Origin of the sequence: Mesorhizobium sp. WSM2561, assembly GCF_000513915.1 — a bacterium.
Lineage (GTDB): Bacteria > Pseudomonadota > Alphaproteobacteria > Rhizobiales > Rhizobiaceae > Mesorhizobium > Mesorhizobium muleiense.
Window position 1 is genome coordinate 75677 of the sequence record NZ_KI911325.1, and the last position, 57671, is coordinate 133347.

Annotated in this window: 48 protein-coding genes (1 of these 48 cut by a window edge); 30 read left to right on the top strand and 18 right to left on the bottom strand. The window is 61.4% G+C overall.

Annotated elements, in window-relative coordinates; translation table 11 throughout:
- The first annotated feature begins 4 nt into the window (after nt 1-4).
- Entirely contained in the window at nt 5-2017 is a 2013-nt protein-coding gene (gene glgX / locus M727_RS38940) for a glycogen debranching protein GlgX (protein ID WP_036264569.1), read from the top strand.
- Complete coding sequence (locus tag M727_RS0134765) at nt 2007-3632, top strand: alpha-glucosidase family protein (RefSeq protein WP_027156351.1); 1626 nt, start codon at nt 2007-2009, stop codon at nt 3630-3632. The genes glgX and M727_RS0134765 overlap by 11 nt, the downstream gene beginning before the upstream one ends.
- Before the next feature lie 10 nt (nt 3633-3642).
- Here the strand turns inward: M727_RS0134765 and M727_RS43685 are convergent, their stop codons facing one another.
- From M727_RS43685 to M727_RS0134775, 3 genes are read right to left on the bottom strand one after another with little or no spacing between them, the layout of a single operon-like run.
- Nucleotides 3643-4173, bottom strand: coding sequence for a hypothetical protein (locus M727_RS43685; protein WP_245269195.1), 531 nt, complete (start codon nt 4171-4173; stop codon nt 3643-3645).
- Nucleotides 4170-5426 carry a pilus assembly protein TadG-related protein gene (locus M727_RS38945; RefSeq protein ID WP_245269206.1) on the bottom strand — a complete coding sequence of 419 codons (1257 nt, stop codon included), beginning with the start codon at nt 5424-5426 and terminating at the stop codon, nt 4170-4172. The genes M727_RS43685 and M727_RS38945 overlap by 4 nt, the downstream gene beginning before the upstream one ends.
- A complete protein-coding gene (locus tag M727_RS0134775; RefSeq protein ID WP_084647039.1) occupies nt 5427-5906 on the bottom strand; it encodes a TadE/TadG family type IV pilus assembly protein in 480 nt (159 codons plus the stop codon).
- A gap of 541 nt (nt 5907-6447) precedes the next feature.
- Between M727_RS0134775 and M727_RS0134780 the strand changes: the two genes are divergently transcribed.
- From M727_RS0134780 to M727_RS0134810, 7 genes are all read left to right on the top strand, one after another.
- Entirely contained in the window at nt 6448-7143 is a 696-nt protein-coding gene (locus M727_RS0134780) for a GGDEF domain-containing protein (RefSeq protein ID WP_245269213.1), read from the top strand.
- Nucleotides 7144-7329: 186 nt separating this feature from the next.
- A complete protein-coding gene (locus M727_RS0134785; protein ID WP_027156354.1) occupies nt 7330-7761 on the top strand; it encodes a DUF2384 domain-containing protein in 432 nt (143 codons plus the stop codon).
- On the top strand, nt 7758-8240 hold the full coding sequence (locus M727_RS0134790) for an RES family NAD+ phosphorylase (RefSeq protein WP_027156355.1): 483 nt from the start codon (nt 7758-7760) through the stop codon (nt 8238-8240). Before M727_RS0134785 ends, M727_RS0134790 begins: the two co-directional genes overlap by 4 nt.
- A gap of 296 nt (nt 8241-8536) precedes the next feature.
- Complete coding sequence (locus M727_RS0134795) at nt 8537-10129, top strand: peptide ABC transporter substrate-binding protein (RefSeq protein WP_023799734.1); 1593 nt, start codon at nt 8537-8539, stop codon at nt 10127-10129.
- Between the two features lie 162 nt (nt 10130-10291).
- Complete coding sequence (locus tag M727_RS0134800; protein ID WP_023799733.1) at nt 10292-11215, top strand: ABC transporter permease subunit; 924 nt, start codon at nt 10292-10294, stop codon at nt 11213-11215.
- On the top strand, nt 11208-12329 hold the full coding sequence (locus tag M727_RS0134805; RefSeq protein WP_027156356.1) for an ABC transporter permease subunit: 1122 nt from the start codon (nt 11208-11210) through the stop codon (nt 12327-12329). The genes M727_RS0134800 and M727_RS0134805 overlap by 8 nt, the downstream gene beginning before the upstream one ends.
- A 1-nt stretch (nt 12330) precedes the next feature.
- Entirely contained in the window at nt 12331-13950 is a 1620-nt protein-coding gene (locus tag M727_RS0134810) for an ABC transporter ATP-binding protein (protein ID WP_027156357.1), read from the top strand.
- Between the two features lie 142 nt (nt 13951-14092).
- On the opposite strand, the gene M727_RS0134815 is transcribed toward M727_RS0134810, so the two are convergent.
- The 4 genes from M727_RS0134815 to rnk form a co-directional block, all read right to left on the bottom strand.
- Complete coding sequence (locus tag M727_RS0134815; protein ID WP_027156358.1) at nt 14093-14539, bottom strand: SRPBCC family protein; 447 nt, start codon at nt 14537-14539, stop codon at nt 14093-14095.
- Between the two features lie 46 nt (nt 14540-14585).
- Nucleotides 14586-15029, bottom strand: a complete 444-nt coding sequence (locus M727_RS0134820) for an SRPBCC family protein (RefSeq protein WP_027156359.1) — start codon at nt 15027-15029, stop codon at nt 14586-14588.
- A 50-nt stretch (nt 15030-15079) separates the two neighbouring features.
- Nucleotides 15080-15559: a VOC family protein gene (locus M727_RS0134825; protein WP_027156360.1), complete on the bottom strand. Its 480-nt coding sequence runs from the start codon at nt 15557-15559 to the stop codon at nt 15080-15082.
- 475 nt (nt 15560-16034) lie between these two features.
- Nucleotides 16035-16496 (bottom strand): nucleoside diphosphate kinase regulator, encoded by a 462-nt coding sequence (rnk, locus tag M727_RS0134835; protein ID WP_027156361.1) that lies wholly within the window; start codon nt 16494-16496, stop codon nt 16035-16037.
- Between the two features lie 411 nt (nt 16497-16907).
- Between rnk and M727_RS0134840 the strand changes: the two genes are divergently transcribed.
- Nucleotides 16908-18383, top strand: coding sequence for a DUF6600 domain-containing protein (locus M727_RS0134840; protein WP_027156362.1), 1476 nt, complete (start codon nt 16908-16910; stop codon nt 18381-18383).
- A gap of 65 nt (nt 18384-18448) precedes the next feature.
- On the opposite strand, the gene M727_RS0134845 is transcribed toward M727_RS0134840, so the two are convergent.
- Entirely contained in the window at nt 18449-18898 is a 450-nt protein-coding gene (locus M727_RS0134845; protein WP_027156363.1) for a dihydrofolate reductase, read from the bottom strand.
- Nucleotides 18899-19214: 316 nt separating this feature from the next.
- On the opposite strand from M727_RS0134845, the gene M727_RS41260 reads away from it, so the two are divergent.
- The gene (locus tag M727_RS41260) at nt 19215-19391 is read left to right on the top strand and encodes a DUF1127 domain-containing protein (protein ID WP_084647040.1); all 177 of its coding nucleotides are present in this window, start codon (nt 19215-19217) and stop codon (nt 19389-19391) included.
- Between the two features lie 84 nt (nt 19392-19475).
- Here the strand turns inward: M727_RS41260 and M727_RS0134855 are convergent, their stop codons facing one another.
- Together M727_RS0134855 and M727_RS39480 are read right to left on the bottom strand one after the other, a co-directional pair.
- Nucleotides 19476-20186, bottom strand: a complete 711-nt coding sequence (locus tag M727_RS0134855) for a response regulator transcription factor (protein WP_036264572.1) — start codon at nt 20184-20186, stop codon at nt 19476-19478.
- Nucleotides 20187-20255: 69 nt separating this feature from the next.
- Nucleotides 20256-23945 (bottom strand): PAS-domain containing protein, encoded by a 3690-nt coding sequence (locus M727_RS39480; protein ID WP_051505879.1) that lies wholly within the window; start codon nt 23943-23945, stop codon nt 20256-20258.
- 342 nt (nt 23946-24287) lie between these two features.
- Between M727_RS39480 and M727_RS0134865 the strand changes: the two genes are divergently transcribed.
- Nucleotides 24288-25670, top strand: coding sequence for an FAD-binding oxidoreductase (locus M727_RS0134865; RefSeq protein WP_027156365.1), 1383 nt, complete (start codon nt 24288-24290; stop codon nt 25668-25670).
- Between the two features lie 713 nt (nt 25671-26383).
- Nucleotides 26384-26653, top strand: a complete 270-nt coding sequence (locus M727_RS0134875) for a hypothetical protein (RefSeq protein WP_027156366.1) — start codon at nt 26384-26386, stop codon at nt 26651-26653.
- Nucleotides 26654-26849: 196 nt separating this feature from the next.
- Here M727_RS0134875 and M727_RS0134880 read toward each other — a convergent pair whose 3' ends face one another.
- On the bottom strand, nt 26850-28559 hold the full coding sequence (locus tag M727_RS0134880) for an ABC transporter ATP-binding protein (RefSeq protein ID WP_027156367.1): 1710 nt from the start codon (nt 28557-28559) through the stop codon (nt 26850-26852).
- 159 nt (nt 28560-28718) lie between these two features.
- On the opposite strand from M727_RS0134880, the gene M727_RS0134885 reads away from it, so the two are divergent.
- The 6 genes from M727_RS0134885 to M727_RS0134910 all read left to right on the top strand — a co-directional run bounded on the left by M727_RS0134885 (nt 28719) and on the right by M727_RS0134910 (nt 34912).
- Nucleotides 28719-29003, top strand: a complete 285-nt coding sequence (locus M727_RS0134885) for a DUF2218 domain-containing protein (RefSeq protein ID WP_027156368.1) — start codon at nt 28719-28721, stop codon at nt 29001-29003.
- Nucleotides 29004-29031: 28 nt separating this feature from the next.
- Complete coding sequence (locus tag M727_RS0134890; protein WP_036264606.1) at nt 29032-29934, top strand: siderophore ABC transporter substrate-binding protein; 903 nt, start codon at nt 29032-29034, stop codon at nt 29932-29934.
- The gene (locus M727_RS0134895) at nt 29931-30911 is read left to right on the top strand and encodes an iron chelate uptake ABC transporter family permease subunit (protein WP_027156370.1); all 981 of its coding nucleotides are present in this window, start codon (nt 29931-29933) and stop codon (nt 30909-30911) included. The genes M727_RS0134890 and M727_RS0134895 overlap by 4 nt, the downstream gene beginning before the upstream one ends.
- On the top strand, nt 30904-31878 hold the full coding sequence (locus M727_RS0134900) for an iron chelate uptake ABC transporter family permease subunit (RefSeq protein ID WP_084647041.1): 975 nt from the start codon (nt 30904-30906) through the stop codon (nt 31876-31878). The genes M727_RS0134895 and M727_RS0134900 overlap by 8 nt, the downstream gene beginning before the upstream one ends.
- Entirely contained in the window at nt 31875-32633 is a 759-nt protein-coding gene (locus M727_RS0134905) for an ATP-binding cassette domain-containing protein (protein WP_027156372.1), read from the top strand. The genes M727_RS0134900 and M727_RS0134905 overlap by 4 nt, the downstream gene beginning before the upstream one ends.
- 167 nt (nt 32634-32800) lie before the next feature.
- The gene (locus M727_RS0134910) at nt 32801-34912 is read left to right on the top strand and encodes a TonB-dependent receptor (RefSeq protein ID WP_027156373.1); all 2112 of its coding nucleotides are present in this window, start codon (nt 32801-32803) and stop codon (nt 34910-34912) included.
- An 82-nt stretch (nt 34913-34994) separates the two neighbouring features.
- Here the strand turns inward: M727_RS0134910 and M727_RS0134915 are convergent, their stop codons facing one another.
- The 7 genes from M727_RS0134915 to M727_RS0134945 form a co-directional block, all read right to left on the bottom strand.
- On the bottom strand, nt 34995-35840 hold the full coding sequence (locus M727_RS0134915) for a sugar phosphate isomerase/epimerase (protein WP_027156374.1): 846 nt from the start codon (nt 35838-35840) through the stop codon (nt 34995-34997).
- Entirely contained in the window at nt 35837-37180 is a 1344-nt protein-coding gene (locus M727_RS0134920; protein WP_027156375.1) for a DUF6005 family protein, read from the bottom strand. The genes M727_RS0134915 and M727_RS0134920 overlap by 4 nt, the downstream gene beginning before the upstream one ends.
- The gene (locus tag M727_RS0134925; RefSeq protein ID WP_027156376.1) at nt 37180-38451 is read right to left on the bottom strand and encodes an AMP-binding protein; all 1272 of its coding nucleotides are present in this window, start codon (nt 38449-38451) and stop codon (nt 37180-37182) included. Before M727_RS0134925 ends, M727_RS0134920 begins: the two co-directional genes overlap by 1 nt.
- Nucleotides 38452-38464: 13 nt before the next feature.
- Nucleotides 38465-40174 carry an IucA/IucC family protein gene (locus tag M727_RS0134930; protein WP_027156377.1) on the bottom strand — a complete coding sequence of 570 codons (1710 nt, stop codon included), beginning with the start codon at nt 40172-40174 and terminating at the stop codon, nt 38465-38467.
- The gene (locus M727_RS0134935; protein WP_027156378.1) at nt 40158-41927 is read right to left on the bottom strand and encodes an IucA/IucC family protein; all 1770 of its coding nucleotides are present in this window, start codon (nt 41925-41927) and stop codon (nt 40158-40160) included. The genes M727_RS0134930 and M727_RS0134935 overlap by 17 nt, the downstream gene beginning before the upstream one ends.
- A 231-nt stretch (nt 41928-42158) precedes the next feature.
- The gene (locus tag M727_RS0134940; protein ID WP_027156379.1) at nt 42159-43286 is read right to left on the bottom strand and encodes an FAD-binding oxidoreductase; all 1128 of its coding nucleotides are present in this window, start codon (nt 43284-43286) and stop codon (nt 42159-42161) included.
- Between the two features lie 60 nt (nt 43287-43346).
- Nucleotides 43347-44348, bottom strand: coding sequence for an SIS domain-containing protein (locus M727_RS0134945; RefSeq protein ID WP_027156380.1), 1002 nt, complete (start codon nt 44346-44348; stop codon nt 43347-43349).
- Between the two features lie 101 nt (nt 44349-44449).
- Between M727_RS0134945 and M727_RS38955 the strand changes: the two genes are divergently transcribed.
- The 11 genes from M727_RS38955 to M727_RS0135000 all read left to right on the top strand — a co-directional run.
- The gene (locus M727_RS38955) at nt 44450-45316 is read left to right on the top strand and encodes a PfkB family carbohydrate kinase (protein WP_051505880.1); all 867 of its coding nucleotides are present in this window, start codon (nt 44450-44452) and stop codon (nt 45314-45316) included.
- 161 nt (nt 45317-45477) lie between these two features.
- On the top strand, nt 45478-46314 hold the full coding sequence (locus tag M727_RS0134955) for an ABC transporter substrate-binding protein (RefSeq protein WP_027156381.1): 837 nt from the start codon (nt 45478-45480) through the stop codon (nt 46312-46314).
- Between the two features lie 76 nt (nt 46315-46390).
- The gene (locus M727_RS43940; protein WP_027156382.1) at nt 46391-47908 is read left to right on the top strand and encodes an amino acid ABC transporter permease/ATP-binding protein; all 1518 of its coding nucleotides are present in this window, start codon (nt 46391-46393) and stop codon (nt 47906-47908) included.
- Between the two features lie 110 nt (nt 47909-48018).
- A complete protein-coding gene (locus M727_RS0134965; protein WP_027156383.1) occupies nt 48019-49113 on the top strand; it encodes a LacI family DNA-binding transcriptional regulator in 1095 nt (364 codons plus the stop codon).
- Between the two features lie 423 nt (nt 49114-49536).
- Nucleotides 49537-50568, top strand: a complete 1032-nt coding sequence (locus tag M727_RS0134970; RefSeq protein ID WP_027156384.1) for a substrate-binding domain-containing protein — start codon at nt 49537-49539, stop codon at nt 50566-50568.
- Between the two features lie 104 nt (nt 50569-50672).
- Nucleotides 50673-52184 carry a sugar ABC transporter ATP-binding protein gene (locus tag M727_RS0134975; protein WP_027156385.1) on the top strand — a complete coding sequence of 504 codons (1512 nt, stop codon included), beginning with the start codon at nt 50673-50675 and terminating at the stop codon, nt 52182-52184.
- A gap of 19 nt (nt 52185-52203) precedes the next feature.
- A complete protein-coding gene (locus tag M727_RS0134980) occupies nt 52204-53193 on the top strand; it encodes an ABC transporter permease (RefSeq protein WP_027156386.1) in 990 nt (329 codons plus the stop codon).
- Nucleotides 53194-53221: 28 nt separating this feature from the next.
- Nucleotides 53222-54202: a sugar-binding transcriptional regulator gene (locus M727_RS0134985; RefSeq protein ID WP_023799691.1), complete on the top strand. Its 981-nt coding sequence runs from the start codon at nt 53222-53224 to the stop codon at nt 54200-54202.
- On the top strand, nt 54199-55194 hold the full coding sequence (locus M727_RS0134990) for an aldo/keto reductase (RefSeq protein WP_027156387.1): 996 nt from the start codon (nt 54199-54201) through the stop codon (nt 55192-55194). Before M727_RS0134985 ends, M727_RS0134990 begins: the two co-directional genes overlap by 4 nt.
- An 18-nt stretch (nt 55195-55212) precedes the next feature.
- Nucleotides 55213-56949, top strand: a complete 1737-nt coding sequence (locus tag M727_RS0134995) for a glycerol-3-phosphate dehydrogenase/oxidase (RefSeq protein WP_027156388.1) — start codon at nt 55213-55215, stop codon at nt 56947-56949.
- Nucleotides 56922-57671: the 5' portion of a class I fructose-bisphosphate aldolase gene (locus M727_RS0135000; RefSeq protein WP_027156389.1), read on the top strand. 93 nt of this gene lie beyond the right edge of the window; 750 of the gene's 843 nt are visible here — the first part of the coding sequence; the start codon lies at nt 56922-56924; the stop codon falls past the right edge of the window. Before M727_RS0134995 ends, M727_RS0135000 begins: the two co-directional genes overlap by 28 nt.

Sequence of the window (57671 nt, forward strand, 5' to 3'; positions counted from 1 at the left end):
CCGTATGAACTCACTCGGTGCCACCGTCACCCGCGGCGGCATCCGCATTGCCGCATGGTCGTCCGCGGCCAGCCGGCTCTGGGTCTCGATCTTCGATGAGCAGGGAGAGAGGGAGATCGACCGGCTCGAACTCCAGCCGGAAGGCGAGGGCGTTCACGCGCTTTTCGTTGCCGGCCTCGCCGCCGGCACCCGATACGGGCTTCGCGCCGATGGCCAGTATGCGCCCGAGAATGGGCTTTGGTTCGATCCCGACAAGCTGCTGGTAGACCCCTATGCCGTCGAAATCGACAGACCCTATGTCTATGACATCAGGCTCGCCGCGCGCCGGGGCGAGGGCACGGACACTGCGCCGCTGCTGCCGAAGGCGGTTGCCGCCACCCTGCCGCAGCCGGTGCATGCCTTGCCGCCGCTGTTCCAGCCCGGTGGCCTGATCTATGAAGTGCCGGTGCGCGCCTTCACCATGCTTCATCCGGCCATCCCGAAGCACGAGCGCGGGACGATTGCAGCGCTTGCCCATCCGACCATCGTCGAGCACCTGATAAAACTCGGGGTCGGGGCGGTCGAACTGATGCCGGTGACGGCATCGATCGACGAGCGGCATTTGCCGCCGCTCGGGCTGCGCAATGCCTGGGGCTACAATCCCGTGACATTCATGGGGCTCGACCCGCGCCTCGCGCCGGGCGGTCTCGCGGAATTGCGGCAGACGGTTGCCACGCTGCGTGAGGCCGGTATCGGCGTCATCCTCGATCTTGTCTTCAACCACACCGGCGAAAGCGACAGGCTTGGGCCGACGCTGTCGCTGCGCGGTCTCGACAGCCGCGCCTACTACCGGCATCGGCCGGACGGCAGCTTGACCAACGACACCGGCACCGGCAACACCGTCGCTTGTGATCATCCGGTCGTCAGGGAAATGGTCCTCGACACGCTTCGCCACTTTGTCCGCCATGCCGGCGTCGATGGTTTCCGCTTCGATCTGGCGCCCATTCTGGGGCGGGTCGATGGCGCGTTTGACGCCGCTGCGCCACTGCTCATGGCTATTCGGGATGATCCGCTCCTTGGCGACCGGGTGCTCATCGCCGAGCCATGGGATATCGGCCCGGACGGCTATCAGCTTGGCAATTTTCCGCCGCCCTTCCTCGAATGGAACGACAGATATCGCGACGACATCCGCCGGTTCTGGCGCGGCCATAGCGGCATGGTCGGCGCGCTGGCGACCCGGGTTGCCGGCTCATCCGACGTGTTTGCCAAGCCAGGCCAGCAGACGAGCCGCAGCGTCAATTTCATTGCCGCGCATGACGGCATGACGCTGGCCAACATCGTTGCCTACGAGCACAAGCACAATGAGGCCAATGGCGAGCAGAACCGCGATGGCCACTACGACAACCTATCCTGGAACAATGGCGTCGAGGGCGAGACCGGCGACCGGGCGATCGTTACGGCCCGTTTCGATGACCGGTGTGCGCTGCTGGGCACGCTGTTTGCCTCACGCGGCACGATCATGCTGACCGCCGGCGACGAATTCGGCCGCACCCAGAAGGGCAACAACAACGCCTATGCGCAGGACAACGAGATCACCTGGCTCGACTGGGCCGGGCGCGACCAGGCGCTGGAACAATACGCCGTTTTGCTCGCCGCGATGCGTCGTTCCGTGCCGGCGCTTTCCGACACGCGCTTCCTGACCGGAGAGCCGCCGCCCGGATCAGAAAACCCGGACGCGGTCTGGCTCACTGAAACCGGCACGCCGCTCGACGAGGCAGGCTGGCGGGATCCGGGGCGGTACCGCCTGGTCATGATGCTCGGCAGCGATGATTGCCGATTTGCCGTTGTCATCAATGGCGATCGCCGGGCGTGTATGTTCACGCTGCCGGAGCGCGTTGGATTTCGCTGGCAGCCAGCCATCGAAACACCCGACGGCGCAGCCGGCATTTCACGGCCGGTGCCGGGGCGAACGGTGATCTTCATGATCGAACACGAAGCCGCGCAGGCTCAGATAAAGGAGAACCCGAGTGGCAAGTGACCACGCCGAGTGGTGGCGCGGCTGCGTCATCTACCAGATCTACCCGCGCTCCTTCCAGGACACGAGGGGGGACGGCGGTGGCGATCTGCGTGGTATCACATCGAGGCTGGCGCATGTCGCATCGCTTGGCGCCGACGCCGTCTGGCTGTCGCCCTTCTTCAAGTCGCCGATGGCCGATATGGGCTATGACGTCTCCGACTATACAGCCGTCGATCCTATGTTCGGCACATCAGAGGATTTCGACGCGGTGGTCGCCGAGGCCCACCGTCTCGGCCTGAAAGTCATTATTGACCAGGTCCTGTCGCATTCGTCCGACCGGCACGAATGGTTCATCGAAAGCCGTACGAGCCGCGATAACCCCAGGGCGGATTGGTATGTCTGGGCCGATCCGAGGCCCGACGGCACCGCGCCCAACAATTGGCTGTCGGTCTTCGGCGGCCCAGCCTGGGAGTGGGTCGCGACCCGCAGGCAATATTACATGCACAATTTCCTCGCCTCGCAGCCGGACCTCAATTTCCACAATCCGGAGGTTCAGGACGCCCTGCTGGAAACGGTGCGGTTTTGGCTGGAGCGCGGCGTCGACGGGTTTCGCCTCGATACGGTCAACTACTATGTCCATGACCGCTGGCTGCGCAGCAACCCGCCCCTGGCGTCAAGCGTCGCAGGCACCAACACCGAAACCAATACCTACCTCTATCAGGAGCATTTGTTTGACAAGACGCAGCCCGAAAACCTGGCTTTCCTCAAGCGGTTTCGGGCGCTGCTCGACGAATATGAGGGCCGCGCCGCTGTCGGCGAGGTCGGCGACGAAGCCCGTTCGTTGCAGACGCTCGCCGCCTACACCGGCGGCGGCGACAAGCTCGACATGTGCTACACTTTCGACCTGCTCGGTCCGCAATTCTCGGCAGCACACGTGCGTGGATGCGTCGAAGCGTTCGAGAGTGCTGTCTCCGACGGCTGGGTCTGCTGGGCCCTTTCCAACCATGATGTCGTTCGCCATGTGACACGATGGACAAGGCCCGGCGGCGATCCGGAAAGGACGGCGAAGTTCTCCATCGCGCTGCTGTCATGCCTGCGTGGATCGATCTGCCTTTATCAGGGTGAGGAACTCGGGCTGGAGGAGGCGGAATTGGCGTTCGAGGATCTGCGCGATCCTTATGGCATCCGCTTCTGGCCGGGGTTCAAGGGCAGGGATGGCTGCCGCACGCCGATGGTGTGGGAGAAAGGCGCAGACAATGCCGGTTTTTCAATCGGCAGGCCGTGGCTTCCAATCCCGGAAAGCCATCGCGCCCGCGCGGTCGATATCCAGAACGGCGAGGAAAAGTCAGTTCTGGCCAGCTATCGGGCGATGCTGGCGTTGCGCAAGCGGCATGCGGCGCTGGTACAAGGTTCGATCCGTTTTCTCGATGCCGAGGACGAAGTGCTTGCCTTCATTCGCGAAGGCGGCGGCGAGAAGCTGCTGTGCGTTTTCAACTTCGCCGAGGAGCCGGCCAACTGGCCGTTGCCGCAGGGTATCGATGTCGCAGAGACGATCGACCTTGGCGCTGGTGCCGCCTTGCAGGAAAAGATTCTGTCGCTGCCGCCGTTGGGCTGCTTTCTCGGACGAGCCGGCTGATCTCTCCAGCTCACTGAACAAGCACAGAGCGCCCGCAAGTCGCGCCCATGACCCGGACATCGGCCTCGCCGACGCGCACGCCCAGCGCCCCAAGCACGTTGTAAACCAATTCGTCGACCGGCGCCGTCACGCCGTTCAGCAACGCCACCACTGCCGGCTTCACGGTTCCGAGCAAGGCGGTTACATCAAGCCCGAGGCCCAGCGCACTGACCGAAAGCGACAAATTGTTGACCAGCGACGTGGTGAGAGATTGCGTCAGGTTCTTCGTCGAGGCGTTCTTTATCGTCTTGCTTGCGATGTCGGTGCTGTTGAAGGTCAAGATCGTCGGATCGTTGTTGGCGATCTCAACGGCTGCAGAACCATTCACGCCGATCAGATTGAGGGTGAGAAACAGAAGCTTCACGCTGACCTGCGCGATTTCGGCATTTTGAAACGACTGTGGGTTGCTGAAATCGGCGAAGGCGGAGGGGCTGTTATCGGCATCGCTGGCGCCAAGGTGCAGCGAGGCAAGGCCCGGACGTGCGGCAATGGTAACTTTCAAACTGTCGGGGTGCCCCGTCGGCAGCTGATGTCGGTCAGCTTGGCTTCGGCAGAGGCCACCTCGACATGCAGCGGCAGTTTGACGGCCAGCAGGCTGATGCCGCCACCGAGAGTCGCATTGCTGCCGCCGACGGACGCCACCAGCTTGATCCGCGTCTGCGCCGTACGCACCACAGCACCCTTCTCGCCGATTGTCAGCCATGGCGAGAATTGTGCAGGTTCGCCGATTGCAATCGCAAGCGTGGTGGAGGCAAGCCCCGGAATGGCGGCTCCGAGATTGAGCTCGACCTGCTTCGAGCCGTTGGCCAGTGCAGCAGCGGTGGTCAGCATGCCCATGGCGCTGGCGTCGACCGAAAAACCGGGCGACTTTTGCCCGAGGCCCAACTGGCCCATTGATCCAAGATCGACAAGATGATTGAGCGGTATCTTGACCGTGTTGGTGGTCCTTGACGCGATTGTCTGCAAAGCCAGCTTGCTGGTGCTGCCAACGGGTGAAACATTAGCCATGGCGGTCGCTATCTCGCCCACCGTCGCTTTGGAAGCCAGCACCTCCGAATAGCTGACACCCGTCAGCTGCATCTCAACGGCAAGGGCATCGATGAACGAAAGCAGGTTCACGTCGGCAGCGATCAGAGCGTTGTAGTCCATGACGCTGAGCGCGATGCTGCCGCCCAGGAACTTGCTGAGAAGAGCGTTGAGGATGCCGCCATTGACGCTGAGAAGCCTGGACCCGACCGAGAACATCGCCTGCGGCGCTATGCTGGCCACGGCTTGGGTGCCGATCACCGGCGTAGGGATAAGCGAACTCGCGAAATAGCGCGCAGGAACCTTTTTCAGCGTGACATGGACGGCGTTGTAGGGCGTTTTGCCGCCCTCGAAGCGCTTGTCGACGCCGAGCGACGACTCTGCTGAATATCGGCCGCGGGTGACCGACACGACAGTCTTTCCGAGGGCAGGGGTGATCGTCTGCCCTGCCTTCTGAACAACGATGCCCGGCATTCCGTTGTCGCCGAGCGTCGTCACCACCGCGGCGTCAATGTTGTTGATGTTGGAGGCGGCGGTGATTGCCGCCAGATCGACCAGCGACTGAGCCTCCCGGCGCTCCACATAGATCGAGCCTTCATCGATGGCGAAGGCGGCCAGCGCCAGCGCGAACGGTGCGCACAGCGCCGTCATGACGGCGAAGTTCGCCGTCAGGTCGCCAAGCATCGAGCGGGCGACCCGGCCGATCCTGCCCGCCAAAGTTTGCGACATTCAGATGCCTCCAACCCGGATTGTCGACTGGCGTGAGATCGTGGTGCCAGGCATTGGCAGTGCCGGGAACAGATTCCAGACCGGCAGGTTGCGGGCATCATATTGGATGGACACGACGAACTGGTTTCCGTCGGCCGTGCTGTCCTTGGCCTGGTAAGTCAGCTTGTCGGAATCGACGAATGGATATCCCGCGGCATTGGTGGTGACGAAACTGGTCACCAGCGCCTGGCGCTCAACTTCGTTCAGCCCGGCAATCGCCGTGCGTGCGGCGTCCGCTGCGATCTGCTGCACGGAGTGACTGGCGCCAAAATAGATGCCATATGCAACCATGCCGAGCAGGAGCAAGATGAAAAAGGGCGCAAGCAGTGCGAATTCGATCGCGGACGTTCCGGACGGTTCTCGAAACTGGTGTAATTTGCGTTTTAGCTGACGCGTATTGCGCCGCTTTTTAGCTATTGTCCCAGTTTCCGCGCTGTTCATGTCCGTCGCCCATCAAGACATACCGAAGTCCGCAAAAGAAGTAACCCGTGGTTGCTTAAAGGCGGCTTAAGACATTGTGGCAAAGTGGAATCGACGACAGATTTCCTGCCGGAGGCGAAAGCTTGAAGCGGTTCTTCCGCCAAGTCGTGGAATTCATCAGCCGACGCAGCGCCCCGCTTCGACGCCCGACTTCTTCAACAAAAGCGGCGCAACCTGCTCGTTGCAGAGAAAGCGCCGTCGATCCCATCGACCACAACCTAGGATTTAGTTAGTAAGGGACCCCATTGACTTGCATAAATATCATGCGAACCGCTGAAGGCCATTGCCCAGTCCCCAGTCCAAACTTCCCACGAGGTGCAAGGGTTTTCGCGCAATGTGTAGGATCTGACGTGCGGGTTGTGTCAAAATTGCTGCCGCTAGTTGTAACTTGTGTTTACCACTCACGGGTTAGGGTTACCCAAAGGCAGTTGGCGGAATGACGGCATCAGATTATCTCCTGACACGCTTCGGGAAGCTCTCGCTTTTCAGGCAGACCTGCGTCGTGGTTCTGGCAGCCATCATCGGTGCGGATACACTCACGCTCGTTTTCTATGGTATCTTCTTTGCCGACCGCCTCCTCTTGGACTTGTTCTTGACAACGGTCATCACCGTCGCGGTTGGATTTCCGCTCGGCTATTTCTTCCTGAGACAACAGTTGAAGCTCGCCTTGATGGCCGCCAAGCTCGACCGGGCAGCACGAATTGACCACCTCACAAGCCTCGCCAACAGGAAAACCTTCTTTGAGGAGGCCGAGGCAATCGTGGGTTCCGAGGCCTTCAAGGAAGGCGCCGTGCTGTTCATGGACGCCGACCATTTCAAATCCATCAACGACACCTTTGGTCATGCCATCGGCGATGCCGTCCTCCAGGAGATGGGCAGCGTTATTCGCAGCTCGATTCGGGAAAGCGACTTGGCGGCGCGCATCGGCGGCGAGGAGTTCGCTGTGTTCCTGGTCGAAGCTGGCCGCGACAAGACATTGGAAGTGGCCGAGCGGATCAGACAGAACATGCGCGGTGTCAGACGGGCAGTCGGCATCGAGGACCGAGAAATCACCGTCAGCATCGGGATTTGCCTGCACGGACCAGGCCAAACTTTGGATGACATCTTGCTGCGCGCTGATCAGAATCTCTATGTGGCAAAGAACAGGGGGCGCGACTGCATCGTCGCAACCACCGGGTTCGGACCGGTATTCGCATGATCGTGACTGGCACGATGGCTCTACCTATCCAAACCCGGATCGGGATTAGAGAGAGGATGAACGCATCGACGTTCTCTGCGCCTGCGGTTACGCTCTCGTTTCGCAGACAGGCCGCAGATTGAACGGGTGGCTTGCATGACGCATCATGTGAGGCTAACTATTGCCTCACATGGAGTGGAGAGTGATATGCTAGCGCTCGGAAATGTCGCCGACGTGTTGGGGCTGCCCGTTAAAGAGGTGGCGGCGCGGTCGCCTTTCGGGCTGATCTCCCGGATCGAGGATGGACTTCCCATTGGCGCACTTGAGCGCGTTGCGCATCTTCTGGCGCCTGGCGATGCTCAGTTCAAATACCGGCTGATCCCCAAGGCGACCTACGAGCGGCGCAAGGCGGTACATCGCCTCTCGTCGGACGAGGGCACGCGATTGGCCCGCGTCGCGCGCGTCTGGAGCTTTGCTGTCGATGTCTGGCAGAACGAAGAGGAAGCACGCGATTTCTTGTTTCGGCCGCACCCGATGATTGAGGACAAGCGGCCGATCGACGTCGTTATCATGAGCGAGTTCGGTGCCGAAATAGTGGTCGATATTCTCGCAGGTCTGAAGTACGGCAGTGCTGCGTGACGGCGCAGACTCTCGATCGCACTCTTTCGTCCTTTCGTATCGGCGATCCGGCCGGCACCTACCCGATCTTCGATGCGACCGGCTCGACAATCGCGCCAGGGCGGTGGAACACGCCCGGAAGTCCTATCATCTACACCAGCGAGCACTATTCGACGGCCCTGTTGGAAAAGCTGGTGCATGGCAGCGGCCGACTGCCGCCCAACCAGCACTACATCGAAATCACAATCTCGCGCGGACTGAGTTACGAGGTCTTTTCCCACCCGTCACTGCCCGGCTGGGACACAATGCCGGCGATGGTGAGCCAGGGATTCGGCGAAACCTGGTGTTTAGAACGGCGCAGCCCCATCCTGCTGGTGCCGAGTGTCGTGGCGCGTCTCGATTGCAATGTGCTAATCAATCCGGCGCATCCGGAGTTTTCAAAGATCCACACGAGCCTGCACCAGCCGGTCTACTGGGACCGGCGGCTGTTTGGCGCGTAACGGGGAGGGGCTTTCTCAAGAGGCCTTGGTGAGATTGACGCGGAACCGGTCACGTCGGCGCTGAGGCTCGGTCCACGGGCTCGACTGCTATTTTGCCGATCGCGCAGTGGCTGTCGCTGCGCCTTACTTAGGGTGACCTCACGAGTCTGTTGAAATAAAAAATCGCCACGTTACTGTTTGCCCACCAGCCGCCGGAAAGGGAACCGGCGGCGCGCTCAAAGGGGCCAGCTAATCGGCTTCGGGGCGTCAACACTCAAGAGGCGCAGCTGAACGGCCGCCTCGACAGGGAGAACTTCATGCTGAAAAACATGCTGAAGGCGACGGTGTTCGCCACAACCATGGCTTTGGCCGCCGGCACGTTCTACACGCCAGCCTTCGCCGAGGTCGTCTACAACCGCGGCACCGCCGCCGAATCGGAGTCGCTCGACCCGCACAAGACCTCGACAATATACGAAGCCGCTGTATTGCGTGACCTGTTCCAGGGGCTGGTCATGCAAGACCAGAAGGCGAACGTCATTCCGGGCGCCGCCGAAAGCTGGACTGTATCGGACGACGGCACCGTCTACACCTTCAAGCTGCGCAAGGACGGTGTCTGGTCGGATGGTAGCCCGGTCACGGCAGATGACTTCGTCTACGCGTTTCATCGGCTGGAAGATCCGGCCACCGGCGCCGAATATGCTTCGATGCTCTATCCCGTGAAGAACGCCGAGGAGGTGAACACCAAGAAGGCGAAGCCGGAGGAGATGGGCGTCAAGGCAATCGACGCAAATACTCTGGAAGTGACGCTGAAGGCGCCCACGCCCTATTTCCTTGAAATGCTGACCCACCAGGCGACTTATCCGGTCAGCAAGGCGTCCATTGACAAGCTCGGCGCCGATTGGATCAAGCCGGGCAATCTGGTCTCCAACGGCCCCTTTACCTTGGCGGAGTGGGTTCCCAACGACCACATCAAACTGGTCAAGAATCCGAAATTCTGGGATGCTGCGAGCGTCAAGCTCGACGTCGTCAACTACATCCCGACCGAAGATCGTTCGTCGGCGATAAAGCGCTTCGAGGCCGGCGAACTCGACAGCTACGACGACCTCCCGACCGAGCAGCTCGCCGATCTCAAGGCCAAGTTTGGCGATCAGATTCGCGTTGGACCTTACCTCGGCACCTACTATTTTTCGATCAAGACCGACAAGGCTCCGTGGGACAACGTCGAACTGCGCAATGCCATCTCCATGGCAGTCGACCGCGATTTCCTTGCCGAAAAGGTCTGGCAGAACTCAATGCTGCCCGGCTATTCGATGGTGCCTCCGGGCATTGAGGGCTATACGCCGGCAATGGCCAAATACGCGGACATGTCGCAGATCGACCGCGAGGATGAGGCCAAGAAGGTACTCGAGAAGCTTGGCTATACGCCCGAGAAACCGCTGAAGATGGAAATCCGCTACAACACGTCGGAAAACCACAAGAACACTGCAGTCGCCATCCAGGAGCAGTTGAAGCCGCTCGGCGTCGAAATCACGCTGCTCAACACCGACACCAAGACCCACTACTCCTTCCTCGAGCAGAAGGGCGACTACGACGTGGCGCGTGCCGGCTGGATTGCGGACTACAAGGATCCGGAAACCTTCCTCGGCATCTCCCGCAAGGCAAGCGGCAACAACTATTCGGGCTACAACAGCCCGGAATTCGAGAAGGCCATGGACGAGGCGGCCGCCGCCGGCGGCAAGCCCGAAGAGCGCATGAAAGAACTCGCCGAGGCCGAGCGCATCCTCGTCGATGACGTCGGCAACATCCCGCTTCTCTACTATAGCTACAAGGATATCGTTTCTCCGAAGCTTCATGGCTTCGAGGACAACGTCATGGATGTGCATCCGTCCCGCTTCATCTCCAAGGACTGATCTCCTTGGCCGGACTGCCGCTCCTTTACAGCGCCGCGCGTCCTTTGGGGCGCGCACAGGGCGCTGAAACGCCTTGATTTTGCACGTGATCCTCTCCGGACCTTCGGCTCGGGTCATGCGTTAGGGGCGGCGGTCCCGGTTTGCTAGCAAAGCGGGGAACCGATGCTGCGTTATGTATTCCGGCGGCTTCTGACCGCCATTCCGACGCTGTTGGTCATCGTGACCATGGCGTTCTTCCTGATACGCGTCGCGCCTGGCGGCCCGTTCAATCAGGAGCGGGGCCTGAGCCCCGAGATCAAGGCCAATCTCGAAGCGCAGTTCGGTCTCAACGACCCGCTCTGGCTGCAATATGTCCACTATCTCGGCAATCTGCTGCGCGGCAATTTCGGTCCGAGCTACAACATGCCGGATTTCACTGTCGGCGAATTGTTTGCCAGGGGCCTGCCCGTTTCGATCCAGATCGGCGCCTCGGCCCTGATTCTGGCGTTGCTGCTCGGCGGCCTCCTCGGCACCATTGCCGCGCTCAACCAGAACAAGCTTGCCGACTATTCGGTGATCGCTCTGGCGACCGCCGGCAGCACCATTCCGACCTTCGTCATCGCGCCGGTTATCCAGCTTCTGTTCGGTCTGACCTGGAAACTGCTGCCGATAGGCGGCTGGGGCGATGGCGCCTTGCTCAACAAGATCGGCCCTGTGCTGACCCTCGCCTTGCCGCAGATCGCCATCGTCGCCCGCCTGATGCGCGGCTCGATGATCGAATCGTTGCGCTCGCACCACATTCGCACCGCACGTGCGCTCGGCCTGTCGGACTGGTCGGTGGTCGTCAAGCATGCGCTGCGCGGTGCCATATTGCCGATTGTCTCCTTCACCGGCCCGGCGGCGGCGGCACTGCTCACCGGCTCGATCATCGTCGAGACGATCTTTTCCATTCCCGGCATCGGCCGCTATTTCGTCGAGGCCGCGCTCAACCGTGACTACACGCTGGTCATGGGCACCGTGGTGGTCATCGCGCTGTTCACCATCGTCTTCAACCTGATCGTCGACGTCATGTATGCCTTCGTCGATCCGAGGGTGCGCTATGACTGACATCGCAGCCACCGCTCCGGCCATCGTCGGCCGTTCCCTGTGGGGCGATGCCTGGGCGCGCCTCAAGGCCAACCGCGCCGCCATGTTCAGCCTGTATTATCTTGCCTTCATCGCGATCCTCAGCGTGTTCGGACCCTCTTTGGTGCCGCATCGATACACCACCATCTACGCCGACTATGTGCGCATGCCGCCGAGCTTGTCGGCCTATCCGAAGCCCGACAAGATAGAAACCGCGCTCAACGAGGCGATCAAGCGCATGCGTGTCGACATCAAGCAGTGGCGGCAGGAAGACAATCGCATCTTCGTCACCGTCACATCGCGCAAGCCGATCGACGACCGCAATGTCCGCTACCTCGATCGTTCCGATGCCTTCGACAACACCAAGATAGAGAGCAAATCGGCTGACGGCCTTGAAGCGGTGATGAGCGCTTCAATCAGGCAGCAGTATTTCCTGTTCGGCACCGACAATACCGGCCGCGATCTCCTGTCGCGGACGCTCATGGCCGGGCGCATCTCGCTGGCCATCGGCCTGCTCGCCGGGGTCGTTGCGGGCGTCATCGGCGTGCTCTACGGCGCTGCGGCCGGCCTTGCCGGCGGCAGGATAGACGAGGTGATGATGCGCATTGTCGATGTGCTCTATTCGCTGCCGTTCATTTTCTTCGTCATTATGCTGGTGGTGTTCTTTGGTCGGAACTTCGTGCTGATGTTCCTGGCGGTCGGCGCCGTGCTGTGGCTCGACATGGCGCGCATCGTGCGCGGCCAGGCGCTGTCGATCCGGCGGCAGGAATATGTCCAGGCGGCGGAGGCGATGGGCATAGGCCAGCGCGGCATTCTGATCCGCCACGTCATTCCCAACCTGCTTGGCCCAGTGGTCATCTATATGACGCTGCTGGTGCCGCAAGTCATCATCCTGGAGAGTTTCCTGTCGTTTCTCGGGCTCGGCGTGCAGGAACCGATGACCAGCTGGGGCGTGCTGATCTCGACCGGCGCCAAGAACATCGGCACCGCCAACTGGCTGCTTTTGTTCCCAGCATTTTTCCTTGTCTCGACGCTGTTCGCGCTGAATTTCGTCGGCGACGGCCTGCGCGACGCGCTCGACCCGAGGGATCGTTGAGATGGACACCTCCGAAACGATCCTCAGCGTCAAGGACCTTCGCGTCCGCTTCCGCACGCTTGACGGCGTGGTCGAGGCGGTCAAGGGCATCAACATCCACGTCAATGCAGGCGAAACCGTTGCCGTGGTCGGCGAATCCGGTTCCGGCAAAAGCCAGACGATGATGGCGGCGATGAGCCTGCTGGCCTCGAACGGCGAGGCGACCGGCGTCGTCGACTATCGCGGCCGCAACCTTTTGACCCTGAGCAAGTCCGAGCTCAACCAAGTCCGTGGCCGCAAGATCAGCATGATCTTCCAGGAGCCGATGACCTCGCTCGATCCGCTCTATTCGATCGGCAACCAGCTGATCGAACCGATCCGCCGGCATCGTGGCCTTGGCGCGGCGCAAGCACGCGAAGAGGCGCTCAAGCTCTTGCGGCTAGTCCATATTCCCGATCCCGAGCGGCGGATGAAATCCTATCCGCACGAATTGTCGGGTGGCCAGCGACAGCGGGTCATGATCGCCATGGCGCTGGCCAACGACCCCGACATACTGATTGCAGACGAACCGACGACCGCGCTCGACGTGACCATCCAGGCGCAGATTCTCATGCTGCTCGCCGAGCTGCAGCGCAAGCTTGGCATGGCGATCGTCTTCATCACCCACGATCTCGGCATTGTTCGGCGCTTTGCCGACCGGGTCTATGTCATGCGCTACGGCGAAGTCGTCGAGGAGGGCGAGGCGGAAGCGATCTTCGTCAATCCGCAGCATGCCTATACCAAGATGCTGTTGGCCGCCGAGCCGACCGGAACCAAGGCGCCGCCACCGCCAAATGCGCCCGTCCTGCTCGAAGGCAGGAATGTCGAAGTGACCTTCAAGATCGGCGGCGGGTTTCTCGCCGGAGAGCCGCTGATCCTGCGCGCGGTCGACCACATTTCGATCCGGCTCAAACGCAACCAGACCATCGGCATCGTCGGCGAATCCGGTTCAGGAAAATCGACGCTCGGCCGAGCCCTGCTGCGGCTCCTGCCAAGCGATGGGCTCATCCGCTTTGGCGATCGCGATATTTCTGCCGCCGACCGCCAGGCCATGCGGCCGCTGCGGCGCGAATTGCAGCTGGTCTTCCAGGATCCGTTCGGTTCACTGTCGCCGCGCATGACCGTTGGCCAGGTCATCACCGAAGGGCTTCTGGTGCATGAGCCGACCCTGTCGGGCAGGCAACGCGACCTGCGCGCCGTCGAGGCCTTGCGTGAGGTCGGGCTCGACCCGAATGCGCGCAATCGCTACCCGCACGAATTCTCCGGCGGCCAGCGCCAGCGCATCGCCATCGCGCGGGCGATGATCCTCAAGCCCAAGGTGGTCGTCCTCGACGAGCCGACGTCGGCGCTCGATCGCTCCGTCCAGAAGCAGATCGTCGAATTGCTGCGCAAGCTGCAGGCCGACCATGAACTGTCGTACCTGTTCATCAGCCACGATCTCGCCGTCGTGCGTGCCATGGCCGACTACATCATCGTCATGAAGCAGGGCAAGATCGTCGAGGAAGGGCCGACCGAGGCGATCTTCAGCAATCCGCAGGCCCCCTACACGCAGACGCTGATGGCCGCGGCCATCGACGTCACACGGTTTCGCTTGAGTGCATAGCGACCGGTCAGCAGCGGATGGTCGTTGAAAGGTCCCGAGGCGAATAGACCGTCGTCTGCAGCCACGGCTGCTATGGCTTCGATCTCGATCATCGCCTCGGGCGTTTAGCGCTTTGATCTCGACGATTGTCTTCCGGCGGAGTTCAACGACCTCGTTGAAGTTGCTCATGTCCTGCGCTGGATTCAACATAACGCCCGAAGTTGTTCAGGATCGCCTGCCAGCCGTCACGCTGCATGTCGATGGAGTTCTGCGTCTCGGCATCGAATATGGTCGTCACCTTCGTACCGTTCCCTGCGGCTTCGAAGGTCGTACGCGCCTTGCGCCCGTCGCTCATGGCGAGTGCGATCGCCTTGTACGGCTCGACCTCTTCGTACACCGCCTCGAAATCGAAGCCGAAACTGCCGTCCTTGGCTTCCATGCGCGCCTTGTAGCCGCCGCCCACCTTTAGGTCGGCTTCCGCGCTTGGGCAGCACCAGTCGTCGGAAGCGAAGTTCCACCGCGTGATATCGCCGGGCGTCGTGTAGGCCTCCCAGACGCGTTCGATCGGCGCGGCGATCGTGGTGGCAATGGTGATCTGCTGGTTGGTCATTTTTGGTTCCCTTGTCGTCGCAGTCGGATGAGATCACACGGAAGGTTTATTGCGTGATTTCGGGCTCGACGAGGTGAGCAAGCTTGCGCAGCGACTCTTGCCAACCGAGATAGCATGCCTCGACGGGGATCAGATCGGGCACGTTCTCCTGAACCACCATCATCTCCGTTCCGACTGAAACGGCCGTCAGCGTGACGGTCACTTTCATCTCGCCCGGAAGGTTCGGATCATCGAACACGTCGCTGTAGAGGAGCGTCTCGCCGGGGACGAGTTTCAGATAGGTGCCGCCGAAGGAATGGCTTTGCCCGGTCGTGAAGTTTCGAAACGACATTCTGTGCTTGCCGCCTTCCTTCGCCTCAAGCTCATGGACCGTACAGGTAAAACCGAAGGGCGGGAGCCAACTCGCGACCGCGTCAGGTTCCAGAAATGCGCGGTAGACCTTTTCGGGCTTCGTGGCGAAAACCCGGTGCAGTTTAACGGTGTTGGGCATGATCATCTCCATTCATTGAGCTCACCAAGGCGTCGTTGCCTTGGATCGAGTTAGCCTGCTGCTGCGGCTTCCAGTGCTGCGATATCGATTTTCTTCATCGTCATCATCGCCTCCATCGCGCGCTTGGCCTTGGCGCGGTCGGGACTGGTCGTCAGTTCCATCAGCCGCTTCGGCGTGATCTGCCAGGAGAAGCCCCACCGGTCCTTGCACCATCCGCAGGCGCTCTCGCTGCCGCCGTTTCCTGTGATCGCCTTCCAGTAGCGGTCGGTCTCTTCCTGATCTTCGGTCAGCACCATCAGGCTGACGGATTCGTTCGCCTTGAAATTCGGGCCGCCGTTCAGGCCTAGAAAAGACTGGCCGAGCACTGTGAACTCGACCGTCAGTTCATTGCCTTCCTTGCCGCCGGGATAGTCCGACGCGGCCGCATTCAGCCGATCCACATGGCTGTCGGGAAAGTTGGCGGCATAGAACTCTGCCGCCTTGCGCGCTTCGCCGTGGTCGAACCACAGGCAGGTCACGAGTTTCGTCATTTTTAATCTCCTCGGTTCTTGGGTGGTATTTGTTCGTGCCGCGACTGTCAGACCTCAGTCGAACCAGCCCTTGGGCGGCTCGCCGGCCTGAACGGGACCGATGAACGCCATCATAAGGTCGGCCTGGATTACATCGACCGCATATGTGTTCGATGATCTAAACTCGCTCACGGGTCTTTCACCTGGTTTCGTTGCTTCGTGTCCAAAGGACGAACAAGTGGTGCGCCTCCCGACAGCCAACCTGTTATTTTTTTGCCACGCGGCAAGGCCCACCTAACCCGAGTCGATCCATCCAACCGCCGGCTGGTAAGAGCGGGTCGGCGTAGGGGCCGGGCCGTTTGCTTCAGCACCGGTTGTCCATAAACATGAGGCGTTCGTGGAGAAGGCGCTTGAGGTCCTCGTTGATGCCCGCAGTTTTCGCGGAAACAAACAACAACCTAAAGCGCGCCGCATGAGGCCGGTCACGCGACGCGCTTTAGTCGCCCGCCGTCGTCGAAGGTGCTGGTGCACGCTGATCGGCTGCATCGCCTTCCCGAGCAGGCCGGTTCACGGCAAGCACCGACAATTCATGCCGGCGCCCATCTCGCGCAGTCCACATGATCGACTGTCCGGCCGAGAGGCCGATCAGGGCCGTGCCGATCGGCGTAAGGATTGAAACCTTGCCTTCGGAGATGTCCGCATCGCCAGGAAAAACCAGCGTCACCGTTTTCGCATCACCGGTATCGGGCTTGAACGTCACCGTCGAACCCATCTGGACGGCGCCCGCGGAGATCAAACCATCGGAAACGATGCGCGCTCGCTCGAGTTCGGCGAGCAGGTCATCGGAAGCCTGCGGATTTCGTGCGGCCACGGTGCTCGCAAGCGCCGATAAACGCGCATGGTCCGATTTCGAGATGCGGATGGTCGGCTTGCGCCGCGCCTTGATGTTATCTTGCATTTTCGAATACTCGTATTCTCAGTTGAGCGGGCTGCCTCAAGCATGGTTTAACTGGCCAATTCGAGGCAGATCTTGCTCAAAACCGATGCCCCAGAGCCGGTGCTGGCCTGCGTACGTTCGATGTCGATTTTATGTGCTTGCCCCGCGGCCCGGGGCACATGGCAGCCGAGCCGGGGGTTACGATCCCGCGATGGGGCAAACCCGGAAAAGAAAATCGCGACGGATCTTTTTTGTGGCGTTCATATAACCGTAGTTGGTGCCGAGATCGGGGAAGTCAAGACGACCCTGTAGCAAGGCGCGGTGATGCCAAGCCGGAACAATTCGACAGCCGGTGAGTTTCCACGATGAAGGGCGATCTGTTTCGGAGGAAACTGCGATGAAACGCGTCCTCCCCAAAACGTTGTACGGCTGATGCTGGGCGGCGTAACCGCCGGCTTGCTCACGGTCGTCGAGATTCCCAGCCCCGTGGCGCCATTGTCGCTTGTGTCCGAGGCGAGGGCTGCCACCGACGTTTCCGTTTCGATCAGCACATTTTACGATGAACTGTCTTCCCATGGTGATTGGGTTTCGTACCGGGGAGCGACCGTTTTCGTCCCGGTTGATGTACCTGACGATTGGCGTCCGTATACCATTGGGCATTGGGTCTATACCGAGCAGTATGGCTGGCTCTGGGTGTCCGACGAGCCGTTCGGGTGGGCGACCTACCATTACGGCCGCTGGGGCTATGCCGACGACATCGGCTGGTACTGGGTTCCCGGCACTCGTTGGGCGCCAGCATGGGTGAGTTGGCGGCGCGAAAGGGAGCACGTCATCTGGGCTCCGCTGCCGCCGCGCCGCGATCCCGATTTGATTTCGATCGAGGTGACCATCGACACCACGCCGGATTTTTACTGGGTCGTGGTCCCCACCCGCGAATTCCTTGCTGACGACATTTCTGTCGTCGTTATCCGTGATGAGCCGGAGTTTGTGCGCATTGTCGAGGCGGCCGAGCCGGCCGGCGACGTGACGATCCAGAACAACGTGGTGATCAACAAAGTCGTTGATGTTGATGTGATCGAGAAGGAGACAAACCAGCAGGTAACTGTCGTCGAGGTCAGCGAGACCGAGACGCCCGAGCAGGCCGGCAAAGTGGAAAACAATACGGTCACGGTCTTTGAAGGTGAAGTGAAAGCCGATCCCGACGCCAAACCAGCCGAGCTCAAAGACATCGAGGAGGTGAAGCAGGTTCAGGCAGGCCGGAAATCGAAGCCCACCGAAGGCGCAGCAACGACCGAACAGGCGCCGGCGACCGATGAAGAGGTCAAGCCGGAAGAGACCGCCGAGCCTGAGAAGCCGACGACCGACGAGCAACCCGCCGCCGAGCAGGAGCAGGCCGAACCCGAACAGGCGGGCAAGCCTGAGAAGCCGACGACCGAGGAGCAACCCGCCGCCGAGCAGGACCAGGCGGAGCCGGAAGAGACGGGCAAGCCTGAGAAGCAGAAGGCCGAGGAGCAACCGGCCGCCGAGCAGCAGCAGGCCGAGCCGGAAAAGGCGGCCAAGCCTGAGAAGCAAAAGGCCGAGGAGCAGCCTGCCGCCGAGCAGCAGCAGGCGGAGCCGGAAAAGGCGGCCAAGCCTGAGAAGCAAAAGGCCGAGGAGCAGCCCGCCGCCGAGCAGCAGCAGGCGGAGCCGGAAAAGACGGCCAAGCCTGAGAAGCCGAAGGCGAAGGAGCAGCCCGCCGCCGAGCAGGAGCAGGCCGAGCCCGAACAGGCGGCCAAGCCTGAGAAGCCGAAGGCGAAGGAGCAGCCCGCCGCCGAGCAGCAGCAGGCCGAGCCCGAACAGGCGGCCGAGCCCGAACCACAGAAGCAAGAAAACAAGGCGTGCGATCCGCAGACTGGGGCGAACTGCTAGGTGTGCGGGTACAGACTACGGGCACTGCGATCGTTCCACCGCGGTGCCCACTGTGAGCCGAGCCTTCATTGGTCGCGGTGACTGCTGGGGTCGCGGTGATTTTTGGCAGCCCCGCCACCCGCCGTAAGCCATCTTGCATCGAACCAGCGGTCCGCCGGTCCGTCATAGGGCAGCCGCGTGATATCCCAATGGCTGACGAAGCGCGCGTAGGCGTCCCACACTGGTGGACCCCCGCCGATGAAGACGACGCGGCCGACGAAGCGCTGGAGTGTGTCCTCGGGATCCATGCTGGAGCGAACGACGACAAGTTCCCGATCCGCGCGAGCAAAATCCGGAATGCTCGCGATCGTCTTGGGACCGGCGAGCAAGACATGTCCTCTGGTCAGGTCGAAAAATCGTGCAACGTCGGCGACGAACTCCGGCGACCGGTTGCCTTCCCAGGGAAGGCCCCCTTTGAGGCCGAGCTGCCCCGCTTGGCCGATGGCACAGACGACTCTAACGACAGTCTTTTTCATGAATACTCCACCGATAGCCGGTCTGATCGCATTCGCAACGCTTGCACGTCATGCTGCGCCACGCGCTTTTGGTATGGTGATCCAAACAGCCTCGACCTCGCTGCCTTACTCCGCTGCGGCTGGCTGGTCCACCGCCTCGTTGAGGAGGTGGTTTTGAGTGTCGTCGGCCGGACTATGGAACTCCTTCTCACAAGTCCATCCCGGCACTGAAACAAACGAAACACTTCGAGTTCGGCGCGGAAAAACCCCTGAAACAGCGATGGTTTAAATCCAATGGCATCGCTGCACCCGCGGCGCCAATCAATGGAGTGTTGCAATGTCGATAATGCGAGCAGCTTACCGCTCTTTCCGGGACTATCGGGTTCACCGCATGGCGGAACGGACTCTGGCGGCAATGGACGATGCCTTCCTGAGGGACATCGGGATCAGCCGGTCCGAGATTAGCTTGGTGGTCCGCGGCTTGCAGCGCGGCCAAGAAGACAAGGCGGGCTGAAATCATGGCCACCTTCTGGCGGCATCCGCCGCCAATGCCCATGAGACGGGCGATCCGCATTGCCAGGCCAAGGCGGCAGCGCGCTCAGGAGTAGAGGTAACCCATGCCGCGGATCGTCCTGATCACCTCGGGCTTCGAGGGATCGACCTCGATTTTCTTCCGCAGCCGCGAAACGCGAATGTCGATGCTGCGATCGAAGGGATCCCACCCGCGGTCATGGGCGAGATCGAGCAGTTGATCGCGGTTGAGTACGCGTCCGCGATGTTCGCTGAACACTTTCAGAAGCCGGAACTCCATTGGGGTGATCGCTATTTCGACCCCCTCGGCGTTGTATAATTTGTGTGCGTCCGGGTCGAAGCGGCACTTGCCGAACTGGACCTGGTGAGGGCCCGGAGTACTCGCTTTCCCCGCAGCGCGTTCGCTCGCCGATGTCCTGCGCAGCACGGCCTTGACCCGCGCCAGCAGCTCCCGCAGGTCGACGGGCTTGGAGACATAGTCGTCGGCGCCAATCTCCAATCCGACAACGCGGTCGACGATTTCCGCCGATCCGGTCAGCATGATAATGGCAACGTCTGAGTGCTCTCGTAGATATCGCGCCAGGGAGAGGCCATCCTCACCTGGCATTCGGATATCCAATATGACCACATCGACGTGCTGGCTCTCAATAAGTTCACGCAGGGCAGGCCCAGCGTTGGCGGGCGTCACGGCATAGCCATGGTGCTCCAGATATTCCGCTACCGTGTAGCGGATATCCGGTTCGTCATCGCAGACCACTACATGTGCGTGCGTCGTCAAAATCGACCACCGAGCAACCAGCCTAATGGATAAGCTGCCTCTAAAGTGACGTGCAAATCAACGGGTCTGTCAAGCATTGTTGTTGACCAGATTTGAGACAAACGAACGGAGCTCGTTCGGTTTGATCGGTTTCTCGAGGTAGGGCCGTTTCGCGGCGCGCAGGAACATCTGCGCGTCCGGACTGATCGTGTCCCCTGTCAGGAAGGCTAACCTGTCGAGTTCGGCCGGATGGAGCTTGGCAATCTGGTTGAACAATCCCCGTCCGTCCATATCAGGCATTTTCAGATCGCTCAGGATCACCGCGAAAGTGCGGTTCTTGAGGTGCAGCAGCGCTTCTTCGCCGGATTTGGCAATGGTGACGTTGAAACCATCTCGCCTGAGCACCTCAGCAACCAGCTCACCCACTTCCTCTTCGTCGTCCACCACCAGACAGGCAATGCCGGTTGAATTCGGGAGCTCGTCTTCGGCCGTTTCGGTTCCTTCGTCGAGACGCTCCGAAGCAGGCAGCGAAAGTATGAAGGTCGAGCCACCCCCCTCGGGGGATTCGACCTCGATGGTTCCTCCATGGGATTGAACGATCCGATGACAGAAGGACAGCCCGATCCCAGTCCCTGCCCCAATCTCCTTGGTCGTGAAGAACGGCTCGAAAATGCGGGGACGTATCTCTTTGGGAATTCCCGGACCCGTGTCGGCAACGCTGACGACTATGTTGCCGGTTGTGGGATGAAGCCGCGTTGAAACCGTGATTGTCCGTCGTCCTTCCCAGCCATGCAACGCCTGTTCTGCATTGACAAGCAAGTTGATCAGCACCTGGCCGAGCTGATCGGGATCCGCCCAGATCGGCGGAAGACCAGGTTCAAGATGAACTGAAAGGCCGATGTCCGACGATCGAATCGAATAGCTCGCCACTTCGACCGCTTCGGAAATGATGTCATCGATCGTAACGTTTGAGGTTCGCGTCGGCTGCTGTCTGGCCATAGCCAGGAATGTCTTGACGATCCTGGCGCAGCGTTCGGCTGCCTTGCTTATCTTGTCGGCGCGTTCCACGACCTTGGCGTCGGCAGCGGTCTCCTTCAACAGCGATGACAGGCCAAGCACCACCGAGAGCGGATTGTTGAGCTCATGCGCCACCCCGGCCAGCAATCCACCGAGCGCCGACATTTTTTCGTTCTGGTGCAGCGTCTCGCGCTGCCGCTCCAATTCCTGCTGCATGTCGATACGGTCGGTGAGATCGTAGGCGTGGGAAACGATCACCTTCTCACCGTGGTAATCGATCAGTCGAGACGAAATCGAGCACCAGCAGGTACCACCGTCCTTGCGTTTGAGCTGGGTTTCGAAATCGTCGACCAACCCCGTCGCGAGCAGCCGCTCAACGTATCGCCTCCGCTCTGAAGGGTCGACATAATAGTCGACGGCGCTGGTGACGTCGCCGAGCAGCTCAACGGTGGCGGGGCTGCGGTAAAGCAGCTTCCCGTCATGCGCGCGGGTCATCTGGATGTTGACGGGGCAGGCTTCGAGGACTTTACGGACCAGTTCGTCCGCTTCCTTGGCGGCCTCCTCGGCCCGCTTGCGCTCTGTAATGTCGACACGGGTGACCACGAACCCGCCTTCGCGGGTCGGACAGTTCGAGACGAAAAACCAACGCCCGTCCGTATGACGGAATTCCTGTTGCCGGAATTCGCGGCGGTCCCTTGCCCTCTCGGCAAGCCAGTCGTCGATCTTGTCGGGTGGAACCGGAAACTGGTTGCGCTCTGCGGTCACGCGGAGGAAATCGAACCAGTTCACCCCGGGAATGAGCACATCCGCGCTTATCGCGTGCATCTGGCGGTACCTACTGTTGGCCAGCACCAGGCAATCGTTCCTGTCGTAGAGGGCAAACCCTTCGGCCAGAGATTCGATCGCGTCGATCAGCCGCTCGTTGGCCTTGCGCGTTTCTTGCTGGGCGGTGATCATGTCGGTGATATCAGTCGTGTTCGACACTATCACCTGCCTTCCCTGGAAATCGATCAGGCGAGCGGAAATCGAAGCCCAGAAGGCCTTGTTCTCGGTGTCGTACTGCTGGACCCGAAAATCATCGATCCTGCCCTTTTCGACCAGGGTGCGCTCCAACATTGCGCTGTAGTCTGGATCGACATAATGGTCGGTTATCCGAGGACGGTCGGCGTAGAGATCTCTGGTGGCAGGATTGCGGTAGAGCGTTTCTCCCTCGAACGTGGTCATGCGTATCGGCGAAGGGCAGGCATCGAGCACCTTTTGCAGCAGTGTCGTGGCGTCGCGCTCGAATGCCTCGGCCTTCTTGCGCTCGCTGATGTCGGCGCGCGTTACGACGAAGCCGCCAAGATCGGTGGGATGTATCGATACCGAGTGCCATCTGCCGTCGGAGAGGGGCACCTCGAAATGGGAATGGAACTCGATCCGGCTTTGGATCCGCTCGTCGAGCCACTCATCCTCGCGCCCAACCGCATTGCGGAACACGCCGCGCTTGGCGGATTCGCGAAGGAGTTCGTCCCATTCCACACCCGGTTCGACGAGATCCCGAACCGGGTCTTTCAGCTCGCGGTAAAGGCTGTTGCACATGACCAGGCGGTGGTCTTCGTCGTACAGTGCGAATCCTTCGGAGAGTGATTCAACGGCGTCCGCGAGCATCTCCCGCGCCGCGGCGACTTCACCGTCACGCTTCTTCTGCTTGGTCACATCGGCGATGCCGGCGAGAACCACTCGCCGGCCCTGGAATTCGACGATCCTGAGATTGCCCGTGGCCCAGAACTCCTGGCCGTCGGGTCTTTTGAGGAGCACCTCGCAATTTTCGACGACGCCCTTTTGCATGAGCTCGCGATTGATTTCCCGGTGTTTCTCGGGGTCGACAAAGTAATCGCCGAGCCGCACCGTCTCGCGTTGCGCCTTTTTGCTCCATCCAAGCAGCCGTTCGGCAGCATTGCTCTGGTAGATGAGTTCCCCCGAACTTGCATCGTTCATCCATACCGGCAACGGGTGATGCTTGATCAGGAAACCGAACAGATCCTCGCGCTGCTTGCGTTCCGTGATGTCCAATACGCCGATGATGAGCGAGGGGCGCCCGCCATAGACGCCGCGACGGCAGTTTGTCGAACACCAGACGGCCGATCCGCTTGTGTTTCTGAGCTGGATTTCGTGATCCCGGACGATCTCGCTGTTGCTGGCGAGAGAACTGATTTCATCGAATTCGCCAGAATTCACGAAATGATCCGTCAGGAATTGCGGCTCGTTCGGCGTCCATTTTCGGCCAAGCAGGTTCGACGCATCGAGGCTTTCGTAGAGGATCTGCCCGCTTCCCGCGTCCACCACCCAAACCGGCAGCGGGTGACTGTCCGTGATGCAGCGGAATATCTCGGCGTTCTCCTGGTGCGCGATCTGCGCTCGCTTCATCTCGGTAATGTCGACGCTTACCAGGGCCATGCCGCCATCCGGCCGAGGATGTGCGGTGAGCAACTTCCATCGGCCATCCAATGTCTCGGCTTCAACTGGAGCGTCGTCGATTTGCGTCCATCGCGCTGCGGCGCTTTCAACAAATGCGTTGCCCGGCTCGATGGGGCGGCCGTCGAAACTCTTTAGACGTGATAGGGCTTCGGCGACTGCGGCAATGGCGTCCGTCGGCTGCATCTCGCCGCGGTCGAACCGCCGGCTTCCAAATATCTGCGGATTGCTGTCGACGAGAACATGGTTGGCGTCAAAAAGGGCATAGCCTGTGTGTGTGGATGGCACCGGATTATCAGGCCGCATGGTCGTTCCCTTTGTTCGCGTGATCCCGCGAGGGCGGATAATAGCCCCTCTTTGTTTCAGCACGCGTTCGGGCGACGCGTGATTTGTTTCAACTGTTTCGGCGCGTGGGAGACATCGCCGGCGCTGACGTGTCGCCTGTCATCCCCGTGGGGCGCGCGCTGAAACAAATGAAACACTCCCACCACACCACAGAAAAACGCCTGAAACGAAGGCGGTGTATGACAAGAACAGCCGCAGATGCGGCAAATTCAACCGGCGAAGCGCAAATGTCCAGCGCCCAGGATGAACAATCTAGTCTTGGCGAGTGTCGACGCGTCTTGCTCTGAAACCTGAGGGTTCAATATGGATAAGCCAGTTACTTCGCACGATTTCCCCGACCGGCTCCTCGCGAGCCTCATTGACCAAAACCATCCGGCCTATGAAGAGGCACGCGGGCTCTACAACGCCATGATCGACAAGCGGCCGCGCTGGATCATCCCCTGCGCCGAGGTCGCCGACGTCGTCGCGGCAGTCAATCATGCCCGAGACAAGCACTTGCTTCTTGCCATTCGCGGCGGCGGCCACAACGGTCCAGGGTTCGGCAGTTGCGACGGCGGAATGGTCATCGACATGTCGCCGATGAAACGGGTCGATATTGATCTCAGGACCAGCACGGTCCGCGTCGAGGCCGGCTGCACCCAAGGCGATGTCGACCGCGCCACCAGCGCTCATGGGCTGGCGGTGCCGGCTGGCCTCGTCTCGTCCACAGGCATCGCCGGACTGACGCTGGGCGGCGGCACCGGTCATCTAACACGCAAACACGGCCTCACCATCGACAATCTGCTTGCGGCCGAGGTCGTACTGGCCGACGGCAGCGTCGTGACGGCAAGTGAGGACGAACACCCGGAGCTGTTCTGGGCGCTGCGCGGCGGCGGCGGCAACTTCGGCGTCGTGACGCGCTTCACATTTCAGGCGCATCCGGCGAAGGATGTCTATGCCGGGCCGATCTTCTTCGACATCGCACATGCCGCAGAGATCATGCGCTGGTACCGTGACTTCCTGCCCGGAGCGCAGCGAGAGCTCGGGATGTTCTTCGGCATCAAGACGGTGCCCTCCTGCGACCCTTTCCCGCGCGAGATCTGGGGAAGGCGCGTCTGCGCGTTGATCAGTTGCTACAACGGCGCTGAGGAGGACGGCGTCCGGGCGATGCGGCCCGTGCGCGACGCGCTTCCCAGGCCTCTGATGGACGGTATGATGCAGATGCCCTTCGTCGATCTGCAGGCGCTGTTTGATCCGCTGCTGCCGAGGGGCTTGCAGTGGTACTGGAAGGGCGATTATGTCGACGAACTGTCCGATGCGGCCATCGCAGCCCATGCCGAGCACGGCTCGAAGATCCCGAGCGAGCTGTCGCTGATGCATCTCTACCCCATCGACGGAGCGGTCCAGGAAGTGGCTCCGGACGCCACCGCCTGGGGAGCGCGGCGAGCGCGCTGGTCCATGGTTATCGCCGGCATCGACCCCGACCCGACGAAGGCGCCGGAGCTGAGGCGCTGGGCAAGCGAGTATTGGGCCGCGGTGCACAAGCACAACCCGCATGGTGGCGCCTATATCAACTTCATGATGGATGATGAAGGCGAGGCGCGTGTACGCGCCGCCTACGGCGCCAACTATGAGCGGCTCGTCGCGGTCAAGCGCCAATACGATCCGGCAAACCTCTTCCGCGTCAACCACAACATCCGGCCGTAAGCCGAGGCTGAGCCTGTCCGTCCTTGGGTCGCGCCGAGGCGGACAGGCCTGTGGCATGCGCAAGCCGGTGTGCGCCATAGAGGACGACCATCCACACAATGCGTCCCGCCCCGTCGCGCGTGCCTCTGAAACAAACGAAACACTCCCACCGCGCTGCAGAAAAACGCCTGAAACGAAAGCGGTGTATGACAATAAGATCCGAAGACGCGGAAGAATAAACGGATGAAACGAAAATATCCAGAACCCAAAGGCTGAACATCTAGTCTTGGCGCGGGTCGACACGTTTTGCTCCGAAACCTGAGATTCAAAAATGCATAGGCCAGTTGCTTCATACGATTTCCCCGACCGGCTCCGCGCGAGCCTTGTTGGCCAAAACCACCCGGGCCATGAAGCGGCTCGCCGGCTCTTGCAACGCCATGATCGACAAGGGGCAGACGTCAACCCAGCTACGCGACGGCTGATCGGGAACAGCCGCCATTCGTACGGCCGCGCTGACACTGCCGATTGGTGATGATCTCGGCTGCCATTGAGCAGCCCACCGAACAGCGCACGAACGCAACAAGAGACCGTGCGCTGAACAACCTGCCGCCGCACACCCAGGAGGATAGCGGTTGGTCGGTTTGCCCAAAGAGCATGAAAAGACGGCCTCATCGATGCGGTGCGGGGCACGGCGCGTCGAGGCCAAACGCTAACCCTCAAAATGGAGAATTGAAATGCTCAAGATCGTTCTTGCCACTGCCACCTTGCTGTTTGCCTCCGGCATGGCTTTTGCCGGCAGCGACCACTATGGCTCCGACTACAGCCATGGCTCCTTCTATCCGAAGACCGGTCACCATTCGATGGCGTCCGACAACGGCTACGCGGTCGACCCGAGCGGCACAGCGAGTGTCGACACGACCGACAGCGCACCGACCTCGGCAGGAAATTCGATCCTCGATAAGCCCGCACCGGGTTACGGACAGGGGATGTGGGGCAGCCGATAACAGCGTTCGGCCACACGGTCGAGATTCGACTTCCAAGCGGCGGGCTCGCCCGCCGCTTGGAATCACCTCACGCCCAGCGCAGGGAAGATCCTTTTCGATCTCGTAGCGTGGGCTGGAGCGGGCTTGGTTGCGCAGCCCGATCGGGTGCGTTTCAGGAGAACTCTCCTCGGCCCGAGCTTTGAGAGCTGCATCTCATTTAATCTGAAGCCGCGCCCAGTCGTGAGTAAGCGCCGCCGCGCGCCACCAGTTCATCATGCGGACCTTGTTCGACGATGCCTGTATCGGCGACCACCACGATGCGATCGGCATTGCGGATCGTCGCCAGCCGGTGCGCGATCACCAGCGTCGTTCGGCCCTGCGCAAGCTCTGCCAGCGACTGCTGGATCTCCCGCTCGGTCTGCGTGTCGAGTGCCGAAGTCGCCTCGTCCAGGATGAGGATCGTGGGGTTCTTCAGGAACATGCGCGCGATTGCCAGGCGCTGCTTCTGACCGCCCGAAAGTTTTACGCCGCGCTCGCCAATGATCGTATCGAGGCCCTCTGGCAGCGAGGCGATGAGTTCGTCGAGGCGCGCGCGGCGCGCAGCCTCGACGATCTCGCTCTCGACCGCGTCCAGCCGGCCATAGGCGATGTTCTCGCGGATCGTGCCGCCGAACAGGAACACGTCCTGCTGCACGATACCGATCTGGCAGCGTAACGAGGCCAGCGTCATATCGCGGATATCCAGACCGTCGATGGTGATAGCGCCGCTGTCGACCTCGTAAAAACGCGGCAGCAGCGAGCACAGGGTCGTCTTGCCGGCACCGGATGGCCCGACGAAGGCGATGGTCTGTCCTGCTGCGATGTCGAGATCGATGTTCTTCAAAACCGGCCGTTCGCCGCTATAGCCGAAGCTGACATCCCGATAGCTGATGGCACCTTTGAGCGTCGGTGCGTCAATTGCGCCCGGCCGATCCGCGATGTCCGGTTCAGTGTCGAGGAGGGCTGCATAGCGGCGAAATCCGGCGATGCCTTTCGGATAGGTTTCAATCACCGAATTGATCTTGTCGATCGGCCGGAAGAACACGTTGACCAGGAGCAGGAAGCCAACGAAGCCGCCACTGGAAAGTTCGCCGCGAAGCACGAGGTAGCTTCCGGCGATCATCACCAGCAGTTGGATCAACCGCATGCTCATGTAGCTCAGCGACGTGCTTGCGGCCATGATGCGATAGGCATCGAGCTTGGTTTTGCGGTAGCTGGCGTTGTCGCGCGCGAACAGGTTGCGCTCGTGGTCTTCGTTGGCGAAAGCCTGCACCACCCGCATGCCGCCGACATTCTCCTCGATGCGAACGTTGAAATCGCCGACCCGCCCGTAAAGCGCCTGCCAGTTGCGCGTCATGCGCGCGCCATAGCGGCTTGTCACCCAGGCGACCAGCGGCACAATTGCCGCCGTAATCAGCGCAAGCTGCGGATTGACCAGGAACATCAGCGCGAAGGCGCCGATGAACGTCATGATCGCGATGAACAGGTCTTCCGGGCCATGATGGGCAACCTCGCCGATTTCCTCCAGGTCCTTGGTGACCCGGGCGATGAGGTGACCGGTCTTGTGATTGTCATAGAAGCGGAACGAGAGCTTCTGCAGGTGATCGAAGCTCTTCCGGCGCATCTCGGTCTCGATGTTGATACCGAGCATATGGCCCCAATAGACCACGACCGCCATCAGTCCGGTGTTCACCACGTAGATGGCAAGCAGGCCGGCCGACGCAGCGAGGATCAGCAGCCATTGCTGAGTCGGCAACAGTTCGTCGACAAACAGCTTGACCGCCATCGGAAACCCGAGTTCCAGCAGGCCAGACAGGACCGCGCAGCAGAAATCCAGGATGAACAGACCCCTCCAGGGGCGGTAGTAGGCGAAAAATCTGCGCAGCATGGGGACGCTTTTCTGTTCGAAGGTCTGGCCTGCCAGGAGCATGGCTACGCGAGGGCTGTCGCTACAGGCATTTCTTGCGGCGACTGCTCAGCGACGCCGACTTGTCCGAACGGATAGCTTACGATAAGTGGAGTGTAAACATCATATTATGAGGTCTCGATGCTGACTGCGACCACGCGCTGCGAAACGCCGAATGCGGGCAAATATCTCCAGCAGCTTTGCAAGCATTTCGCGCACAAGGTCGAGGTCGCCTATGGCGATGGGCATGGGCAGTGCCGGTTCTCCTGCGGCACGGCTACCATGAATGCCGGTCTCGAACGGCTGGACATAGTGGTGGAAGCGGCCGACACCACCGCATTGACCGAGACCAAGCAGGTCATCGAATCGCATCTCGTCCGGTTCGCCTTCCGCGAAAATCTCCAGCCGCTGGCCTGGCGCGATTGAAGCGTCGTCTTCGCTACGGGGCATGCTCATGAGATGGCTCAAGTCGGTCCTGGCCTTGCCGGCATTGGCGCTTTTCCTTGTTCAGGCGTTCGCAACCGAGATCGAGACCGCGAACGGCCCGGTAACGGTCGGCAAGACGCCGCAAACGCTCGCGGTGTTCGACATTGCGGCGGTCGATACGTTGAACAGCCTGGGCGTGAAGATCGCCGGCTTGCCCGACAAGCTCTATGTGCCCGAGCTCGTCGTGTTGAAGGACGGCGCGGAAATCGTCGGCACCCTCTTCGAGCCCGATCTGGAGGCGCTGAGCGCGCTGGCGCCGGACCTCATCATTGTCGGCGGGCGCTCCTCGCCGCAACTGGCGGCGACCAGCCGGATTGCGCAGAGCATCGATATGACGATGAATGGCGATGATCTGTTCGCGCAGGCGAAGCAGCGCCTGATGGCCTACGGCGCTCTCGTCGGCAAGCCGGCCGAGGCGGCGGCGCTTGCTTCGGAACTCGATGACGCGCTTTCGTCGACGCGTGTCGCCGTCAAGGGCAAGGGCACGGCACTGATCCTGATGACCAGCGGCCCGAAGGTGACCGCCTACGGCAAGGAGTCCCGCTTCGGTTGGCTGCATTCGGCGCTCCAACTCACGCCGGCGGTCGAGGATGTCGAGGCCGCCACCCACGGCGAAGCGATCTCCTTCGAGTTCCTCCGCGACGCCAATCCGGACTGGCTTATCGTGCTCGATCGCGCCGCGGCGATCGGTTCGGGGGAGCAGAACGCCAAAGCGACGCTCGACAATGAACTGGTGGCCGAAACCACGGCCTGGAAGAAAGGGCAGGTGGTCTACATGCCGGCTGCCGATTTCTACATCGCTGCAGGCGGCGTCCAGTCGACGAAGCGCGTGCTTGAGACCATTCGAGACGCTTTCTCGCGGACCCAATGACCGCCGGATCGCTTGGCTCTCAAGGCTACGCCTATCAGGCAATCGGCGCCGCAACCCTGCTGGCGCTGTTTGTGGCCAGTCTGTTCGTCGGCGTCGGAGAGCTTGCCATAGGCAGTCTGGCCTCCGATCCGCAAGCCTTGCGGCTGATCATGATCAGCCGCTTGCCGAGGACGTTGGCGGCACTTCTGGCCGGCAGCGCCCTGGCCATCGCAGGGCTTGTGATGCAGACGCTTGCCCGCAACCGTTTCGTCGAGCCTTCGACGGCTGGAACCGCGCAATCCGCGGCACTCGGCATACTGGTGGTGACGCTGGTTTGGCCCGATGCATCGCTTGGATGGAAGGCAGCCGGCGCGGCGGTGACCGCTCTCGCCGGGACATCCGTTTTCCTCATGCTCGCGCATAGGTTGCCGCCGACACAACCTTTTCTCGTTCCGCTGTTCGGATTGGTCTATGGCGGCGTCATTGGCGCCGCCGCGACCTTTGCCGCTTGGCACCTGGACCTTCTGCAGTATCTCGAAGTGTGGATGACGGGGGAGTTTTCCGGCATCCTGCGCGGGCGCTATGAACTGTTGTGGGTTGCGGGCGCACTGGTCGTATTGGCCTGGTGGACGGCCGACCGCCTGACGATGCTTTCGCTGGGCAGGGACGTCAGCATAGGGCTCGGCCTGAATTATGCCGCTATGCTTCGGCTCGGCCTTGTCATCGTCTCGGCCATCACCGCGCTGACCGTGGTCGTTGTCGGAACGATCCCCTTCGTCGGTCTTGTCGCGCCCAACATCGTATCGCGCTTCGCCGGCGAAAACCTGCGCCACACCTTGCCGTGGGTCGCCGGCGGTGGCGCGGCGCTGGTGCTTGCCTGCGATATCATGGGCAGGCTCATCCGTTTCCCCTACGAGGTTCCGGTCGGCACGATCCTCGGCGTCGTCGGGGCGGTGCTGTTCCTAGTCCTGCTGCTTGGCCGAAACAGCAATGACTGAAGTTTTGATGCAACGCGGCCTGGTGCGGCACGAGGGCCGCCTTGCGATGATGGCGGCGGTCGCAGTGCTGGTCGGCGTGGCCTTCATGACGATCGGCCTGCGCGGCGATCTCGCCTTCGTGGTCGAACTGCGCGCAGCGCGGCTGGCTGCGATGGTTCTGGTCGGCGTGGCGGTGGCGGTTTCGACGGTCGTGTTCCAGACCGTTTGCGCCAACCGCATCATCACGCCATCGATCATGGGCCTGGATGCGCTCTACGTCTTTTGCCAGACCGCGCTGGTTTTTGCGCTGAGCGGTTTCGGCTTTGCCGGCATCGATCCCCGCCTGCACTTCTTCGGCAATTTCACGGCAATGACCAGCCTCGCGCTGGCGCTGTTCCTGCCGATGCTTCGCCAGCGGTTCGACCTGACGCTGATGCTGCTGACTGGCGTCGTGCTGGGCGTGCTGTTCCGATCGCTGACGACGTTGCTGGCGCGGCTGCTGGATCCGAACGATTTCGCCGTACTGCAGGGTACGGTCTTCGCCAGCTTCAATGCGGTGGAACCCGATCTGCTGCTGTTGGCCGGCGTCATCACCGTGGCGGGTGTCGCCATCGCCTGGCGGGCGCGACATGTTCTCGATGTGCTCGCGCTGGGCACCGACACAGCCATCGGGCTCGGCGTGGCGTGGCGCGGCACGGCTGCCGGGCTGCTGGTTGTTGTCGCCGCGCTCGTGTCGGCGTCGACGGCGCTGGTTGGACCGATGGCGTTTCTGGGGCTCCTGGTGGTTTCGCTCGCTGAGCGCATCGTCGGCACCAACCGGCACGCCATCCTTCTGCCGGCAGCCGCGCTCACGGCGACAATCGTGCTCGTCGGCGGCCAGACGGTCCTCCAGCATGCTCTGGGCGGGGAAGGCAGCCTCGGCATCGTCGTGGAGTTTGTCGGCGGCATCGTGTTCCTCGCCATTCTGTTTGCCGGGGGGCGGCGATGATCGAGATTGCAGGCGTCTCCCTGGCTCTTGGCGGCAGCCGGATTCTCGATAATGTCAGCCTGACCGTGCCGAAGGGCGGCGTCACGGCGCTTGTCGGACCGAATGGCGCCGGCAAGTCTAGCCTGTTGTCGTTGATCGCCCGCCTGCGGCCCCTGCAAAGCGGCCGCATCACCGTCGACGGGCTGCCGGTCGATACGACGCCGAGCCGGCAGTTGGCCAGGATCATGGCCATCCTGCGACAGGATCCCGGCGTCGCAAGCCGCCTGCGCGTCGCCGAACTGGTGGGGTTCGGTCGTTTCCCGCACAACCGCGGGCGGCTGACAGCGAAAGACCGCGAAATCATCGCGGCGTCGCTCGAGCAGTTCGATCTCAGCGACCTGGCGCTGCGCTTCGTCGAGACCTTGTCAGGCGGGCAACGGCAGCGCGCCCTCGTCGCCATGACCTTCTGCCAGGGGACGGATTACATCCTTCTCGACGAGCCGCTGAATAACCTCGACATGTTTCATGCAAGAAACCTCATGCGGACTCTGAGACGCATCGCCGACGAGCACGGCAAGACGGTGCTCATAGTGCTCCACGACATCAATCATGCAGCCTCGTACGCCGACCGTATCGTCGCGATGAAGGACGGCGCCGTTATCGCATCGGGCGAAACCGGCGACATCATCCGGCCCGATATACTGGAGAGCATTTTTGGCTTCTCGATGCAGGTCGAAAACATCGGCGGTCGGCTGACCGTCCTGCACCACGCTTGAGTAAGCTCCGCGGCTGCAGCGCTCGAAGAGCGCAGCAGATACAACGGCTTGCATAACTGGATTTTTATTATCAAGTTTATTGCCGCAGCGCAACCGATGGGTTAAGGCAGTCCCAACAGGCGCGGTTCGCGCCAGCCGGGGCTACCGTATTCGAGGGGATTTAGCCGATGTCATCAGATCTGTTGCGAGCGCTGACCGTCAGCACCGCGATGTCCATTTTTTTGTGTCCCGAAGCGCTGGCGCAGTCTGCCCCCGCCCCGGAAGCGGAAGCCGGGGCGAGCACGACCGAAGAAAATGAAGAAGCCCAGGCTCCCGCCGGGGGCACGCAGCTCGACGCCATTCTCGTCGTCGACGTGGGGGCAGGCGCCAACGCGACGGCCGGCGCCAACCTGATCACCATCGACCAGCAAGAGATCGACCGCAAGAAACCGCAGGATTTGAGGGAGGTGTTCTCCGGTGAGCCGCAGATCGCCGTCGGCGGCGCGATCCCCAGCACGCAGAAGATCTACGTCAACGGCGTCGATGAGAACAATCTGGCCGTGACCGTCGACGGGTCGCGACAGAACAACAAGGTGTTCCACCACAACGGCACCTATCTGCTCGACCCGGCACTTCTAAAGGCCGCGTCGGTGCAGGCAGGCGTTGCGCCGGCCGACGCCGGTCCGGGCGCACTCGCGGGCTCGCTTGGATTCGAGACCAAGGATGCGGCCGACCTGCTCGAACCCGGCCGCAATTTTGGCGGTTTCGTCACCGGCATATGGGACACCAACAGCGAGACGTTCACCACCGGCGTGAGCGGCTTCGGCCGGCAGGACGGCTTCGAGTATCTCGGCTACATCAATTACGGCCGTGGCGGCAACTTCACCGCCGGCAACGGCCAGGAGATGCCGGGGACCGGCACCGATCTGATCAGCGGGTTAGCCAAGATCGCCTACGAGAGCGTCGAGGGCCATCGTTTCGAGCTCAGTCACGAGCAGGTCCGCGACGACGAACTGCGCCCCTATCGCGCCAATGTCTATATCGATAATGGCGCGGAGCCAGTGACCCGCAACTACGATCTGCGCCGACAGAATACGGTTTTCACATATACCGACACCTCACCGGAAGGCTGGTGGGATCCGAAGATCGTGCTTGCATATTCCCGGACCGAACTGGGCACAGAAGTTACGGCCCCTCGCGGTCCCCAGGCAGGCGTCACTGGGCCAGCCTTTGGAGAAACGACCAGCCTCAACGGCAAGGTCGAAAACCGCTTTTCGCTCGACGTCGGAAGCGTCACCGCGGGTCTCGATTTCTACAGCGACAAGGCAGCACTGGATTCGCGCTTCCCCGGTTTCTTCGAATTTGCCGACGAACGCGCCAGCAACGTCGGGGCTTATGCCCAAGCCCGCCTGGAGCCGTTCGATCGGGCCAGGATCTCCTTCGGCGCACGTGGGGACCATCAATGGTTCACCGGCGTCGATGATTCGGATTGGAACAATGCGGGCCTGAGCGGCAACATTTCCGGCGAATACGACCTCGTACCGGAATTCCTGACGGTCAAGGCCGGCACCTCGCATGTCTGGGGTGGTGTTCCGCTGGCGGAGAACTTCATCCAGAATCCAGTCTGGACCTATGGCGAGGGTCCAGAGCCGGTGACATCTGACAACTACACTGCGGGGCTGGAAATGCGTTACAACGGCTTCACTTTCGAGGCCAATTTGTTCCGTACGAACATCGACAACGCACGCCTGCCGGTCTACGGACGCGCGCCATACCTTCCCGGGGATACATCGATCCGAACGCTCGATCTCGATTCGAAGGGCTGGGAAATCGGCGGCCGCTATGATTGGGACGCCGGCTTTGTCAGTGTGAAATATGCCGATATCAATGCCGACGTCGACGGCATGCCGGCCGATACGGAGATCGGCCGCTATTTGACGACACCTCTCGGTCAGATCGTGATGATCGGCGGCGGCTACACGTTCGACGATTGGGGCCTCAAAGTCGGTGGCGACATCGAAATCGCCTTGAGGACCGACAGGACCTTGGTGCGGCATGACACCGACCCGACAAGCGCAAAGAAGGAACTGCCGGGCTATGAGGTGGTGAACGCCTATGTCGAATGGACGCCGCCTTCGAAGCCGAACTTCACGCTGCGCGCCGACGCTCTCAATATATTCGACGAAGATTATACGGACCGAGCCGCCTACGGTCAGGATTTTGCGGAACTAGGGCCGGGCAATGAACCACACAAAGATCCGGGCCGCTCGTTCCGTCTGAGCGTCACGGCGCGGTTCTGACCCGGAGCGCCACGGCGCGTCGAAAAGGCTGGCGCGGGAGTGACCTGTGCCGGCCCTGAAACTGGTCTCGAAACGCGGTCGCTTACGCTACGCCGGCGCGGATCGGTGCTTCGCGGTCCGCCTGCAGCAGACGCATGTTGCGGGCGTCGTTGGCGAGGATGTTGAAGCAGTCGCCGCCGAACCATTCCAGCGAGGCATCCACCTCCTCGCGCTCGAACAAATCGTCGAGGAATTGCAGATAGTCCACCGCGCCGTCGAAAAGTGCGGTCATGCCCGTCCGCTTTCCGGCCGCGGCATAGACGTTTGCCGGCTCGAAGACGGCGAGGTCGGCACGCGAGCGGACATTTTTCAGATGATAGTGCCGGATATGCGGCAACAGGGCGCCATGCGCGGCGACCGGATCGGCGCCGCCTTCCCAGACGTGCAAGGTGTCGAAATTGATGCCCAGCGCCGGATGGTCGACCTCCTCGAGCAGGCGCTGCGTCGACGATAGCGTATCGGCAAGCGTTCCCGGATGTGTCTCCACCAGTAGCTGGCAGCCCTGGTCCTGCGCCATCATGCAGGCGTCCTTGAGTCGCGCCGACAGTCGCCAGCGCGCTTCGGGCGAGGTGTCCCGGCTTGCCGACTTGCCGGCGAACGTGCGCACCTTGCGGGCGCCCCAGCGGCCGGCCAGGCGGCAGAGGTTCGACGTGGCGTGACGCAGCGACGCCAGATCCTCATCAAGAGGCAGATAGTCGCTGAGCATCGGCACCGAAAGCCCGAACGCCGCCATCCAGGAGGCGTTGCGGTCGGTCATATGCTGCATGTTGCGCGCGTGTGCGCCCCAGAGCTCGATGCCCTGGAAATCGTTCGCCGCCGCCCATCGCGCGATGTCCTCCAGCGACAGCAGGTGATGGCGGAAGGTGATCGTGCAGAGCGACAGCCTCATGCTACGGCATCCTCGACATCGTGGCGCGGCGCGTGCAGGAGGCCGCGCGTGTCGCACCATACCCGATAGGTTTGGGCAAGACGGCGCTTCAGCGAGCGCTCCATCGCGTCCAGCATATCGAGTTTCTCGAACACCGGCGACGCCAGGGCTTCGTCGCCTGTCTGGCTGAGTTTCATGACGGCGTAGTGAAGCGCCTTGAATTCCTGGATCAGAGATTCGATGTCGTCGCAGATCGTGTCGAACCCGGCGTTGGAAAGCTGCAGCGATCGCCAGAAAAAGGCGAAGCCATGCTCCAGCGCGTATTTGCGGATCGATATGACCGGCAGCTCGCGCAGCGCCATCGACAACTCGGCCAGTTTCAGGCCGTCGCGGCCTTCCAGATGCGCCCGAACGACTTCGCGCGTTGCGCGCGTCAGCAGATTGTCGTCTTCATGGAAACAGGCAAGGAAATAGTCGCGCAGATCGACGGCGGACGGTTTCCTGATGTCGGCAGCGTCGAAGATGAAGCCGCCGGCAACGGTCGGCTGCATGATCGCATTGATGACTTTCTGCTTCTCGATCCTGCCTTCCCAGCGGAAATCGGGGTCTAGAACCATCCAAACCGCCGGATCCTCGGTGTGTTCCAACATCAGATAGTGCGGGAACGGATTCTGGTTGAACTTGTTCTCGCGCTCCGGCAGGTGGAAGAGATCGAGCATGACCATCAGGTACTCGCTCTGCTTCTTGCGTTCCAGGAGCTCCAGCATCGTCGCCAGGTTCTCTACCTTGGCTGCGTCCGGCCGATACCATTGGCGGACCTTGGCGCCGTACAGGCGCTCGAACCAATCGCGGAAGAAGTCGTGGTTGATTTCAGGCGCGTGATACGCCAGCCGCCAGCTTTTATCGACGGCGAAACCCGCATCCCAGACGCCGAAGAAGAAAGGTCGATGATCAAGCTGCCCTTGCTTCACCGCGTGGCAGACATTGCTGACGAAGCAATGGACCTTGATGTCGACGAAGTCCTCGCCATGCACGCCGATCCGCTCAACCGCTTCTTGTTCGGCGCGAGCGAGAACAAGTTCCTTTGCCGGCTTAACAAATGTTCCATTCGGTTCCGAGACGTTGACGAACAGCCGCGCCAGGTCGTCCACCGTGTCCAGATCCTGACGGCTGATCACCTCCTCGGGAAGCGCGACACCGTGGTCGAGTTCAAGCGCCAGCATGAGTTCGAGAATCAGCACGGAATCGAGATACAGATCCTCGTTCAGCCTGGCTTGCGGTGCGAAGCTATCCATGTGCTGGTTGTCGAGCTTGTCGCGCAGAATCGTCGCGATTGCGTCGATTATTTGATCGTAGGTCATCAGGCTGCCTCCGTCCGTACCAGCGCGAATTCGCCCGTGCCGTAGCGCACAGCCACGTCGCGCCGGCTGATCTTGCCGTTCGCTTGACGCGGGATCCGCTCCACCTGAACGATCTCGGTTGGCATCTGGTGCGCTGCAAGCCGCTCGGCGCACCATTGCCGAAGCTGCGCCCGGTCGACCGCATGTTCGGCGCTGAACAGAAGCGCGACGCGCTCGCCCGCGAATGCATCCTGCTTGCGGAACACGACGGCGTCGCCAATGCCGCCGAATGTCATGACCACGTCCTCGACTTCCTTCGGATAGACGTTGAGGCCCGAGACGTTGATCAGGTCGTCGAGACGCGACAGGAAGACCAGCATGCCGTCGTCGCGGCGGTAGCCGAGGTCGCGCGTCTCGACGACCACGCCTTTGCGCTCGACGGCAATTTCCTTCGGCTCACTGGCCGTGCCGGCGTCGCGCAACGCGAAGCGCTGCAGCACATGACCGATTTCACTAGCCGACTGCACATCCGGGTTGATAGCGATGCAGCCGGCTTCCGAGCAGCCGTACTGCTGGAACATGTGCCTTGACTTGGCCCTGATCTGCCCGAACCAGGGGTCGGGCAAGAGGGTGCCGGACGTCATCGTTGCGTGGATCTGCTCGCCGGCCGGCAACAACCTGGCGAGCGTGTGAAGGATGGCCGGCGATGAGATCAGATAGGGGCGCTCCGTTTCGCGCAGCTTGCGCAGCAGGAATTTGGGGTTCCCGGTGTCGAGTATGGCGGGCGACTGGCCGCGCTTCAGCGCCACCATTAAGCCGCAGATCAAGCCGTAGGAATGGGTGGTTGGGCCCGCGATCAACGGCGTCATGTCCTGTGGCTCGACAAACGCCGAGGTGTAGCTGTCGATCTCGTCGTCTATGTCGCTCCAGGCGCGCGCGATGCATTTTGGCTCGCCGGTCGTGCCAGAACTCATCTGCAGCAGCTGTCCAGCTTCGCTGGCGCGCTCCTCGCAGATCGGCTCGCCTTCCAGCCGGTTGTAGAAAAGCCAGTTGCACTTCGCCGTCTCCGCCTGCCGGCGCGCCGCGGCATATGGCGTCGAGGGATGCAGCGGCAGCACGCTGGCGCCGGCCGCGCGCGCGGCAAAGAAGAACGCCAGCCAATCCTGCGCCTCGGAGAAACAGACCGCAAAACGGTCGCCTGCGCGCTTGTCGAGTTGCGCCGCGGCCGCAATGCGGTCCGCCGCGTCGCGGAAATAGGTTTGATCAAAGACCGTGTCGTTGATTGCGATCATATTTTCTGTCTCCTTACTCGACTGCAAGGCTGTTTGGGATTTCGTGAGCGCATTCGGTGCCCGGTGGCGCGAGCTTGCGTCGCAGCAGCGATTCCGTGCGGATGCGTGGCTGGAACAGGCCAAGCGCGGCCTGCCGGTGTGTCAGCCCGAACTGCCGGCAATGGTCATGCAACCGCCTGCCGACGCTGGACCAGAAGCTGTCTTCGTCGAGACCGTAACATTGCCGCAGCAGATGCGAGATCTCGGCGAGGTTGTAGACGAACAGCGCGTCCAGGCAGAGGTCGCCGAGCAAATCGGCGCTCTCCATCCAGTAGTACTGGTTGGGCGCGGCGTCGCGGTAGGCGGGGTTCAAGGCGAGGAAGTCGGGAAGGGTGGAGGGATCGCGCAGGAAGCCCGGCACGTATTCGACGCTGTCGTGGAAGTCGCGCATTGCCAGCCTTACTGGCCAGCCATCGCGATGGATCAGGATCAGGTTCTGGCCATGCGCTTCCGTCGCGATGCCATGGCCGACGAGCAGGTGAAACACCGGCATCACCACCGTAGCCACAAGCCTGTCGAGCCAGGCGTCCAGCCCGTACTCATCGATCCAGTCCGCGACGAACGGCCGGCCGTCACTCTCCAAGGCCATCAGCGCGTTGAGCGGCACCGCGGTTTCGCCGGGCTGGAGGCTGCTGGTAACGTCCTCCCGCCAGATCGCGGCGATCTGTCCTGCCAGCGGTCCTTCCCGATCTGCGATCGTGCCGGCATATTCGGCCAGGATCGTGAGCGGATAGCGCGCCTCGAACAGCGGATCGCTGGCGACAATGTCCTTGAGCCAGCGGCTGATCACCGGCGCGCTGCACACCGAATGCGGTTCGATGATGCGCTTGGCCGACGAGTTGACGAGATTCATCGGCAGTTTGAGATTGGCGCGCCGCGGGTGATCGCGATTGAAAAGCGTCCGCACGGATTGGCTGGCGGTATAGAGGTCGCCGGCCTCGCCGAGGAATCCGGCGGAGCCCTCCGCCAGCCAGCGCGACAGCTCCGAGCCCTGCAACGCTTTCCATTGCCAGGGATGCAGGGGCATCAGGCCGAACCGCCTTGCATTGTCGCCGACCCGGGCACGGCGTTCGTCCAGCAGCGCGTAGGTTTCGGCGCCGAGTTCGTGCAACCAGAAAGCCTGCTCCTCCGTGGGAAACGCCGAGTGCAGACGTTCGGGCGCGACCGCCAGCCAGGCCAGCTGGAAGGCGTTGCCTGCTTCCGGGCCGTACGCAGCGTGGTCGGCATAGTCGAAGCCGGTGCGCGCCTTGAAACACGGATGATAGGGATGACCCTCATCGATCGCGCTGTCGAGTTGCGCAAATGGCAGATCGCGGCGCGGTCTGGGCCGGAGATTGCTTTTGTTCCAGGCGCTGAAATCAAGCGTCCGATCCAGTTCGGATGTGAGTTGTGCACGCCGTTCGGGGCAGGTGTCTATGCTCGCAAGCAGATCGCCGAGCGTCGCCGGTCGCCATTGGTCGTCGCAGCCCCGCTCGATCGTCTCGGCGACAACCCTGACGCGGCCGAAGGCGCCGATCGATCCCTCGCAGCGTATCGAGGCGCCGCCGCAGCGCCATTCGAAGCGGGCTTTCCCGCCGCCTTGCGACACCGCGCAATCGACCAGGCCCTCATAGACCAGGGCTTCCGCGAGCTGACGCATCACCCGCAGCTCGGGGATGCCGTGGAGATCAAGAGGCAATGGCATGTGCCTGCTCCGCGGCGACAAACAGCCCGACACGGCTCAGTGGATTGGGAAAATGCGTGTAGATGGCGCTTCTGACCTCGGCCAGCTCATCGACATCCTGCAGCCGGATTGCCAGGTTGGCCTTTGCGGTGATGTGCGACTTGTCCAGCAGGTTGGTCGCGAATTGGCCGCCCGCGCCAGTGAGCTCTTGCGCCAGCTTCTTGAGCCGCGCACGCAGCATGGCGAGCAGTTCGGCCTCGCTTGCCAGGCCGTCATGCCCGGCGCGCGCGACGACCGAGAAGATCTGATTGACGATGAGATAGTAGGAGAGCCGCTCGCGAATCTCGCGGTCGTCGAAGAAAAGACTGCGGATATGGACAACCTCAGGGACCAGGCCATACCACCGGGCCCTGAAACTGTTCGAGAGGTAGAATCCCTGGCTGTCGCGATAGAGGTATTGGCTGGGCAGCCCTTGCTGCGACAGGTCAAGCAAGCTGTTCTGCTGATGCGCTTCCAGCGCGACGCCGAACCGGTCGTAAAGTCTGACCAGCGGATCGAGCGCACAGTCGAGATAGCATTCGAACCAGCGCCGGCACGCCTGCCGCACCGAGATATCATGATCCTGCGCGACGCGCCGGACGACGGCTTCGAACAATGAGCTGTGCCCGGGACGTGGTTCGGCCGTCAGTGCCGAAACGGTGATCACGGGGTGGTCGGCGCGGCCCCGGAACGGGTTTTCGCGGAAGATGACTTCGAAACCGCTCTCGGCCTGTCCGGAAATATCCAGAGTCACGTATGCGCTGTCGTGGAGAAAGCCGAGGCGCGGCTCGAACATGTCGATGCCGGCGCGCTCGAACAGGCGCGCCACCGCAACGCCTGCCTCCAGCTCGTGCCGCCTGTTGACGCGCTTCGAGTTGGTGATGCGGACGGGCAGCGAGAATTTCGGCATCCAGGCGGCGTCATCGCTGTAAACCGTGCGCACCGAAGAAGTCGCCGTGAACACCGGCCCTGCCGGACCGAGATACCGGATCTGCGCTGAATCCATGAGCGCGCGCACCGCCGGGTCGAGCATCAACGCTTGCGCCTGAAGCGGATGCATGGGCAGGAGCATCTCGCCGTTACCTGCGGCGACCTTGCCGGCGTCGTTCCCCAGCAGTGAGCTGACGATCGAGGTCACCGCGATGCCGGCGGAATCCTCGCGGACGAGGTCGGCAGCGGCGGCGAAATAGGCCAGCTGGAAACCGCCGCGCAATTCGGGGGCATAGACATCCTGCTGCCAGTTCGACATGCCTTGCAGGCTCTTGGGCGTCGGATGCAGCGGATGTCCGAAATACAGGGATTGTTCCGCGGCTATGAAGCCGACCGGTGGCGGCGCCCTATCGGCGGCGTCGAGGTAACGCTTCGTCGCCTGACAGCTCTGAAGAATCCGTTCGAGGAGCTCGACGTCTGCTTGTCGATGCGTGGCCGATCCGGCTTCTCTGGCTCCCAGCACAAGTAGATGCACGGCCAGGATCGGTTCTATCTCGTGCCAGTTCGGACCGGCATCCTGACGCATCCAGATCTGTCCAAACAGGTGCATTCCGCAAAGCGATCGGGATTTCATTTCGATGCGCAGCACGGCATGCCGCGATGGCAGGGAAATCTCCACGCAATCGAAGTTCCGTTCTCCGATGCGGTGGAACACCGGGTTTCCGGAATTCAGCTCACGCAAATAGCTGTTTGCGAAGGCTCGAAACGTTGCCTGTTCTGCTGCAATCTGATTCTTGTCGATCATTCGTTGCGGACGCCATGTCGCACAGACGCCGGGCAGGCGCTCTGCGCTGAGTTTCAAAGGTTTTGATGGCGCCGCGCGTGAAGGGCCAGCCTTGCTGCGGCCGCGGCTAAAACTAAACTACGATTGTCATGTTATCCTAGTCAGGTGCGCGGATCAACCTCCGAAGGCGGTCATCTGGGCAATGCCACCGCGGCTCATCTGGACAGTTCGATCTCGGCCGCGATTGCCCTTTTAGCCGAAACGGTTGGCGCGGAAGGTTGCAAGCATGGGGTGCGGATTGCCGGAGGCGATTTCTTTGGCCAGCAATTCGCCGACGATCAGTCCAAGTGTGGCGCCGCTGTGGCTAAAGACGACGTGAAGATCGGCGACGGTCTCGACGGAGCCAAGCACCGGCTCGCCATCGCCGGGGATAGGCTTCGGGCCAACGGCGTAGGTTGCGAGTTGGAGCCGCGGATTGCCGTCGAGCACGGCGCTAGCTTCGTCGAGCAGTCCCTTTACGGTTTTGTCGTGCACGGTGTAGGTGCCGTCTGAGTTGACCACGACTTCTTCCTCCGACCATGCCGAATCCAAAACAAGTGCGCCATCCGGCGTCGGGCGCACCGCAACACGCGGCGTATTCAGCACGGCACGGAGGTCGGTCTTGATCGGTTTGGTCTTCAAGAGAAGTGAAATCGGCGTGGCGTCGGGGACATGGACTCCGATCTCCGCAAGCATGCAAGGCGTCGCTGGCCCTACGGCAAGGACGACTGCATCCGCCTCGACCGGCGTACCGCCAGCAGTGATGACGCCACGTGCACGACCGCCTGTGGCAACTATCCGCACGCGTCCAGCGTCCTGAACAAGCTTGCCGCCGCGGGAGCGGAATTCATTGAGCAGCAGATCGATCAAAGAGGGCAGGTCAATCCATCCTTCGCCAGGATTGAAGATGGCGCCCTGCGGGGCGATCGCACTGGCATCGATGCCGGGCGTCACTGCGCCAACTTCGACAGGGTCGAGCAGAAGCGAGTCATAACCAATATCCTGCTCCAACTGCCACATCGACGCGATCTGGTTCGCCTCGTCATCTGCATCCCAGGTGAGGCCGCCGTCAAAGCGAAGCCACGATGCGGTTTCCGGCCTTGTAGCGGCCAGGGTCCGATAACGATCGATGCCTGCAAGCCTCAAGCGGTGATAGGCAGTGTCCGCGCGTCGCGCTGAGTTCAGCCAGGAAAGTGAACGGCCGGATGCGCCGTTGGACGGCGCGCCGTCGTTGACAATGGTCACATCAAAGCCAAGGCGGGCGAGGTGCAGCGCCATCGAGGTGCCAAAGATGCCTGCGCCGACAACGACGACATGGCGCGGCTTAGGGGATGCAGTCATAGAGAAATCCTTCTACGCGGAAGATGGGCTGGGTGTGAGATCGCCACACGCGCGGCGGGACTAATAGTCCGACAGCTTCTTCATGTAGCGCCGGCCCTCGAGCATTGGCCGATCGCGCAAACCGGCCAGCTTGTAGGCAAAACGCCATAGAGTGTCGAAGAAGACCAAAGGCACGAGATAGGGTTTGATGTGTTCGGACATACCGCTGAGGTCGAGTTCGGCTCCATCGAGCACCAGGATGTTTTCCCGGCTGCCGTACTCGATAAGGAAATCGCGGGCGCGTTCGGAAAGGCTCCGTGTCTCGTCCAAACCCAGCAAGACAATGAAGCAAGCATCCTTATCCACGACTTCGAATGGGCCATGAAAGAACTCGTTCGCGTGTATTGCCTGCGAGTCGTACCACTGCATTTCCATCAGCACGCAGATGGCGTAGGAATAGGCCGCACCGTAGCTGGCACCGCTGGCTAGTGTGTAGATTGCCTCTCGAGGTGCGAAGCGAGGGGCAAACGCCTCGAACCGGTCTGCGTAGGCCCGGTGCGCGCGCTCGATGGACGGTTGAAGATGGCCCAGGGAGATCAGCAGGTCGTCGGATAGCCCGCCATCCTCCCGAGCATCGATCAAACCGGCGAGCAGCATGTAGAGCACGCCGTAATTGCTGTAGGCTGCATCGATTGCTTTGCCCGTCGTGTACGAAGCCTGGTAGGCAATCGGGTGGTCGACCGCCCGCGCGAGGGGCGATGTCTGGTCGAGCGTCATGCCGATTGTCGTTGCGCCCCGCGCCCTGGCATGATTGGCCGCCCGCACTGTCTCCTTGGTGGTTCCTGTCTGCGAGCAAAGGACAACGAGCGTGTCAGGTCCCAACCGCCGCGGATCTCGGCAGACGAATTCATCCGCGTTGTAGCTGTCACAGGCGAATGTCCCATTGTGGCGGTCGAGGAAGTATTTGCCTGCCATCATGATCGAGAGCGAGCCGCCGCACGCCACGAGAAAGAGGTGCGAAAACTGCCTGCCCGCGGTGGCGTTCAGAGCGCGTTCCACGTCGGCAGGCAGGGCGGAAATCATGAGTATCCTCGTCTCGCTGACAGAGTTGGGGTCGGCGCGCAATTGACAGGCAGCAGTCATTGTGCGAACGTTATCACATCCTATAAGCTGAAAGTCCTGCAATGGTCAAGATTGCCGCGATGGGCGATAACGTGGTCGATTGCTATCTTGATCGGGGCGAGATGTATCCTGGCGGAAACTGCCTCAATGTCGCAGTCCACCTGAGCCGCTTCGGCGGGCAGTCGGCCTATGTTGGAGCGATCGGAAAAGACCGGGCCGGGGACCTGATCTGCACGGCACTGGCGTCGGAGCGCGTTGACATCACCCGATTGCGGCGCCTCGAAGGGCCGACCGCTTACTGCCTCATAGGTCACCACAACGCCGATCGGATTTTCCTGGATTTCGACCTCGGTGTTTCGATGTTCACGCCGACGCATGAAGATCTGGATTTTCTCTCAGGCTTTCAGGCCGTGCATATCGGCCAGTCCAGCGGATTAGACCCGTGGATTGCCTCAGTGTCAGGTAACTCTCTATTATCTTACGATTTTTCTACGCGACGGGAACCGGAGCATCGGCGAAAGATTGGACCTTATTGCTATCTGGCTTCCGTCTCAGGGGATGGTCTCGACGACAAGGAATTGGCCGCAATCGTATCCGAGCTGCTTGCATGTGGTTCAAAGTGGGTTTTGGTGACTCGCGGTCGAGCCGGCGCGGTGCTTCACAGAGACTCTGTCTCCTACCACACTCCGGCGCGGCTGGTCGAACCCGTCGACACCTTAGGCGCGGGCGACACCTTCATCGCCCGAACGCTACTCGGCCTGCTTAACGAAGAGGCGCCTCAGGACATTCTCCGCCATGCCGCAGAGGCGGCGGCTGCAACCTGCCAGTACTACGGCGCGATCGGCCATGCGTCAGCAATAGATATCGGGAACATGACGCCTGAGATCCTCCGCGGGGCCCGGCACGCTCCACCCGGGAAAGCTGTCTAGCTGCGAAATTCTCCGAAACAATTGACGCGAGGAACGGATAATGCTAGGGGGAGTGATAACGTTCTCATCCGCTCAATGAAACGCCGCCTAAGAGCATTTTTGATGGATCAGACGTCGAGTGGAACCGCAAGGCCGGGTTCGGCCGATTAAGAGGAGAAGACATGCAAACAAATTCGAGCAGGCGCCACCTGGTGAAATGCGGTCTGGCGCTGACCGTCGCGTTGGTGACAGGATTTGGCACATTGGTCTGGTCCACGCAGGCAAAGGCGAGCGACAACCCCTACAATCTCATCGACCCGATGGCGATCAGCGTCGGAACGATGGGCGATGCGAAGCCCTACGTCTTCACCGACGCCAATGGAAACTTCACCGGCTTCGATGCTGAACTCTTCCGCGACGTGGCGCGCCGGCTTGGGTTCAAGGAGGAGCAGGTTGTCTTCACCGGCCAGGAATTCTCGGCGCTGCTGCCATCCGTCGCCAACGGCCGCTTCGACGTCGCTGTCGCTGCCATTGGCACGACCGCGGAGCGCAAGAAGACCGTGGATTTTAGTGACGGATATATCGCCGGCTATCTGTCGATCATTTCGGCCGATCCGGCTCTGACGAGCAATGAGAGCACCGCCGGAAAGCGCATCGGCGTCATCCAGGGGACGCTGCAGGAAATCTATGCCGAGAAGAATCTGAAGGGCGACATCGTCAAGTTCCCCGACAACAACACCGCAGTGGCGGCGCTGAACAATGGGACGATCGATGGCCATTTCACCGACTATGAGTCGGCTAAGCAGTATGTAGAACGCTACAAGAACCTGAAGATAACAATGAACGTGCCGTCCTTCGATGCGCCAGCCGGGTTCGTCGTCAAGAAAGGCAACGATGCCTTCCGCGAGGCACTGAACAAGGCGCTGCGCGAGGCCATGGATGATGGCACCTGGAAGCGGCTGCACGAAAAATGGTTCGCGGGCACCCCCATGCCGGATCAATATCTGCCCAAGAAGTGAGTTCGAGCGACTTTGCTGTGTTTTCTGGCCGGGCCCGTGAGCAACGGTGCCCGGCCGAGTTATAGATGGACTTGATATGAGCTGGTTCGATACCTTCGCCCGCAGCTTCCTTGATTTCCAGGCGATGGCAGAAGTTCTGCCAAACATGGTGACGGTCGGCCTCAAGAACACCCTGATCCTGGCTGTCGCCTCGACGTTTTTCGGGACGCTGATCGGAATCGTCCTCGCCGTGATGGGGATCTCCGAGAACCGGCCGCTGAAACTCCTCGCGCGGGTCTACACCGATATCTTCCGTGGGCTTCCCGCCATCGTGACTATTCTGATCATTGGCCAGGGCTTCGCGCGGTTGGGCCGCGATCTGTTCGGTCCATCGCCTTATCCGCTGGGCATTCTGGCACTCAGCCTTATTGCCGGCGCCTACATCGGAGAAATTTTCCGGGCCGGCATTCAGAGCGTCGAGCGTGGTCAGATCGACGCCACCCGCACTCTCGGAATGACGTATGGCCAAGGCATGCGCCTGGTGGTGATCCCGCAAGGCATCCGCCGCGTCCTGCCGGCACTGGTCAACCAGTTCATCGGCAACGTCAAAGACTCCAGCCTGGTCTATTTCCTTGGCCTGCTCGCCTCCGAACGCGAACTGTTCCGTGTCGGCCAAGATCAGGCCGTGCTGACCGGCAACCTGTCACCACTCTTGCTGGCCGGCGTGTTCTATCTCGTGATCACGGTGCCGCTAACCCACCTCGTCAACTACATCGACGCGCGCATGCGCGTCGGCAAGCGTATCACCGGCGTGCAGAGCGGCCTCAAGGAAGTCGCCGAGCTGGCTGACGCCGGTTTACCGGGCGCAGCGAAGTCGCCCGCGCGCTTCAAGGGTGGCAGCATCGAGGTCAAGAATATCGACATGGCCTACGGCGCCGTCCAGGTGCTCCATGACGTCAGTCTGAAAGTGGAGCCCGGGACGGTCACCTGCCTGATCGGCCCATCCGGCTCGGGCAAGTCGACCTTGCTGCGTTGCCTCAACCGCCTCGTCGAGTGTCGAGCCGGAGACATCCTGCTCGATGGCGAAAGCATCTACAGCCAGACCCCTGACCAGCATCGGCGGCGTGTCGGCATGGTTTTCCAGCAATTCAACTTGTTCCCCGACCGCAGTGCGCTCGCCAACATCACCCTGGCGCTGCGCAAGGTAAGAGGCATGTCGCGCGAGGCGGCTGAGCGCGCGGCCTCAGCAAGGCTGCATGAAGTCGGACTTTTGGAGCGCAAAGACCATCGGCCGGCAAATCTTTCGGGCGGACAGCAGCAGCGGGTGGCCATCGCGCGAGCCCTGGCCCTCGAACCCGAAATTATGCTGTTCGACGAAGTCACCAGCGCCCTCGACCCGGAATTGGTGAAGGGCGTCCTGAACTTGATGGCCGACCTCGGGCGGGGCGGGATGACGATGGTCGTCGTTACGCATGAGATGAACTTCGCTCGCAAGGTTGCAAACCAGGTCGTATTCATGGACGAGGGGCGGATTGTCGAGGCAGGACGACCAGCGGACCTTTTCGACAATCCGCAAAGCCCACGTCTTCGGCGCTTTCTGTCTGAGGTGCTCTGATTGCAATAGTGTGTGCAACGGCGAGTGCTGCTGTGTTCGGGCTTGCGGGGCGGGCCTAACTGCCACTAGCTCGTCTTTGCGACCCACGAATGGGCGGCGGGGCTTGCTGAGTGACTCAAAGATCATCAAAAAACGCAACCATCATAGAGGTTGCTCGCCGAGCCGGGGTCAGTTCCGCCACGGCGGGGCGTGTGCTTGGCGACTACGGTTACAGCAGCCCCGAGGTTCAGGAGAAGGTGCGCGCCGCCGCAGCAGCGCTGGGCTATCGCCCCAATCGCCTGGCAAAAGGTCTGATCACCGGTAAGACGCAGACTATCGGAGTTGTGGTCGGCGACATCGAAAGCCCATTCTACGCGAGCGTCTTGCGTGGGATAGGGGATGTTGCGCGCCGTGGCGGCTTCGGGGTTATCGTTACGAATAGTGACGAAAATGCCGAACTCGAGCGAGAGGCAGTGCAACTGCTGCTGGAAAAACAGGTCGACGGTTTGATCGTCTCGTCGACCTTCGCGGATCAGCCGGATCATCTTCGTGAGGCAGTCGCGGCCCGCTGTCCCGTGGTGCAGTTCGACCGCATCGTGGCGGGCCTGGAAACCGATACCGTGGTGGTCGACAACGTGTCTGTAACGCGCAGCAGCATCGCTGCAATGATTGAGGCCGGACACAGCCGCATCGGCATACTGGCCGAACTAGGTCCGGGCCAGCGCGATGATGTCGGCTCGTTCGTGGCGAACGCTGACCTCTCCAGCGCCGAGGTTCGCTACCACCATCCAAGCTGGCAACGGCTGTTGGGTTATCTGGAAGCCCATCGTGCCGCAGGAATCGAGCCGGATCTGCAGTTGATCCGCCGCGTGACGGTCTATTCCAGCGAGGCGGCCCGCAAAGAGGCGCTCGATCTGCTGACGATGCGCAATGCGCCGTCCGCTCTATTCACCGCCGACGGTGTGATGTCGACAGGCGTTCTGGAGGCGACTTCTGCACTGAAGCTTGCGATTCCAGGAGACGTTTCGCTGCTTTGCTTCGACGATCTCGACTGGATGCAGTTCGTGGCACAAGGTATCACAGCCATCGCGCAACCCGCCCATTTGATCGGAGCGGCGGCGGCGGAGCTTCTCTTGAAGAGGCTGGCGGAGGCCACCTTACCTTTCGAGCACCGTGTCCTGGCGGCCCGCTTGGTGGAGCGCAATTCGATTGCCGTGCATGTCTAAGGCTGGACGATCTGAATTCCCCTGAGAGGGGAAGAAGGCCCGTCCCTGACATTCAATCCCTGCCTGCCTTGACCTACAACGGTCGTAGGTCATTCAGGAAAGCATCGCCAGGTCAGTTGAAACCGCTGACCTGAGCTTGCCTGGCTGTTCACTCACTAACACTGGCGACCCTAACGGCTTCGGCGCCGGTCCTCGTGAACGAGGACGGCCGCTGCGATGGCGGCGCTTGTCGTCTCGGCCGGGCGGGTGCACCGAGCAGTCGTGAAATATATTTCTGTATGTGAATTTTATTGACAGCTTGACCAACTCCTGCGAATGATCAGCTGCTGGGCCTCGGGAGGAGGTTCGGCCTCATCAACCACAAGCGGCGGCACGCAAGTGTCCGACCGCCCAATTGACCAGGCTTCGGCCGAGGGAGGACTCTTGCGCAAATTTTTGAGCATGCTCGCCATTTCGGCAGCCGCCACCACAGTGTTGGGGGCAAGCCACGCCGCTGCCCAGGCCGCTAACCCGTTCAAGTGCGAGCCGGGTGAAAAATACGTCATGAACGTCATGGTTTCCGGCGTCGAATATTGGTTCCCGGTCTACGAGATGTTCAAGCAGGCTGGAAAACAGTTCGGCTGCGAGACCGAATATACCGGGACCCCCGAATACGACGTGAACAAGCAGATTGCGACGTTCGACCAGGCGCTGGCTCAGAAGCCGGCTGGCATCCTGGTCCATCCGATGAACTCCGATCCCTTCATCGAGCCAATCAATCGGGCCATTGAGCAGGGAACGGCAGTAGTCACATTCGCCGCAGACTCGCCCAACTCCAAACGCGTATCCTACATCACCTCCGACAACGTCGCCGAAGGCACCTATGCTGCCGATGCAGTCGCCAAGGCGATGGACGGCAAGGGCGAATACGCGGTCCTCGAAAACCCCGGACAGGACAATCACGACAAGCGCATTGCCGCGTTCATCGCCCGCATGGAAGCCAAATGGCCGGATATGAAGCTCGTCGGCCGCGCTGCGTCGAACCAGGATGCGACGAAGGCCTATCAGGCCGTGCTCAGCCTTGCTCAGGCGCATCCCGATCTGGGCGCGGTGTTCATGCCGGAAGCCAACTCGGCAATCGGCGCAGCTCAGGCCGCCAAGGAAGGCGGCGGCAAGATCCGGGTCATGCTGGCCGACGTCAACGCCAAGATCCTCGACATGATCAAGGCCGGCGAAATCTTTGGCTCAGTCAACCCGAACCAGGGCATGCAGGGCTATATGGGGTTCATGCTGCTGTGGCTGGCCAAGCATCCTGAACTGATCGATCCGATGAACGACGCCCGGCGGTCGGGCTTCAACGGCATGAGCGTGCCCTTCGTCGACAACGGCTTTTCCATCGTCACCGCGGAAAATGCCGACGATTTCTATTGGGACGCCTACCTCAAGCGGCGCGGCACCAAGGGCATCGAGGAATAGGGCCTGCCGCTCCTGGAGCTCCTTCGGAATGCTAGACCCGACGGGGCGCGTTCGCCCCGTCGACCCCGGCCATATTATCAATTTCAACGCTGAAGGGGGACGGAGTGACTGCCGCCGCCATTCTTGAAATCCGCGACATCTCGAAATCGTTCGGCGCCATCAAAGCGCTGACCGGGGTCGATTTCACGCTGCAGCGCGGCGAAATTCATGCGCTGTGCGGCGAGAACGGTGCGGGCAAGTCCACGCTGATGAATATCATCGCCGGCATTGTGCAACCCGACGAAGGCGCCATTCGTCTCGAAGGCAAGAACGTCACCATCACATCGCCATCCGCCGCGCAGCGGCTTGGCATAGGCCTCGTCCATGTGGCCGAGAATATCCTCATGGCGGCCGTCAACAATCGGCGCGCGCCGCTGATGAATTTTCGCCGGCTCTACGCCGATGCGCAGAAGATAATGGACCTGCTGGCGCCGATCCCGGTCGAGACGCCGGTGGCCGACCTTTCGATTTCCAACCAGCAACTTGTGGAAATCGCCAAGGCGCTGACGCTCGAATGCCGGGTGCTGATGCTCGACGAGCCGACGGCCGCCCTGACCGAGACCGAGGCGCAGCGCCTTTTCGCAATCGTCCGCGATCTCAAGGCGCGCGGAATTTCAATCATCTACATCAGCCATCGGATGGCCGAGATCTTCAGCCTGTGCGACCGCGTCACGGTGTTTCGTGACGGCAGATACGTAGCGACCGATTCTATCGCTTCGGTCGCTCCCAATGATGTCGTACGCAAGATGGTCGGGCGCGAAATCACGCAGCTCTATCCCGAAAAGCTCTCGCCTGAGCGGCGTACCGACCGCCCTGTGCTGTCGGTCGAAAATCTCTCCTATCGACAGGGTTCCGCCGGCGTTGGTTTCACGCTTCGAGCAGGCGAAATTCTTGGCGTCGGCGGGTTGATTGGCGCCGGTCGCAGCGAAATGGTCCAGACCGTTTGCGGCCTGCGCCCGAAAGTGTCGGGATCGGTCGAACTCAATGGCGAGCCGGTCAGCATCAGGACCTACAGCGATGCGGTGCGCGCGGGCCTGGTCTACCTCTCGGAGGACCGCAAGGCGTCGGGCCTGTTCCTCGACCTGTCGGTTGCATCCAATATCTCCGCGCTCGACCTTCGGAAGCTGACCACGCCGCTTGGGCTGCTCGATCGCCGCGCCGAGGCAAAGCAAGCCACCGACCTGGTCGTGCGCCACGGCGTGCGCATGGGCGGCATCGAGACACAGGTGTCGACGCTTAGCGGTGGCAACCAGCAGAAAGTCGCCATCGCCAGGCTTCTTTCGGTCGGCCCCAAGGTGGTCATTCTGGACGAGCCAACACGTGGGGTCGATGTCGGCGCCAAAGTGGAAATTCATCGCCTGCTTCGCGATCTTGCCGAGCGGGGCGTCGGCGTCATCGTGATTTCATCCGAGCTTCCGGAATTGATCGGGCTGAGCGACCGGGTGCTTGTCATACACCAAGGTGCCATCGTCGGCGAACTGGGGGCTGACGAATTGACCGAAGAGGCAATCATGCTGCTGGCATCGGGTCTCCGGCAGCAACGATCAAACGCAAGGCAGGTTCAGAATGTCGCTTAGACAGACCGGAGGAACCCTCATGGACGCTGAAATCAAGGCGAGCGCCCCCGGGCTTGGCGGGCGCAACTGGCTGCGTCTTGGGTCAATGCGCGAGGCGGGGCTGATCGCAATCATGCTGGCGCTGTGCATCGCCATGACATTCGCTTCGCCGCATTTCCTGACCTGGGGAAATTTCCGCGCCATGCTGATGAGCTTCTCGATTGAAGGCATCGTCGTGGTCGGCATGACGATACTCCTCATAGTCGGCGGCATCGACCTTTCCGTCGGGTCGGTGGTCTGCTTCTCCATGGTCGTGTCAGGCGCTCTGTTCCTGATGGGTTTGGACCCATGGACCGCGAGCCTCGTCGGCATAGGCACCAGCGCGCTGATCGGCGCGGTGATGGGCTTCTTCGTAACCGTTATCGGGCTCAATCACTTCATCACATCGCTGGCGGCGATGGTGATCGTGCGCGGTCTCTGTCTTGTCATCACCAAGGGAACCCCGCTGTCGCTGTTCACCCTGCCGCCCGGGTTCAAGGCGATCGGCCAGGGCAGCTTCGGCAATGTGCCTTATGTCATCGTCATCTTTGTCGTGGTCGTGGCCATCTTCGATTTTCTGCTTCGGCGTGCCACCGCCTTCCGCAAGGTCTTTTATACCGGCAGCAACGAGAAGGCGGCCCAATTTTCGGGCATCAAGACCAAGCAGGTCAAATTCTGGGTCACGGTTCTCTGCTCCACCCTCGCGGGCTTTGCCGGCGTCATCTATATGTCACGCTTTGGCGCTGCGACTCCGACCTTCGGCGCTGGCATGGAGCTCAACATCATCGCCGCGGCGGTGATTGGCGGAGCATCGCTCAATGGCGGCTCGGGCACCATCTTCGGCGCCATACTGGGCATGGCGCTGCTCTCGGTCGTCACAAGCTCGCTGATCCTGCTCGACGTTTCAGTCTATTGGCAGGACATGATCAAGGGATGCATCCTGCTCGCGGCGGTATCGATCGACCACTTCCTGCACCGCAGGAAGTCCTGAGCAGCAGCGCGAGAGTTGAGCATCCATCATGTCACCACCCAATTCGCGGGACGACGTCACGATCGTCCGCCAGATGTATCAGGCTCTTGTGCTTCATTACATGGAAGCCAAGACGCAGGCGGAAATCGCCAAGGAGCTCGGCATCTCGCATGCGACCGTCAACCGCCTCATCAAACGCGGTCATCAACTCGGGCTTGTCGAGATCAAGATCAAGTCGCCGGTCGAGCAACTGATCGACATCGAGGCGCGACTTGTCGCGATCGGCGGACTCCAAAGGGCCGTCGTCGTCCCCTCCGTTTCGGACAATCCGCAGACTGCGCTTCAGCGTGTCGGTGAGGCCGCAGCCAGGCTGGTGCTCGAGACGATCAAGGACGGCGACACGATTTCCATTACCGGGGGCAAGGGGGTGAGTGCCGTCGTCGCCGGCCTCAAGCCGAGCCGCGGCTACGACGTCGAGGTAGTTCCCGCGACCGGCCTGGTCCAGGGCAAGCATTACACCGACGTCAATCATGTCGCGTCTCTGATGGCCGACAAGCTCGGCGGCCGCGCCTATCAGATCCACGCGCCGCTGTTTGCCGACAGCCCGGCCCAACGTGACATGCTGATGGGCGTCCGGGCGGTTTCGGACGTCTTCAACAAGGCGCGCGAAGCAACGCTTGCGGTGGTCGGCATCGGCTCCATCCTGGCTGACGATTCGAGCTACTACGATCTGCACCCATCCTCGAGCGCCGACCGGCTAGCCATCGAGCGCTCGGGGGCGGCGGGCGAGCTGCTCGCCCATCTCATAGACGGCGACGGCAAGCTCGCCGACTACAGCCTCAACCGCTCGCTGGTCTCGCTGACGCTCGAGGAATTCGCGACCATTCCGCAGTCGATCGGGGTCGCCAGCGGCGCCAGCAAGGTGGTCCCGATCCTCAGTGCCATGCGCGGCTCTCACCTCGATACTCTCGTCACCGACGAAACCACCGGCTTGAAGATCCTCGAGCTCGCCGAAGGAAATGCAGCATGAATTCTCGACAAATCACCCGCTCAATCGGCAAGTCCGGCGTTGTCGCTTCGGCGGTGGGACTCGGCACCTGGGCCATCGGCGGCTGGATGTGGGGTGGCACGGATGAAGCAGAATCGATCGCCGCCATCCAGGCGTCCATCGATGCCGGCGTCTCGCTGATCGATACCGCGCCGGCTTACGGCCTCGGCCGCAGCGAAGAGATCGTCGGCAAGGCCATCAAGGGCCGGCGCAACCGCGCGGTCATCGCCAGCAAATGCGGCCTGAACTGGCATTCGAAAAAGGGCAACCACTTCTTCGATCAGGATGGAACGCCGGTGAACCGATATCTGGGCGCCGACGGCATCGCTTGTGAAGTGGAACAGAGCCTGCGGCGGCTCGGCACCGACTATATCGATCTCTACATCACCCACTGGCAGGACCCGACGACACCCATTGCCGAAACAATGGAAGCGCTCGAACGCCTCAAATCCGCTGGCAAGATCCGCGCCATCGGCGCCAGCAATCTCAATGCTGCCGAGCTGCAGCAGTATGTCGCCGCTGGCCAGCTCGACGCGATCCAGGAAAGATATTCGATGCTGGATCGCGAGATCGAGCAGACATTGCTGCCGATCGCGCGCCAGCATCAAGTTGCAGCACTCAGTTACTCGTCGCTTGCACTCGGCCTGCTCTCAGGCGCCATCGATCCGGCGCGTGAGTTCAGCGGCGACGACCAGCGCAAAGACAATCCGCGCTTCTCTCAGGCCAACCGGCGCAAGGTAGCTGCGTTGAAACATGCCCTGACCCCGGTCGCGGAGGTCCACCAGGCAAGCATGGCGCAGATCGTCATCGCCTGGACGCTGGCGCAGCCCGGCATCACCTTCGCGTTGTGTGGAGCGCGAAACGCGACGCAGGCGCTCGACAACGCCAGGGCAGGGGAGATTTTGTTGAGCGCGGCGGAACTGGGGGCCATCGATGCAGCGGTGGCCGGGCATCTCGTAGCGATAGACGCGTGATAGAAAGCGCGTCCTGAGATGAATCGCATCCAGACGATCGCCGGCTTGCGCGAGAACCCCGATGTCGACGTCCTCGTCATAGGCGGCGGCATTAACGGCATCAGCGTGTTTCGCGAACTCGCTTTGCAGGGCGTCGACGTCCTGCTCGCCGAAAAGGGCGATTATTGTGGCGGCGCCAGCGCAGCCCTCTCGCGCATGGTTCATGGCGGCTTGCGCTACCTTGAAAACGGCGAGTTCAAGCTGGTCCGCGAATCTCTGCTCGAACGCGATCGGCTATTGAAGAACGCGCCGCATTACGTTGCGCCACTGCCGACCACAGTGCCTATCTTCGACCTGTTCTCAGGCATAGCAAATGGCGCATTCCGTTTCCTTGGGCTAAGCCGTCGCCCGGGTCGGCGCGGCGCATTGGTCATCAAGACCGGCCTGGCGATGTATGACTTCTTCACCGCCGCACGGCGTATCGTCCCGACGCACAAGTTCAGGAGCCGCGCTGAAACACTCAAGGTCTGGCCTGCAATCAATCCTGCTATCCGCAATTCGGCGACATACTATGACGCCTGGGTCAGCCACCCCGAGCGGCTGGGTACCGAGATGCTGCGCGACACCATGAACGAAAAACCATCGGCTCGAGCGCTCAACTATGCACGCATATCGCTCGGTGACGCGGGCCTCGCGCTCAACGACGGACTGTCTGGCGAACCGGTCGCCGTGAAGCCGCGGCTCGTCGTCAACGCCACAGGCGGCTGGATCGACCTGACCAATTCGGCTATCGGAGCCGTTGCGCCGAAGTTTATGGGCGGCACCAAAGGTTCGCATCTGATCGTCGATAATCGCGAGCTTCACGACGCCCTCGACGGCCACATGATCTATTACGAGAACGATGACGGCCGGATCTGCATCCTGTTCCCCTATCTCGGCAATGTGCTGGTCGGCTCGACGGATATCCGTGTCGACGATCCCGACCAGGCGCGCTGCGAGGACGACGAGCGGCAATACATCCGGCAGTCCGTGTCCTTCGTGTTTCCCGATATCGAGATCGCTGATTCCGACATCGTCTTTCAGTTCACCGGGGTGAGGCCGCTGCCGATAAGCCGGGACAGTTTTACCGGGCGCATTCCCCGCGATCATTTCTGCGAGCTCATCGAGGGCGCCGGTATGGTGCCGCCGATGCTGTGCATGATCGGCGGGAAATGGACAACCTTCCGGTCGTTCGGCGCACTGGCCGCGGATATCGTGCTCGAGCGATTGTGCCGACAGCGCATCGTCGGCACCGAAAACATGCCGATCGGCGGCGGCCGGCATTATCCCATGGCCTCCGAAAAGTGGTGCGCGGAACGCGCGGCGGCGCATGGCCTGTCGCTTGACCGCATGCGCAGCCTCTTCGAGCGCTACGGCACCGTGGCGGATGCCGTCGCCGCCTATTTGGCAGCGGGACAGGACGAGCTCTTGCCTGGCAGCGACTACTCGGCCCGGGAAATCCGATATCTCATCGCCAATGAATATGTCGAACAGCTGGAGGACCTGCTGCTCCGCCGCACGACAATCGCGATCACCGGCGCTCTCTCTTGCGGCCTTCTCGATGCGGTTCTCGATATTCTCGCAGTCGAAAAGAGCTGGGATGCTGCGCGCAAGGCATTCGAGCGCACCGATTTCCTTGCCCTGCTGCAACGCCAGCACGGCGTCGATCTCGACCAGCTATCGCAAAAAGACCAAGGAAGGAGCGCCGAATGCGCATCAACAAGAAAGTCCGCATGAACCGGCTGTTCGGCGGGGCGCGCTGTCTCGACGTCGCAATCGACCATGGCGTATGCAACGAGCCGTCGTTCCTGGAAGGGCTGGAGGATATGGCCGGCGTCGTCGGCCAGCTGGTCGCCGCGGGGCCGGACGCCATTCAGATGAATTATGGCCAGGCCGATCTGCTGCAGTCCCTGCCTGGCAAGGACAAGCCGGCATTGGTCATGCGCATAGACATGGGCAATCCATACAACAAAACCCGACATCGCTCGATGTGGGCCATCCTGCAGAACGAAGCCGAGCCGCTGATCGGCGCGCTGGAGATGGACGCGGCCTGCGTGGTCGTCAATCTGTTCATGCTGCCCGACGAGCCGGACCTGTTTCGGCAATGCGTCCACAACATTGCCAGGGTTCGCGCCGACTGTGAAAGATATGGCTTGCCGCTGATGATCGAGCCGCTGGCAATGCTGCCCAATTCGGAGCGCGGAGGCTACATGGTCGACGGCGACCCCGAAAAGATCGTCACCCTGACCCGGCTCGCCAGCGAGATGGGCGCCGACATCATCAAGGCGGATCCGACCACCGATCCGAACGACTTCCACCGAGTGGTGGCGGCGGCACGCTGTCCTGTCCTTGTGCGCGGTGGGGGCAGGGAGGATTTGCGCGCCGTCTTCGACAAGTCGGCGGCACTGATGGCACAAGGCGCGGCAGGCATGGTCTATGGCCGCAACATATACCAGCAT

What these genes read in the sequence shown, in the direction of transcription:
- glgX (WP_036264569.1), top strand. Translation starts at nt 5, where the DNA reads ATGAACTCACTCGGTGCCACCGTCACCCGCGGCGGCATCCGCATTGCC.
- M727_RS0134925 (WP_027156376.1), bottom strand. Translation starts at nt 38,451, where the DNA reads ATGATCGCAATCAACGACACGGTCTTTGATCAAACCTATTTCCGCGAC.
- M727_RS0134995 (WP_027156388.1), top strand. Translation starts at nt 55,213, where the DNA reads ATGAATCGCATCCAGACGATCGCCGGCTTGCGCGAGAACCCCGATGTC.
- M727_RS0134820 (WP_027156359.1), bottom strand. Translation starts at nt 15,029, where the DNA reads ATGCCCAACACCGTTAAACTGCACCGGGTTTTCGCCACGAAGCCCGAA.
- rnk (WP_027156361.1), bottom strand. Translation starts at nt 16,496, where the DNA reads ATGCAAGATAACATCAAGGCGCGGCGCAAGCCGACCATCCGCATCTCG.
- M727_RS0134955 (WP_027156381.1), top strand. Translation starts at nt 45,478, where the DNA reads ATGCAAACAAATTCGAGCAGGCGCCACCTGGTGAAATGCGGTCTGGCG.
- M727_RS0134905 (WP_027156372.1), top strand. Translation starts at nt 31,875, where the DNA reads ATGATCGAGATTGCAGGCGTCTCCCTGGCTCTTGGCGGCAGCCGGATT.
- M727_RS0134785 (WP_027156354.1), top strand. Translation starts at nt 7,330, where the DNA reads ATGCTAGCGCTCGGAAATGTCGCCGACGTGTTGGGGCTGCCCGTTAAA.
- M727_RS0134980 (WP_027156386.1), top strand. Translation starts at nt 52,204, where the DNA reads ATGGACGCTGAAATCAAGGCGAGCGCCCCCGGGCTTGGCGGGCGCAAC.
- M727_RS0134825 (WP_027156360.1), bottom strand. Translation starts at nt 15,559, where the DNA reads ATGACGAAACTCGTGACCTGCCTGTGGTTCGACCACGGCGAAGCGCGC.
- M727_RS0134945 (WP_027156380.1), bottom strand. Translation starts at nt 44,348, where the DNA reads ATGATTTCCGCCCTGCCTGCCGACGTGGAACGCGCTCTGAACGCCACC.
- M727_RS0134880 (WP_027156367.1), bottom strand. Translation starts at nt 28,559, where the DNA reads ATGCTGCGCAGATTTTTCGCCTACTACCGCCCCTGGAGGGGTCTGTTC.
- M727_RS0134810 (WP_027156357.1), top strand. Translation starts at nt 12,331, where the DNA reads ATGGACACCTCCGAAACGATCCTCAGCGTCAAGGACCTTCGCGTCCGC.
- M727_RS0134865 (WP_027156365.1), top strand. Translation starts at nt 24,288, where the DNA reads ATGGATAAGCCAGTTACTTCGCACGATTTCCCCGACCGGCTCCTCGCG.
- M727_RS0134940 (WP_027156379.1), bottom strand. Translation starts at nt 43,286, where the DNA reads ATGACTGCATCCCCTAAGCCGCGCCATGTCGTCGTTGTCGGCGCAGGC.
- M727_RS0134845 (WP_027156363.1), bottom strand. Translation starts at nt 18,898, where the DNA reads ATGAAAAAGACTGTCGTTAGAGTCGTCTGTGCCATCGGCCAAGCGGGG.
- M727_RS0134920 (WP_027156375.1), bottom strand. Translation starts at nt 37,180, where the DNA reads ATGACCTACGATCAAATAATCGACGCAATCGCGACGATTCTGCGCGAC.
- M727_RS0134800 (WP_023799733.1), top strand. Translation starts at nt 10,292, where the DNA reads ATGCTGCGTTATGTATTCCGGCGGCTTCTGACCGCCATTCCGACGCTG.
- M727_RS41260 (WP_084647040.1), top strand. Translation starts at nt 19,215, where the DNA reads ATGTCGATAATGCGAGCAGCTTACCGCTCTTTCCGGGACTATCGGGTT.
- M727_RS0134990 (WP_027156387.1), top strand. Translation starts at nt 54,199, where the DNA reads ATGAATTCTCGACAAATCACCCGCTCAATCGGCAAGTCCGGCGTTGTC.
- M727_RS0134815 (WP_027156358.1), bottom strand. Translation starts at nt 14,539, where the DNA reads ATGACCAACCAGCAGATCACCATTGCCACCACGATCGCCGCGCCGATC.
- M727_RS0134915 (WP_027156374.1), bottom strand. Translation starts at nt 35,840, where the DNA reads ATGAGGCTGTCGCTCTGCACGATCACCTTCCGCCATCACCTGCTGTCG.
- M727_RS0134910 (WP_027156373.1), top strand. Translation starts at nt 32,801, where the DNA reads ATGTCATCAGATCTGTTGCGAGCGCTGACCGTCAGCACCGCGATGTCC.
- M727_RS0134985 (WP_023799691.1), top strand. Translation starts at nt 53,222, where the DNA reads ATGTCACCACCCAATTCGCGGGACGACGTCACGATCGTCCGCCAGATG.
- M727_RS0134885 (WP_027156368.1), top strand. Translation starts at nt 28,719, where the DNA reads ATGCTGACTGCGACCACGCGCTGCGAAACGCCGAATGCGGGCAAATAT.
- M727_RS38955 (WP_051505880.1), top strand. Translation starts at nt 44,450, where the DNA reads ATGGTCAAGATTGCCGCGATGGGCGATAACGTGGTCGATTGCTATCTT.
- M727_RS0134795 (WP_023799734.1), top strand. Translation starts at nt 8,537, where the DNA reads ATGCTGAAAAACATGCTGAAGGCGACGGTGTTCGCCACAACCATGGCT.
- M727_RS0134895 (WP_027156370.1), top strand. Translation starts at nt 29,931, where the DNA reads ATGACCGCCGGATCGCTTGGCTCTCAAGGCTACGCCTATCAGGCAATC.
- M727_RS0134890 (WP_036264606.1), top strand. Translation starts at nt 29,032, where the DNA reads ATGAGATGGCTCAAGTCGGTCCTGGCCTTGCCGGCATTGGCGCTTTTC.
- M727_RS0134840 (WP_027156362.1), top strand. Translation starts at nt 16,908, where the DNA reads ATGCTGGGCGGCGTAACCGCCGGCTTGCTCACGGTCGTCGAGATTCCC.
- M727_RS39480 (WP_051505879.1), bottom strand. Translation starts at nt 23,945, where the DNA reads ATGCGGCCTGATAATCCGGTGCCATCCACACACACAGGCTATGCCCTT.
- M727_RS0134935 (WP_027156378.1), bottom strand. Translation starts at nt 41,927, where the DNA reads ATGATCGACAAGAATCAGATTGCAGCAGAACAGGCAACGTTTCGAGCC.
- M727_RS43940 (WP_027156382.1), top strand. Translation starts at nt 46,391, where the DNA reads ATGAGCTGGTTCGATACCTTCGCCCGCAGCTTCCTTGATTTCCAGGCG.
- M727_RS38945 (WP_245269206.1), bottom strand. Translation starts at nt 5,426, where the DNA reads ATGTCGCAAACTTTGGCGGGCAGGATCGGCCGGGTCGCCCGCTCGATG.
- M727_RS0134875 (WP_027156366.1), top strand. Translation starts at nt 26,384, where the DNA reads ATGCTCAAGATCGTTCTTGCCACTGCCACCTTGCTGTTTGCCTCCGGC.
- M727_RS0134900 (WP_084647041.1), top strand. Translation starts at nt 30,904, where the DNA reads ATGACTGAAGTTTTGATGCAACGCGGCCTGGTGCGGCACGAGGGCCGC.
- M727_RS0134930 (WP_027156377.1), bottom strand. Translation starts at nt 40,174, where the DNA reads ATGCCATTGCCTCTTGATCTCCACGGCATCCCCGAGCTGCGGGTGATG.
- M727_RS0134805 (WP_027156356.1), top strand. Translation starts at nt 11,208, where the DNA reads ATGACTGACATCGCAGCCACCGCTCCGGCCATCGTCGGCCGTTCCCTG.
- M727_RS0134775 (WP_084647039.1), bottom strand. Translation starts at nt 5,906, where the DNA reads ATGAACAGCGCGGAAACTGGGACAATAGCTAAAAAGCGGCGCAATACG.